Annotated in this window: 55 protein-coding genes, 1 tRNA gene and 2 pseudogenes (1 of these 58 only partly in view); 31 read left to right on the top strand and 27 right to left on the bottom strand. The window is 62.6% G+C overall.

What is annotated here, in order from left to right; all coding sequences use genetic code 11:
- The 4 genes in view from BDK61_RS10520 to BDK61_RS10505 are tightly spaced (at most 60 nt apart) and all read left to right on the top strand, a layout consistent with a single transcriptional unit that may run on beyond the window.
- Nucleotides 1–889: the 3' portion of a serine/threonine protein kinase gene (locus BDK61_RS10520; protein WP_121303206.1), read on the top strand. 350 nt of this gene lie to the left of the window's left edge; only the last 889 of its 1239 coding nucleotides appear in the window; the start codon falls outside the window, past its left edge; its stop codon occupies nt 887–889.
- Entirely contained in the window at nt 886–2094 is a 1209-nt protein-coding gene (locus BDK61_RS10515) for a PP2C family protein-serine/threonine phosphatase (RefSeq protein ID WP_121303205.1), read from the top strand. The genes BDK61_RS10520 and BDK61_RS10515 overlap by 4 nt, the downstream gene beginning before the upstream one ends.
- Before the next feature lie 60 nt (nt 2095–2154).
- Nucleotides 2155–3288, top strand: a complete 1134-nt coding sequence (locus tag BDK61_RS10510) for a double zinc ribbon domain-containing protein (protein ID WP_121303204.1) — start codon at nt 2155–2157, stop codon at nt 3286–3288.
- Between the two features lie 40 nt (nt 3289–3328).
- Nucleotides 3329–4600, top strand: a complete 1272-nt coding sequence (locus BDK61_RS10505; RefSeq protein ID WP_121303203.1) for a zinc-ribbon domain-containing protein — start codon at nt 3329–3331, stop codon at nt 4598–4600.
- A 5-nt stretch (nt 4601–4605) separates the two neighbouring features.
- Here the strand turns inward: BDK61_RS10505 and BDK61_RS10500 are convergent, their stop codons facing one another.
- The 4 genes from BDK61_RS10500 to BDK61_RS10485 are packed head-to-tail and all read right to left on the bottom strand — an operon-like array spanning nt 4606 to nt 8672.
- Complete coding sequence (locus BDK61_RS10500) at nt 4606–5154, bottom strand: hypothetical protein (protein ID WP_121303202.1); 549 nt, start codon at nt 5152–5154, stop codon at nt 4606–4608.
- A gap of 23 nt (nt 5155–5177) precedes the next feature.
- Nucleotides 5178–6866: a b(o/a)3-type cytochrome-c oxidase subunit 1 gene (locus tag BDK61_RS10495; protein ID WP_004960863.1), complete on the bottom strand. Its 1689-nt coding sequence runs from the start codon at nt 6864–6866 to the stop codon at nt 5178–5180.
- Nucleotides 6866–7438 carry a cytochrome c oxidase subunit II gene (locus BDK61_RS10490; protein WP_004960864.1) on the bottom strand — a complete coding sequence of 191 codons (573 nt, stop codon included), beginning with the start codon at nt 7436–7438 and terminating at the stop codon, nt 6866–6868. The genes BDK61_RS10495 and BDK61_RS10490 overlap by 1 nt, the downstream gene beginning before the upstream one ends.
- A gap of 4 nt (nt 7439–7442) precedes the next feature.
- Complete coding sequence (locus BDK61_RS10485) at nt 7443–8672, bottom strand: halocyanin domain-containing protein (RefSeq protein WP_121303201.1); 1230 nt, start codon at nt 8670–8672, stop codon at nt 7443–7445.
- A 167-nt stretch (nt 8673–8839) separates the two neighbouring features.
- Between BDK61_RS10485 and BDK61_RS23405 the strand changes: the two genes are divergently transcribed.
- The 6 genes from BDK61_RS23405 (at nt 8840) to BDK61_RS10465 (ending at nt 13880) form a co-directional block, all read left to right on the top strand.
- Nucleotides 8840–9016, top strand: a complete 177-nt coding sequence (locus tag BDK61_RS23405) for a hypothetical protein (protein ID WP_004960872.1) — start codon at nt 8840–8842, stop codon at nt 9014–9016.
- Between the two features lies 1 nt (nt 9017).
- Nucleotides 9018–9791 (top strand): sulfite exporter TauE/SafE family protein, encoded by a 774-nt coding sequence (locus BDK61_RS10480; RefSeq protein WP_004960875.1) that lies wholly within the window; start codon nt 9018–9020, stop codon nt 9789–9791.
- Nucleotides 9788–12169 (top strand): heavy metal translocating P-type ATPase, encoded by a 2382-nt coding sequence (locus BDK61_RS10475; RefSeq protein WP_121303200.1) that lies wholly within the window; start codon nt 9788–9790, stop codon nt 12167–12169. Before BDK61_RS10480 ends, BDK61_RS10475 begins: the two co-directional genes overlap by 4 nt.
- Before the next feature lie 129 nt (nt 12170–12298).
- Nucleotides 12299–12469 (top strand): hypothetical protein, encoded by a 171-nt coding sequence (locus BDK61_RS23400; protein WP_167467374.1) that lies wholly within the window; start codon nt 12299–12301, stop codon nt 12467–12469.
- 355 nt (nt 12470–12824) lie between these two features.
- Nucleotides 12825–13136: a hypothetical protein gene (locus BDK61_RS10470; protein WP_121303199.1), complete on the top strand. Its 312-nt coding sequence runs from the start codon at nt 12825–12827 to the stop codon at nt 13134–13136.
- 279 nt (nt 13137–13415) lie between these two features.
- On the top strand, nt 13416–13880 hold the full coding sequence (locus tag BDK61_RS10465; RefSeq protein WP_121303198.1) for an SRPBCC family protein: 465 nt from the start codon (nt 13416–13418) through the stop codon (nt 13878–13880).
- A 5-nt stretch (nt 13881–13885) separates the two neighbouring features.
- Here the strand turns inward: BDK61_RS10465 and BDK61_RS10460 are convergent.
- A pseudogene (locus BDK61_RS10460) lies at nt 13886–15439 on the bottom strand (MutS-related protein); the annotation flags it as partial.
- A gap of 117 nt (nt 15440–15556) precedes the next feature.
- Here BDK61_RS10460 and BDK61_RS10455 point away from each other — a divergent pair.
- From BDK61_RS10455 to BDK61_RS10435, 5 genes are all read left to right on the top strand, one after another.
- Complete coding sequence (locus BDK61_RS10455) at nt 15557–16087, top strand: hypothetical protein (protein WP_121303197.1); 531 nt, start codon at nt 15557–15559, stop codon at nt 16085–16087.
- On the top strand, nt 16088–17059 hold the full coding sequence (locus BDK61_RS10450; protein ID WP_121303196.1) for a tyrosine-type recombinase/integrase: 972 nt from the start codon (nt 16088–16090) through the stop codon (nt 17057–17059). It begins immediately after the preceding gene.
- A gap of 515 nt (nt 17060–17574) precedes the next feature.
- Nucleotides 17575–17742: a hypothetical protein gene (locus BDK61_RS23395; protein ID WP_167467373.1), complete on the top strand. Its 168-nt coding sequence runs from the start codon at nt 17575–17577 to the stop codon at nt 17740–17742.
- Between the two features lie 254 nt (nt 17743–17996).
- Nucleotides 17997–18254: a hypothetical protein gene (locus tag BDK61_RS10440; RefSeq protein WP_121303194.1), complete on the top strand. Its 258-nt coding sequence runs from the start codon at nt 17997–17999 to the stop codon at nt 18252–18254.
- Nucleotide 18255: 1 nt separating this feature from the next.
- Nucleotides 18256–18936: a hypothetical protein gene (locus tag BDK61_RS10435; protein ID WP_121303193.1), complete on the top strand. Its 681-nt coding sequence runs from the start codon at nt 18256–18258 to the stop codon at nt 18934–18936.
- A 1230-nt stretch (nt 18937–20166) separates the two neighbouring features.
- Here BDK61_RS10435 and BDK61_RS10430 read toward each other — a convergent pair.
- Both BDK61_RS10430 and BDK61_RS10425 read right to left on the bottom strand, forming a co-directional pair.
- Nucleotides 20167–20382: pseudogene (locus tag BDK61_RS10430) on the bottom strand (DNA mismatch repair protein); the annotation flags it as partial.
- A gap of 35 nt (nt 20383–20417) precedes the next feature.
- On the bottom strand, nt 20418–21026 hold the full coding sequence (locus BDK61_RS10425) for a zinc ribbon domain-containing protein (RefSeq protein ID WP_007190132.1): 609 nt from the start codon (nt 21024–21026) through the stop codon (nt 20418–20420).
- Nucleotides 21027–21226: 200 nt separating this feature from the next.
- On the opposite strand from BDK61_RS10425, the gene BDK61_RS10420 reads away from it, so the two are divergent.
- Together BDK61_RS10420 and BDK61_RS10415 are read left to right on the top strand one after the other, a co-directional pair.
- Complete coding sequence (locus tag BDK61_RS10420) at nt 21227–22363, top strand: PAS domain-containing response regulator (protein ID WP_121303192.1); 1137 nt, start codon at nt 21227–21229, stop codon at nt 22361–22363.
- 145 nt (nt 22364–22508) lie between these two features.
- A complete protein-coding gene (locus tag BDK61_RS10415; RefSeq protein ID WP_121303191.1) occupies nt 22509–23246 on the top strand; it encodes a sporulation protein in 738 nt (245 codons plus the stop codon).
- 23 nt (nt 23247–23269) lie between these two features.
- On the opposite strand, the gene BDK61_RS10410 is transcribed toward BDK61_RS10415, so the two are convergent.
- Nucleotides 23270–26104, bottom strand: a complete 2835-nt coding sequence (locus BDK61_RS10410; RefSeq protein WP_121303190.1) for a DEAD/DEAH box helicase — start codon at nt 26102–26104, stop codon at nt 23270–23272.
- A 176-nt stretch (nt 26105–26280) separates the two neighbouring features.
- On the opposite strand from BDK61_RS10410, the gene BDK61_RS10405 reads away from it, so the two are divergent.
- On the top strand, nt 26281–27129 hold the full coding sequence (locus tag BDK61_RS10405; RefSeq protein WP_004960905.1) for a class 1 fructose-bisphosphatase: 849 nt from the start codon (nt 26281–26283) through the stop codon (nt 27127–27129).
- A gap of 19 nt (nt 27130–27148) precedes the next feature.
- Here BDK61_RS10405 and BDK61_RS10400 read toward each other — a convergent pair whose 3' ends face one another.
- From BDK61_RS10400 to BDK61_RS10390, 3 genes are read right to left on the bottom strand one after another with little or no spacing between them, the layout of a single operon-like run.
- On the bottom strand, nt 27149–27898 hold the full coding sequence (locus BDK61_RS10400; protein WP_121303189.1) for a metallophosphoesterase: 750 nt from the start codon (nt 27896–27898) through the stop codon (nt 27149–27151).
- A gap of 48 nt (nt 27899–27946) precedes the next feature.
- A complete protein-coding gene (locus tag BDK61_RS10395) occupies nt 27947–29668 on the bottom strand; it encodes a hypothetical protein (RefSeq protein WP_121303188.1) in 1722 nt (573 codons plus the stop codon).
- Entirely contained in the window at nt 29665–30945 is a 1281-nt protein-coding gene (locus tag BDK61_RS10390; RefSeq protein ID WP_121303187.1) for a Single-stranded DNA binding protein, read from the bottom strand. Before BDK61_RS10390 ends, BDK61_RS10395 begins: the two co-directional genes overlap by 4 nt.
- Before the next feature lie 243 nt (nt 30946–31188).
- On the opposite strand from BDK61_RS10390, the gene BDK61_RS10385 reads away from it, so the two are divergent.
- Both BDK61_RS10385 and BDK61_RS10380 read left to right on the top strand, forming a co-directional pair.
- Complete coding sequence (locus tag BDK61_RS10385; RefSeq protein ID WP_121303186.1) at nt 31189–31647, top strand: hypothetical protein; 459 nt, start codon at nt 31189–31191, stop codon at nt 31645–31647.
- Nucleotides 31648–31691: 44 nt separating this feature from the next.
- Nucleotides 31692–32351, top strand: a complete 660-nt coding sequence (locus BDK61_RS10380; RefSeq protein ID WP_004960917.1) for a 2,5-diamino-6-(ribosylamino)-4(3H)-pyrimidinone 5'-phosphate reductase — start codon at nt 31692–31694, stop codon at nt 32349–32351.
- A gap of 16 nt (nt 32352–32367) precedes the next feature.
- Here the strand turns inward: BDK61_RS10380 and BDK61_RS10375 are convergent, their stop codons facing one another.
- Nucleotides 32368–32655, bottom strand: a complete 288-nt coding sequence (locus tag BDK61_RS10375; RefSeq protein ID WP_004592488.1) for a DUF7545 family protein — start codon at nt 32653–32655, stop codon at nt 32368–32370.
- A gap of 62 nt (nt 32656–32717) precedes the next feature.
- Nucleotides 32718–33767 carry an NAD(P)/FAD-dependent oxidoreductase gene (locus BDK61_RS10370; RefSeq protein WP_121303185.1) on the bottom strand — a complete coding sequence of 350 codons (1050 nt, stop codon included), beginning with the start codon at nt 33765–33767 and terminating at the stop codon, nt 32718–32720.
- A gap of 101 nt (nt 33768–33868) precedes the next feature.
- On the opposite strand from BDK61_RS10370, the gene BDK61_RS10365 reads away from it, so the two are divergent.
- The 3 genes from BDK61_RS10365 to BDK61_RS10355 all read left to right on the top strand — a co-directional run bounded on the left by BDK61_RS10365 (nt 33869) and on the right by BDK61_RS10355 (nt 36033).
- Entirely contained in the window at nt 33869–34153 is a 285-nt protein-coding gene (locus BDK61_RS10365; protein WP_121303184.1) for a DUF357 domain-containing protein, read from the top strand.
- A gap of 658 nt (nt 34154–34811) precedes the next feature.
- On the top strand, nt 34812–35780 hold the full coding sequence (locus BDK61_RS10360; protein ID WP_007190141.1) for a transcription initiation factor IIB: 969 nt from the start codon (nt 34812–34814) through the stop codon (nt 35778–35780).
- Nucleotides 35781–35853: 73 nt separating this feature from the next.
- On the top strand, nt 35854–36033 hold the full coding sequence (locus BDK61_RS10355; protein ID WP_004515550.1) for a DUF7836 family putative zinc-binding protein: 180 nt from the start codon (nt 35854–35856) through the stop codon (nt 36031–36033).
- Here the strand turns inward: BDK61_RS10355 and BDK61_RS10350 are convergent, their stop codons facing one another.
- The 5 genes from BDK61_RS10350 to BDK61_RS10335 all read right to left on the bottom strand — a co-directional run bounded on the left by BDK61_RS10350 (nt 36034) and on the right by BDK61_RS10335 (nt 38944).
- Complete coding sequence (locus BDK61_RS10350; protein WP_121303183.1) at nt 36034–36438, bottom strand: translation initiation factor IF-2 subunit beta; 405 nt, start codon at nt 36436–36438, stop codon at nt 36034–36036.
- A gap of 52 nt (nt 36439–36490) precedes the next feature.
- Nucleotides 36491–36664 (bottom strand): DUF7556 family protein, encoded by a 174-nt coding sequence (locus BDK61_RS23390; protein ID WP_154021034.1) that lies wholly within the window; start codon nt 36662–36664, stop codon nt 36491–36493.
- Between the two features lie 198 nt (nt 36665–36862).
- Nucleotides 36863–37606, bottom strand: coding sequence for an FAD-dependent thymidylate synthase (gene thyX, locus BDK61_RS10345; RefSeq protein WP_121303182.1), 744 nt, complete (start codon nt 37604–37606; stop codon nt 36863–36865).
- Nucleotides 37607–37689: 83 nt separating this feature from the next.
- Nucleotides 37690–38349: an RAD55 family ATPase gene (locus BDK61_RS10340; RefSeq protein ID WP_007190144.1), complete on the bottom strand. Its 660-nt coding sequence runs from the start codon at nt 38347–38349 to the stop codon at nt 37690–37692.
- A 10-nt stretch (nt 38350–38359) separates the two neighbouring features.
- A complete protein-coding gene (locus BDK61_RS10335; RefSeq protein WP_007190145.1) occupies nt 38360–38944 on the bottom strand; it encodes a response regulator transcription factor in 585 nt (194 codons plus the stop codon).
- A gap of 122 nt (nt 38945–39066) precedes the next feature.
- Between BDK61_RS10335 and BDK61_RS10330 the strand changes: the two genes are divergently transcribed.
- Nucleotides 39067–39642 carry an MBL fold metallo-hydrolase gene (locus BDK61_RS10330; RefSeq protein WP_121303181.1) on the top strand — a complete coding sequence of 192 codons (576 nt, stop codon included), beginning with the start codon at nt 39067–39069 and terminating at the stop codon, nt 39640–39642.
- 23 nt (nt 39643–39665) lie between these two features.
- Here the strand turns inward: BDK61_RS10330 and BDK61_RS10325 are convergent, their stop codons facing one another.
- Both BDK61_RS10325 and BDK61_RS10320 read right to left on the bottom strand, forming a co-directional pair.
- Nucleotides 39666–40490 carry an ATPase gene (locus tag BDK61_RS10325; protein ID WP_121303180.1) on the bottom strand — a complete coding sequence of 275 codons (825 nt, stop codon included), beginning with the start codon at nt 40488–40490 and terminating at the stop codon, nt 39666–39668.
- Nucleotides 40487–40810, bottom strand: coding sequence for a DUF5827 family protein (locus tag BDK61_RS10320; RefSeq protein WP_004960968.1), 324 nt, complete (start codon nt 40808–40810; stop codon nt 40487–40489). The genes BDK61_RS10325 and BDK61_RS10320 overlap by 4 nt, the downstream gene beginning before the upstream one ends.
- Nucleotides 40811–40837: 27 nt before the next feature.
- Here BDK61_RS10320 and BDK61_RS10315 point away from each other — a divergent pair, with 27 nt between their 5' ends.
- From BDK61_RS10315 to BDK61_RS10305, 3 genes are all read left to right on the top strand, one after another.
- Entirely contained in the window at nt 40838–42595 is a 1758-nt protein-coding gene (locus BDK61_RS10315; RefSeq protein ID WP_121303179.1) for a histidine kinase N-terminal 7TM domain-containing protein, read from the top strand.
- A gap of 41 nt (nt 42596–42636) precedes the next feature.
- Entirely contained in the window at nt 42637–44796 is a 2160-nt protein-coding gene (locus BDK61_RS10310; RefSeq protein ID WP_121303178.1) for a beta-glucosidase, read from the top strand.
- A gap of 109 nt (nt 44797–44905) precedes the next feature.
- A complete protein-coding gene (locus tag BDK61_RS10305; RefSeq protein ID WP_007190149.1) occupies nt 44906–45295 on the top strand; it encodes a thioredoxin family protein in 390 nt (129 codons plus the stop codon).
- A 2-nt stretch (nt 45296–45297) separates the two neighbouring features.
- Here BDK61_RS10305 and BDK61_RS10300 read toward each other — a convergent pair whose 3' ends face one another.
- A complete protein-coding gene (locus BDK61_RS10300) occupies nt 45298–47451 on the bottom strand; it encodes a thioredoxin domain-containing protein (RefSeq protein ID WP_121303177.1) in 2154 nt (717 codons plus the stop codon).
- A gap of 54 nt (nt 47452–47505) precedes the next feature.
- Nucleotides 47506–47697, bottom strand: coding sequence for a hypothetical protein (locus BDK61_RS10295; protein WP_244209756.1), 192 nt, complete (start codon nt 47695–47697; stop codon nt 47506–47508).
- A 224-nt stretch (nt 47698–47921) separates the two neighbouring features.
- On the opposite strand from BDK61_RS10295, the gene purD reads away from it, so the two are divergent.
- From purD to BDK61_RS10280, 3 genes are read left to right on the top strand one after another with little or no spacing between them, the layout of a single operon-like run.
- Entirely contained in the window at nt 47922–49274 is a 1353-nt protein-coding gene (gene purD / locus BDK61_RS10290) for a phosphoribosylamine--glycine ligase (protein WP_121303176.1), read from the top strand.
- Nucleotides 49275–49332: 58 nt separating this feature from the next.
- Nucleotides 49333–50829, top strand: a complete 1497-nt coding sequence (locus BDK61_RS10285; protein ID WP_121303175.1) for a TrkH family potassium uptake protein — start codon at nt 49333–49335, stop codon at nt 50827–50829.
- A 20-nt stretch (nt 50830–50849) separates the two neighbouring features.
- Nucleotides 50850–51398, top strand: coding sequence for an acyltransferase (locus tag BDK61_RS10280; protein ID WP_208644683.1), 549 nt, complete (start codon nt 50850–50852; stop codon nt 51396–51398).
- 6 nt (nt 51399–51404) lie between these two features.
- On the opposite strand, the gene BDK61_RS10275 is transcribed toward BDK61_RS10280, so the two are convergent.
- From BDK61_RS10275 to BDK61_RS10260, 4 genes are all read right to left on the bottom strand, one after another.
- Nucleotides 51405–52199: a mechanosensitive ion channel domain-containing protein gene (locus tag BDK61_RS10275; RefSeq protein WP_004960988.1), complete on the bottom strand. Its 795-nt coding sequence runs from the start codon at nt 52197–52199 to the stop codon at nt 51405–51407.
- Between the two features lie 2 nt (nt 52200–52201).
- Nucleotides 52202–53011, bottom strand: a complete 810-nt coding sequence (gene dacZ / locus BDK61_RS10270; protein ID WP_004960990.1) for a diadenylate cyclase DacZ — start codon at nt 53009–53011, stop codon at nt 52202–52204.
- A 72-nt stretch (nt 53012–53083) separates the two neighbouring features.
- Nucleotides 53084–54403, bottom strand: coding sequence for a cobyrinic acid a,c-diamide synthase (locus BDK61_RS10265; protein ID WP_121303928.1), 1320 nt, complete (start codon nt 54401–54403; stop codon nt 53084–53086).
- Nucleotides 54404–54405: 2 nt separating this feature from the next.
- Nucleotides 54406–55446, bottom strand: a complete 1041-nt coding sequence (locus BDK61_RS10260) for a nicotinate-nucleotide--dimethylbenzimidazole phosphoribosyltransferase (RefSeq protein WP_011223445.1) — start codon at nt 55444–55446, stop codon at nt 54406–54408.
- An 86-nt stretch (nt 55447–55532) separates the two neighbouring features.
- On the opposite strand from BDK61_RS10260, the gene BDK61_RS10255 reads away from it, so the two are divergent.
- On the top strand, nt 55533–55757 hold the full coding sequence (locus BDK61_RS10255) for a DUF7385 family protein (protein WP_049919159.1): 225 nt from the start codon (nt 55533–55535) through the stop codon (nt 55755–55757).
- 377 nt (nt 55758–56134) lie between these two features.
- Here BDK61_RS10255 and BDK61_RS10250 read toward each other — a convergent pair.
- Nucleotides 56135–56236: transfer RNA gene (locus BDK61_RS10250), tRNA-OTHER, on the bottom strand.
- Nucleotides 56237–56324 lie beyond the last annotated feature (88 nt).

The raw sequence follows: 56324 nt of genomic DNA, 5'->3' as shown, positions 1-56324 counted from the left end.
CGACGACAGCGAACAGGTCCGACAGATCGGCATCGACCTCTGTGACGCGATGGGCTCTCTTCACGAAAACGAGATCGTCTACCGGGACCTGAAACCCGAGAACGTGATGCTCACGCCCGATATCACGCCCACGCTGATCGACTTCAATACGGCGACGGGGTTCGATGCGACGGAGGACCCGTCCTCCGGGAACACCGGGACAACGATTCTGGGGCCGTTCAAGCCCCGGGAAGTCGCTGAAGCCAGCCGAACCGACGTTCGGCAGGGCCCCTGGTCGGACGTGTACTCGATCGGAAAAATCCTCCTGTTCCTGCTCAAGGGGAGCGTTCCGAAAAAGGACGGCGTGAACCCGCAGGCGTTTGGGGCCAACTGCGACGATTATCTGGCTGAAATTGTCGAGCGGGCCACGCAGTCACACTACCGCGACCGATACCGGAACGCGACCGTCCTCAAAGAGGTCCTCGAACGACGAGATCCAACGCCGCCCGCGACGGCGTCGGTGACGTACATTCAGGCGAACAGGCAGTTCACCGTCGAACCGGGCGACACTATCGGGCGACAGGGCGCAAGCGGCCCCCCGGCATCGATAACAATCGAAGACCCACAGGGAGAGTACATCTCCTCGGTGCAGGTACAGTTCGATATCGAGGACGGCGAGTGGTCTCTCCACGACCGGAGTCTCAACGGGACGTTCGTCCAGAAAGGGGCTGGTTGGCAGCGGGTCCTCTCTGAACCCGGACGTAACCGCCTGCGCTCTGAGGGCGAGGACCCGACCGACAGACACGGTGACGTGCCCCCCGAGTCAGTGACACTGACTGACGGCGATCTGGTGTCGCTGGTTCATCCGACCTACGGGGTCACGTTCGAGTTCCATCCGGAGGAGTCATGAGATACAGCACGAACTACGACATCGGCGACAGGAAGCGAGGACAGGGCATCAACGAGGACAGCGTCTCGCTGACGGTGTTTGAGGAGGGCCATCGGGACGGCTACCGCGGGCAAGACAGACCCCAGTCGCAGGACCCAGCCACAGCAGACGACAGCGAGACGGCGGATGCGACAGACGAGACAAACGGTACTGAGACGGCGGCGTATACGGCTGCCGACACGGACGGTGCTGACATTGACGACGCGGATACGTCCGAAACCGATGGCAGCGGACAACCGATGAACCGCTCGGCCGGCGTGTTCGTGGTCGCTGACGGGGCCGGCGGGCACGACGCCGGCGACATCGCGTCGTACATCACGACGACTATCGTGGCCGAACACCTTGCTCCTGTGGCGATCCGAACGGCCCGGAGCTATCCCGGTGACTTCGATGTCGATGTGGCCCGTGATGTCCTGCCGGACCCGCCCGGTGAACGGGAACTCGAAACTGCCGTGGCGGAGGCGATTACGGCGGCCCATCGCGAGATTATCAGGTACGCAAACGAGACCGGGACACAGTCCTACACGACAGTTGTCGCGGGGATCTACGCCGACGGCAAACTCCATTACGGCTGGGTCGGTGATAGCCGAGCCTACGTCGTCAACAGTGCCCGTGAGACGATTTCGCCGTTGACCAGAGACCACGCCGTTGTTCAGGAGTGGGTTGACAGCGACGAAATCGACCCTGTGGAGGCGCACGTCCACCCCAACGGGAACGAAATCACACGCGCGCTGGGCGGGTCCGGCTACGAGGACCCTGACGAGGCGACTGTCGGGGTGGACACGCGAACGGTCCGGCTGTACGAAGAAGACACGGTGCTGGCGACCAGCGACGGACTCATCGATGCACAGACCGATGCGCCGGAACTGTACGAAGAGTACGTCGATTCGGACCACGCCGAGTCGGTGGCCGAGCGTATCCGCGACGAGGTCGTCACCGACGAGGAAATCCGTGACGTGGTCCTTGGTGCATCGTCCCTCGATGCGGCGAGTCGAGAGTTCGTATCACTGGCAAACGACCGCGGCGGGAAAGACAACATCTCCGTGCTCCTGTTTGCTGACAGTGCGCTCCCGAAAACACCGGAAAGCGGTGGGATGCCAGTTCGAGATATCGATCCGGACCTCGACATTTCCGAACGTGACACAGTGATTATGACAGACGAATAGAGAGAAAGTTTCGTGGGACAAGTATTTTATTTCTCGACTTTGTAGGACCTAACGAAATCCATGCCTGAATCCGACCGCACGGTAAAATGCCCCATATGCGACGAGGACTTTGATCCGACAGTCGCGGGCGGATGGTGCACAAACCCGGACTGTGGTGAGTGGAAACACACCGACGAAAGCGCTGCTGATTTTGAGACTGACGATGGGGTGCCGGACGACGCTGACCTGATACCGGAAGGCACGGACGAGGCGGACCCGATGGATGGCCGGTCGGTGGCGGCTAGCGGCGAAGCCGACACCCCGGGCGGGAACACTGTCGACGATGATAGCGACGACGAAGCATCGGCGGATGCGGCCTCGGACACTGGGGCACCCGAGGCCGAAGACGAGACGGTGGGGACGACGGAGACGCCGACGGAACACGAAATGGAAGCCGACACTGAGGCCGAGCCGAACACCGAGAGAGAACACAACGAGGCCGACGACACGCCGGATCAGCCAAGCAGTGACTCCGATGGGGACGACGAGATATTCGACGAAACTCAGGAGGCAGATGACGATTCGGCAACGATTACCTGTCCGGACTGTGACCGCGAACTCGACGCCGACGCGAATTTCTGTGTCGCTTGCGGTGCCGACGTACAGGACATTACACCGGGGGACGACGGGTCGCTTGACGCGTGCCCGTCCTGTGACACCGCTGTCGACGACGACGCCAGTTTCTGTGTCAACTGTGGAGAGGATTTAGACGCACATCGTGGCGGGCGTGACACGTCGACGGCTGATTCGACAGCAGGGTCGGCAACTGCCGCCGAGACAGAGAGTGAGTCAGCAGCTACGGGTAACGCCGTCGACACACTCGCGTCACAGTCCACCGATGACGCAACCGTACCGGACAAACTCGTCCTCTCGGTCGAGGGTCGAGACATCACTGTTGAGGACGGGGACCGCATCGGCCGGGAGATCCGGGCGGCGCTACTGGACGCCGGGCGACCGGAAGACGAAGCGGTTCGAATCCACCGCGAACACGTCCGGTTCGACCGCCAGTCGGAAGGATACTATCTGGTCGACCTCGGGGACAACCCGACGCGGCTGAACGAGACCCAGTTGCAGAAAGGCGACCGGGAACCGATCCAACCGGGCGATGAACTCGAACTGTCAGGTGTTGTGACGATGACGATTCGGGCGGCGTGACCACCCACAATTAAGCGGTCGGTCGGAAAATATCAGGCTGATGGAGCGTGGTCGACTGGGGTTGGAACTCCGCGAGTCCGCTGCACTACTGCGAACTGAAACCTGGCTGTTTGTGGGTGTCGGTCTGGCATGGCTCGTCTACGGTGGCTGGGTGCTTGCGACGGGGCTGCTGTTGGCGCAGTTCTCGGGACTCGAACAAACTGTTCTTGTGACACTTGCTGGCCGAACTGTTTCGCTACGTACTGTGCTTGCCGGCGGTCTCTGGCTCATCGGTCCGTCACTGGCGACCGTCGTCCTCATTAACCGACGGCTCCGGAACAGGCACGGCAACCTTGCCGACGCGTATCGGCTGGACCACCCGAGTGTGTTGCTCGCTATCCCCGGCAGTGTGCTCCTTAGCTGCCTGCTGGTAAGTCTCATTCTCGGTCAGCGACGCCCGCTCACGGTGATTGCACTGTTCGGAACAGTGCATCTGGTCGTCCGGACCGTCGCGTACGGCCACCGCGTGTACACACTTTCGGTCCCCACATTCCTGTCGCTGCTGGTGTTTGTAAGCGCAGTCTCGCTTAGTACTGGGTGGCTGGTCCAGACGGTCACCGCACCAGGCGTATTGTCGGCGCTGTCCCCGTGGCTGACCCAGACTGGCATCAGTCCCGTGGTTGAAACAGCGCTCCAACTGACGGGTGTCCAGCCAGCACAGGCCACACCCCTGTTAGTTGCCGTCCCGGGTGTGCTGGCGAGTGCGTACCTCTTCTTCCAACTGCTCGCCGGGACCGTCGTCAGAATTCGCGCGCCGCTTTCGAACCCGCAGCGCCGTCCGGACCAGCGATTCCCGATTATGCCACCGGTCAGGACGGCGGAAAGCGGCACCGAGCGTCCAACTGCCGAGCGGGCTGTCAACGCTGAATCAGACTCTCGGGAACAGACTGGGGACAGGGCTGACACCGCAGATACTGGTAGCGACGAAGAGTCATCGGGACACACCGGGACCCGAGTGTTTTCGCCCGACGAGGTCCCGGCGGCGGAACCGCCCGCTCACGAATCGGCACCGGACAACGCGCAATCATCGGATAGCGGGGAAGAACCGGAAACGGCGGGTGACGACAGCGGGACAGACACTGATTCGGAGACAGCGGGGCCCGACGATACGAATAAGGCTGCTTCAGCAACCGACGAAGCGTGGATGGATGATACGTCCGTCTTCACGCCGGGCGGCCGGGACGCCGGGCAGTCGTACTGTAGCGAGTGCGGCGAGTCGCTGCCGCCCGACGCGGACACCTGTCCGTCCTGTGGCGACCCTGTCGACGGGTGAGGTGGTCAGCGGTTCGAAACGGGGATGTCGCCGAGCGCGACGGTGTACTGTGTCGACTGTACTGATTCCCCGTCTGGGTACACGAACACCGTTACAGCGACGGTGCCCGGGCGCTCACCGGGCGGGAGGAGCCACGACTTGGTCACGTCGTCAGTGTCCCCCACTGGTAGCTGTCCAGTGCTCGCGGTGTCCGCAACTGTCTCTCCGCTACGGGTGGTAACGCTGTCGAGACGAACCGCTGTGGGGTCTGACCCGGTGTTTGTCACGTTCACTGTGAGCGTGAACCGCCACCCCTCGTCTGCGGTGACGACAGACGCCGCATCGATGCGGGCTGAGACGTTGGCGGATTCCAGAATCGGGTCACCAATGCTGGCACCGGATTCGGCCGCTGTCGGCGTTTCAGGGACCGCCTCACCCCCAGTGTCTCCCATCAGGTGATGCCCCATCATACTCCCGAAGGTAACGACCTCAATGAGGATCGGCAAGCCGATTCCGACGATGATGAGGAGTCGTAACAGCGTCTTCTGCTCCGGACCGTCGACGTCTTCGAACATGATGAGAGAGTAATGAAGTGGTGTTAGACTGGGATTGGCGGGCTACCGGGCGCGAACAGTCCGTCAGCAACCATGCTGGCGAGTGGCGGCCCGTAGGCAATCACGATGAGCAGCAGGGCAATCGCCGTCCAGAGCTTGTAGTTGTCCAGAATGCGTGGGCTGTGGTTCGCGCCGGACAGCGGTTCTGGAATGTGGCCGTTGACCGATAGCGTCCCGCCACGGCGAGCGAGCAGGGTGTCGGCCATGACGATGAGGAACATCGCTGCGCCGACGAACAGGAGGAAGCCGCCGATGGCGATCTGAAGGCGCATTTCGCCGACCGTTCCGGCGACGCCCTCGAACGCGAACTCGTCGTACGTTGGTTCGGCAGTCCGTCGCGGGATGCCCGCGAGGCCAGCGCGGTGCATCGCGTTCGACATCACTGCCATGCCCACGAACCAGACGTACGGCTGAAGCGAAGCGAGGCCCCGCAGCTGGAGTTTCTTCCCCGTAATCTGTGGGACCAGCCAGTAGCTGATAGCCATCGCCGTCAGCGCGAACGCCGTCCCGACGGTGAGGTGGAAGTGGCCGGGCACCCAGATGGTGTTGTGGATGAGGTAGTTGATGTTCATCCCGGCGTTTATCATACCGGAGAAGCCGCCTGCTGCGAACATCAGGCCGGCGAGCATACAGCCGGCAAAGGCAGGCTTGCCCCACGGCAGATTCCGAAGCCAGGAGAGGTAGCCCTTTGCACCCCGCTGGCGAGCCCCGTGTTCAACAGAGGCGACCACGGTAAACGCGGTCAACAGCGAGGGCAACAGCAGGAACATCGTATTTGTCATCGCGATGAACTTGTACCCCGATGGAATCCCGGGGTCGGTGTACTGGTGGTGGAAGCCGACCGGGGTCGAGAGCAGCAGGAAGGCGACGAAGACCACACGGGCCAGCGGGTCACTGAACAGTCGCCCGCCAGCCAGCTTCGGCAGAATCGTGTACCAGACGAGGTACGCCGGCATGAGCCAGAAGTACACGACCGGGTGGCCGAAGTACCAGAACAGCGTCCGCGTCAGCAGTGGGTCGATGTTCTGGATCAGTCCGAGCGACCACGGAATGAGGAAAGCAACGACCTCGACGGCGACGCCGATGGTGGAGACGTACCACATCAGCATCGTCGTTACGACCATGAACGTCTGCAGCGGAATTCGCTCACCCGGGTTCTCAGACCGCCACTCCCACAGCGCCTTGAAGTACGCGAGGCCGGCGACCCACGAGCCGACGATAATGAGCGCGGCACCGATGTAGAACGCCGGGTGCGCCTTCATCGGGGCGTAGAAGGTAAACAGCACATCCGCTTTGAGGTCGTGACCCAGAATCGACGGCGCACCGACGAGACCGCCGATGATGGACACGGCCGCAAGCACTGTTCCCGTGAGCATTATCCAGAAGGCTGACCAGGCGATGCGGTGTGGCAACTCGCGTTCGAGGCTGTTAGCGACAGCCCACGTGAACAGCCCCGCGATGAAGAACGTGGTGAACACGAGCGCCAGCAAGACGCCGTGGCCCGTCAGGATCGTGTAGTAGTCCGCCGAACTGATGAACCCGCGGAACACGCCAGTGCGGTGAAGCGACTGGATGATGCCAAACAGCGCACCGATTCCAAGGGCGGCGAATGCCACAATGAACTCGCTACGGACGAGCTTCGACGTTTTCGGATAGGAGTCGACGAACACCATTACTGATCCGCCTCCTCCTGAGCCTGTGCATCATCCGCAGACTGGTCAATGTTCTCTTGTTGCATATCGTATTCCTCTGGCGGGACCACTTCGACGGAGCCACCCATCGTGTGATGGGCCGCCCCGCAGTATTCGTGGCAGATAAGCCCGTAGGTACCGGGTTCGTTGAACCGGGCCGAGACCTCAGAGACCTGTCCCGGGATGACCATCGTGTTGATGTTGGTTTCGACCACGGAGAAGCCGTGCACCACGTCTGCACTGGTCACCCTGAACGTTACGTTGGCACCTGCTGGCACCTGAACCGGATTGTCACCGCTTCCTGGAACGAACTGGAACTGCCGGGCGACGACGTACACGGTGTACTTATCTTCGCCCGTCTGAACGACACCGGGGTCGTCGAACTGAGTCCCAGTGTTACCGTTCTGTACCGCTTCCGCACTTATTTGTCCGCCCGAATCGTCGACCATTCCGACACCAACGCCGACCGAGCCGTACGCGATGGTCGCAATGAAACCGACGATGAGCAGTAGCGCTGCACCGAGCCAGACTTTTTCGAATCTATGGACCTGCATGCTATCACCCGATTATTGAGACACGGCCAAGGAACTCGACAAAGTACATGAACACCCACAGCAGGCCGATCAACACGAAGTAGAAGGCGACCAGCGCCGCTGTTCCCTTCGGGTCGTACTCGTCGTGGCCCAGCTCAACGGCCGGTTCAGTCTCTGCAGCCTCTTCAACCGGCTCCGGGCCGGTCGCCCGACGCAGTTCGCCACCTTCACCCATCTGTGGCGGCCGCCCGTTCTGGCGGCGTCGCATCGCAACGGCAAACAGCAGCGGCGAGAAGAACGCCAGCAGGACCGAGCCTGAGAGAAGCCACTGCGGGCCGGAGAGTTCGATACCGCTCCCCTCCTGTCCGCTTTCGCCCCCACTGCCGCCACCGCTACCATCGAGCGGGCCACCGACAACGACAGCGCCCTTCATCCCGAGCGATTCGTGGGGTGTACAGACGTATTTGTACACGCCCATTTCCTCGAAGGTATGGCTGTAGGTCGTGCCGGCTTCGCTGACCGCGCCCCCGGAGTCAAGCGGCCCGTCGCCGTCAGAAACGACGTTGTGGCCGCCGCCTTCACCGGTCCAGGACCACGTCACTTCGGTTCCGGGTGTGACCCGAACCGCTGGCGGGTCGAAGGCGAACGCGCCGTTGTTGCCCTGTGCGCCGACCGATATCTCGACGCTGTCAGCGTCGGTCCTGTCGACGGTCGTTCCGTCGTAGTTCGAGACGTTGTCGAACCAGCCGCCGTAATCCGGGTTCTCGGGTGGGCCTTGCTGCTGTTGCCCGCCGGAGCTGCCGTCACCGGAGCCACCGGACCGGACGACGACAGCGCCCTTCATTCCAAGTGTTTCGTGGGGGACACAGACGTACTTGAACATCCCCTCCGACTCGAAGGTGTGGCTGTAGGTCGTTCCGGCCTCGCTGACCGGGCTTCCGGAATTGAGCGGCCCGTCGCCGTCAGAGACGACGTTGTGACCGCCGCCTTCACCGTTCCATTCCCAGACAACCTCTGTGCCTGGGCTGACCATCACGGCGGGCGGGTCGAAGGCGAACGCGCCGTTGTTACCCTGCGCGCCGACGGTGATTGTCACGGTGTCCTGGCCTCGCTTGTCGACGGTCCCGTCGTAGTTCGAAACGTCGTCGAACCAGCCGCCGTAGTCCGGTTCCTCCTGTGCTGTCGCCGTGCCGGTCGCGGCTAGCGCCGCTGTCCCGGCTGCGGCACCGACGAACTGTCGCCGACTCAGCGCCATTGTCGCACCCCCACCGCGTCGTGCGAATCTGGCAGCTGGCTGCTTCTAGCTTCGTGCCGTACCATATCTGGGAGAATAGCAGATTACCTAAAAAAACCCCAGATGGTGTTTTCAGTCGTCAGGAACGACCCATTTCTTTTTATATCCCCTCTAACGTACGGCCAGATATGTCTGCGTCAAGCCCTCGGCTCGTAACGTTGCTGGCGCTGCTCGGACTCGCGCCGGTCGCGTACTATATGCAGGGAACCGGCCGCACCATCGTCGCGCTTTCGCTGATCAGCGTCGTCATCATTGCCGGTAGTCTGTTCCTGATGACAAAACCGACAGAGTCGAGTCCCGCCTGATATGCAGTTCGGGACGGCGGGGCTGAGTTCCGGTGAGACAGCCGGCCTCGCGGCGTTCGTCGGGCTTGGGCTCGTCGGGAGCGTCCATTGTCTCGGGATGTGCGGACCGTTAGTCACCACCTACGCCGATAGACTTGACGACGGCGGGCCAGTATCAAGCCACGAAATACGCCAGCATGCGCTGTTCAACGCCGGACGGACGCTGAGCTACGCGCTCGTCGGGACAGTGCTTGGCGCTGCCGGAAGTGTGCTGTACGACGTCGCCGGCCTTGCGCGCCTCGGGACCGCTGTCCGGGGGGCCGTCGGGGTGTTCGTCGGCCTCGCTATCATCACCGTGGGGCTGGGGTATCTCTCCCGTGGCCGCGCCGTCGATGTGGCCCGGTCGCTACCGCTGGTCGGGGACCTGTTCCAGCGACTCTCCGCGTCGCTCGTCGCCAGAGTCGACCGGTGGGTCGACGGCCCGGGGATGGTCGCACTGGGCGCGATGCACGGCTTGCTCCCCTGTCCGCTGCTCTACCCGGCGTTCCTCTACGCGTTTGCGACCGGCTCTGCGTTCACCGGCGGGCTCTCGCTGGCCGCGCTTGGCCTCGGGACGTTTCCGCTGGTGTTCGCCTACGGGACCGCCTTTGGCACGCTGTCGCCGGGCCACCGCGCGACGTTGCACCGGGCACTTGGTATCGTCTTCATCGCGCTCGCGCTCGTCCCGCTGTCGAACGGACTGGCGGCGTTTGGTATTGCTATCCCGAAACCACCCCTGCCGATGCCCTGGACATGACTCACTGCACGCTCTGTGACCTGCCGGTCGATGCGCCAGTCACCGACGACGCGGTCGAGGGGACGTTCTGCTGTCGCGGCTGTCTGGAAGTCGCACGGACGCTCGACGACCCGGCGAGGGAGACCCGCGACGCCGCCGACACTGGCCCCGATCCGGACGACGCCGACGGCGAGACGGCTTTCGTTTCTGTCGACGGGATGCACTGTGCGACCTGCGAGACGTTCCTCGAAGCGCGGGCCACAGACCACGACGGGGTTGCTGCCGCGGCCGCCAGCTACCCGACGGGGACGATGAAACTCACCTACGACGCTGATGCGCTCTCGGAGTCGGACCTCACCGAGGTAGTGGCCGGCACCGGCTACGACGCCAGCCTGCAGGCCACGGAAACCGACGACGAGTACGAACTGGAGGGGCGTCTCATCGTCGGCGGCTTCTTCGGGATGATGACGATGCTGTGGTACATCCTCTTTCTCTACCCGGCCTATCTCGGCGTCGATTCGTCCCTGTTGCTGTTCGACCCCTCAGGGCAGGCGGGGGACTACCTGCTGTGGAACATGGCCGTGATGACCGGTGTTGTGGTCGGGTACACCGGGTGGCCGTTGCTTCGCGGGGCCTACGTCAGCCTCCGGGCCGGCCGGCCGAACATGGACCTGCTGGTGGCGATGGCTGCCGTGACCGCTTTCCTGTACAGCGTCGTCGCCGTCATTTTGGGACATACAGAGGTGTACTTCGACGTGGCGACGGTCATCGTGATGGCCGTCTCGGTCGGCGACTACTATCAGGACCGGGTCCGGCGACGCGCGCTGGACCGGCTCACGGAGTTCACCACACAGCGGGCCGATAGCGCTCGACGGCGCACCGATGGGGGCCACGAGGAGGTCGACGTGGGGTCGCTGTCGGCCGGTGACGAAGTCGTCGTCCGCTCCGGCGAGCGAATTCCCGTTGACGGGTCTGTACTTGAGGGGACTGCTGCTGTCGACGAGTCACTCGTCACCGGCGAGTCGCTGGCTGTCCGGAAGACGGACGGCGACGAGGTCATCGGGGGGTCGCTGGTCACGCAGGGCGGCGTCGTCGTGCGGGTCGGGCCAGACGCCGAGAGCACCGTCGACCGGCTGACGAACCTCCTGTGGGAAGTCCAGAGCACGCGCGGCGGCGTTCAGCGGCTGGTCGACCGCATCGCCGCCGTCTTCGTCCCGCTGGTGGTCGTTCTCGCTGTGCTCGCCACCGGTGGGCATCTCGTCACTGGCGCAACGCTGACCGACGCGATGCTGACCGGGCTGGCGGTGCTCGTGGTCTCCTGTCCCTGTGCGCTGGGGCTGGCGACGCCGCTTGCGACCGCGGCCGGCATCCGCCGGGCGCTGGACGGCGGCACCGTCGTCACCGGCGACGCAGTGTTCGAGACGGCGACCGACGCGGACGTGGTCGCCTTCGACAAGACGGGCACACTGACGACCGGCGAGATGGAACTGCTGGAGCGGGCCGACGAGGGGGCGATGGCTCGGGCGGCTGCAGTCGAGCAGTTCGCGGAGCATCCCGTCGCCAAGGCTGTGACGGACGCCGTGCCGGTCCCGGACGCGGATGTCTCCGGGTTCGAGCAACATCCGGGGCAGGGCGTCAGTGCGACGGTTGAGGGGGACCACGTCGTCGTTGGGACGCAAGCACTGTTCGACGACCTCGGGTTCGACGTGCCCGCCAACCTCCGGAGCCGGTGTGAACGCGCGACCGAGAACGGGCGTGTCCCGGCGCTCGTCGGCTGGGACGGCGAAGCGCGAGACGTACTTGTTGCAGGCGACAGGCTCCGCTCGCACTGGGAGTCAGTTGTCTCGGCGCTTGCTCGCGACCGCGACGTGGTTGTCATTACTGGCGACCGGCCCGAAGCCGCCACTCCGTTCGAGCGCCACGACGGCGTCGACGAGGTGTTCGCTGGGGTGCCGCCCGAGGCGAAAGCCGAAGTCGTCGAGCGACTACAGTCCCGCGGAACCGTCGCGATGGTCGGCGACGGGAGCAACGACGCCCCGGCGCTGGCTGCCGCCGACGTTGGTATCGCTATGGCGTCGGGCACGTCACTGGCCGCTGATGCGGCTGATGCGGTCGTAACGACGGACGACCTGCGAGCCGTCCCTGACGTGTTCTCGGTGACAGCCGCAACCCGGACGCGGGTCCGCCAGAACCTCGCGTGGGCGTTCTGTTACAACGCCGTGGCGCTCCCGCTCGCGCTGCTTGGCGTCCTGAACCCGCTGTTTGCGGCCCTGGCGATGACGGCCAGCAGTCTGCTCGTCGTGGGGAACTCCACGCGGACGCTGGCAGGCACGGCCTCACACGGCGATACGAGTGCCGATGGACCGACTCCGCCACAGCAACCAGCAGCGGCCGACTGACACCGTGCCGTCGGTTGCTGTCTTGCCAGCGACCGCCGAATGGTTGTTATTTGGTATCATGTCTGAAACAGATTTAATATATCACCGATTCTGGTCGTATATACGTCGCTTTCACCGACGTGGTGACCCATGACCTACGCAATTCCCGTTCCCGCGCCAACGTCGTTCGCTCGCTGGCTGTACAGCGGGCGGTCGGCCATCGAACGTAGCCTCGACGCTACGGTCGAGTATGCATCCCTTATCAGGGAACGGGTCGCCGCGGACACCCGCTCGGTGAAGATTCCGCCCGTGGCACCATAGACTGGTTCGCCGCCGTGGGACCGGCGTCCCACTCACGGACGCCGCACTGCGGTGGGGATTCGATTTGGCTCACTGTCGAGCGGCGGGGCTCTACTCCCCGCGCGGCTGCTCCGTCTGAGAGGCCTGCACCGCCCAGTGTGGTCTGTCGGCGTGTCGCCACTCGGCCCTGAGCCTGCACTGTATCGTGTCGCTCTCTCGCTGTCCAGCCCTCGGGTTCCCCATCGTCCTGGTGTGGGAATCCCCTACCGGCCGCTCCGCGCCGGACGTACGCGCCCGCCACCCGCGCAGTCCCCGACCGACGCGACTCGACTGGTGAGTGCCCTTTCGGCCCGGTTCGACTCCGGCCGTCGGCGTTATGTCGCTGCAGGCGACTCCCCCGACCGAGGTATCGGCCGACGTATCACTGCGCGTTCCGCGTGGCGGGTCCGAGACCCTCGAAGCCGGTGTCGCCGGCGTCCTTGCGGCCGTCGACGGCGTCGAAGACGTGGCCGTTGACCGTGTGACAAGCGTGCGTCCCACTTGGACCGACATCCGGGTCGACGCCGATGTGTCGCTGACACTGCGGGTCGACGCCGACCGGAACACCGCGGACGGTCGCACCGAACTCCTCCAAGAAGGGTTCGGCGTGATGGCAGTCAACTGCGTCGACGTGACCGGTGACGCGTAAGCGCAGCCCTCCACTCTCTCCCGTCTTCCCGAATATCCCAACCGGACCCGGGCTCTCGCCCGGCGCAGGTTCGAGTCCTGCCGGGAAGTCCACACCCATGCATCGAATATATCTCGCCACTGTCATCGACAGGCGGCGACGCGACTCGAAGAGCAGAGCACAGTCACGCCGCACCCGGCGGCTGTAGCCGCCGGGACCGGTCGCAGTCGTCCGTATCCGGACTAGTCTGCTGGCCTGTGTGGCCGAGCCTGTAAGATACTGGAGCGCGAACTGCCACATATGACGGTCCACACCACCGACGACCGCTGGCTCGATGCGCCAGTCGAGACGGTCTTTACGTTCATGGACGAACCGTCGAATCAGGCGGCCGTCACGCCAAGTTTGTCCCGCGCCGAGCGCATCGAGCGGCTGCCGAACAGTGGGAATCGCGCCGCCTACGAGTACAGGATGTTCGGACTCACTTTTAATGGCGAGGTCCGAGCATCGACGTACGAGCCGCCCGAACGAATCGTCTACGACATGGACGGCGACCTGACGGGGCGGATCGACTGGCGGTTCGAACCGGAACGCGGGGGCACGCGACTCACGTATACGGCCGACTACGATGTTCCGGGGCCGCTCCCGGAGTTCCTCCTCGCGCCGCTCATCCGCTGGTACAACCGTCGAGAAGTTCGGCAGTTGCTTGACAACGTCGCCGAGGCAGTCGAAGGGGAGGAGCGGGCTGTCGCCAGTTCGCTGTCGTAACCGCGCTACTCGTCGGTCCAGAGCGCGTCCGAAAGCGTCCGCTGGACCGCTTCCTCACCGACGGCTGTGGCAAGCGTCTCGAACCCGCTGCGCTCGACCGGGTCGCTCGCGTTCGCGACCAGTCGGGAGACGATGAACTCCGGCGTGGATTTCCCGACGGTCCCAAAGCGAGGTTGATAATCGACCTGCAGGTCGAGGTCCTGATTCAGCCCTTCGGCGAAGATGCCGTCGACACGGGCCTCGATGGGCAGCGGTTCGAGATCGTCCGCGAGGTGGGTGACGAACACGCCCAAGGCGTCGCGGTCGACAGTCAGCGTCACGAGTCCGTGGAGGAGGTCGGCGGCGGAGCCGGGTTCGGTGATGGCCTCGAACTCGTCGACGAGCATCAGTGTCCGGTCGCTCTCGGTCAGCGGCGGCACAACCGAGCGCAGCGTCGATTCGAGAACGCCGGCGTTGAACGACGCGTGCCGACGGTGGAACACGACCGTGCCGACGATGCCGACCTCGGCGGCCTCAGCGGGAACCGGAAGCCCCATCTGGGCCAGCAGTTGCACTTGACACAGCGTCTCCAGCAGGGTCGTCTTCCCGCCGGAGTTCGCGCCGGTCAGGACGGCCACCCGGTCGCCGCTGGGCGGCTGGTTCGCCCGGTCCAACTCTAGCGTGTGGTCGCCGATAGCGTAGGTGACCGGCTGGACACTCTCTACGTCCGCGATGGTGAGGTTCCGTGCTCGCTTCACCGCGATAGTTTTGCGGTCCTCGACAAAGCTGGGCCTTGTCAGGTCGAACGCGATGGCAAAGCGGGCGAGCGAGACAGAAAAGGCGATGTCGTCCACCGCCTTGACTGCGGCGTCGATGTCTTCACGGGCGTCCGCGAGGTCGTCTTCCAGCCGGTCGGCAACGGCTTCCTCTCGCTTCTGTACGTCGCTTCGTAGCGTGTTCCGGAGGTCTCGGAGAGCCACGTCGACGAAGTCCCGCGCGTCGGTCGCCTCACGGGGCATCGCATCCCGGACGCGGGCGGCGTCGATGCCCGTCTCGCTCGTGACATGACGGACGAGCGCGTCTTGGAACTCGTCGGGTCGCCGTGCGCCTTCTTGCACGGCTTCGACGACTTCCATCGATGCCGCTGCAAGGTCCTCTATCTGTCCGAGCTGGTCGCGCAGGCGGTCGAGTTCTTTATCGGCCCCTTCGCCGACGGACTCGCCGTCGCCCGCGAGCCCGGCGAGCGCCGCCCGTCCGGCCGTCAGCGACTCGCCGTCGAGGGCCGCTAGCGGTTCGAACACGCCGCTTTCAATGCCGGTGTCCCGGAGGGCGAGCGCCACGTCGACCGCGGCCAGTTCACCCCCGCCGGCGTCGTACTCCTCGAACGCGTCGAGAACGGCCCGCTGGTCCGACTCGGAGAGGTCAGCCCAGGTGTCCCGCGCTTCGAGCACGTCGTCCAGCCGCTCGGCCATCGCCTCGCGGGTCGGCAGCGGCGTCAGCACCCGGATGCTGTCCGCCGCATCCGCCGTGACCGCGTACTCCTCGGCGAGGTCGAGCAGTTCCTTGTACACGTCGCGGGTGTAGCTTAGCACCCGAAATAGAATGAAACAGTACTACCGATGATAGCCACGTATGAGGTCGTCAGTGGCTGTTAACAATGCATACAATTTATGGGGAAGTAACCACTGTTTTGCAATATGGCGACTGAAACCATTGCGTTTCGAGTAGAGGAAGAGCGAAAGAAAGAGTGGCGAAATGCGGTCGAAGGAACTGATGAGTATGATAGTGTGACACACCTTATCAAGAAGGCAGTCAGTCGTGAGCTATCAGATTCGTACGTGGGTGGCAGTGGCGGTGACGGTGGGTCGAACGTTGATGCAGAGGCCCTAACCGAGATAGTGGACCGTCTCGACTCAGTGGAATCGGAAATCAGCAACATGGACGAAACCGTCTCAAAGGCGACTGACGCCATGCTATCGGCAGAGTCAGCTATCAGTGAGGAAATTACCAGCGGTGTCTTTGAAGCCTTGCCACGCGGTCGAGATAACGCAGTGACGGCCAACGAGATAGCCAACAGAACAGGAATACCACCCGTGAAGGTCCGAACTGCCTTGCCACAGTTGGCAGAATCCAGTGGGGCGGTGAAACGTGTCGATATCGAAATGGTAGACGGTTGGGGTGAAGATAGGCGGGCAGAGGAAGATATTCTCTGGTATCGGGAGGCATAGATGTCTGAAACAAACCTCTGTGACGACTGCGTAGCGGTGATGGAACGTATCGAACAAACCAGTGGTTCGGCGCGGCAATACAACTCAGCCATACGGGTATTTAGTCGGTGGTTTGATGACTGCCCACTGACTGCGGATAACGTCGATATAGACGCTTATCTGCGACACCTAACCGATGATAGGGGCTATGCGTACGATACTGTTACAACCCATCGCAGTGGGCTTGTGCGGCTATTCAAGGCGGGACAGTTCCTTGCTGACGCTGACCGCCTTGCCGTCGACCTACCCGCTGAGAATCCAGCACAAAAGGTCGACACGAAGGCAGTGACGGACGGCAGTGGGACGAAAAAAGAAAGAGAACTGGATAGGCGGAAAGACCGTCACGCCTTGCCAAAGGCTGACGTAGAGGCCCTAATCGAAAATGTGCCGACACCGACCGTTCGTAACGAATTACTCTGCCGTCTCAGCTACCAGTGTATGCTGCGGCGTGGTGAGGTAGTGTCTCTGAAACAGTCTGATATCGACGGAAACGACCTAACCGTCCGTGCTGAGGTATCAAAAACTGGTGAGAGTCGGACAGTTCGGTTCAATGGCAAGGTCAAACGGCTTTTCGATATGTGGGCCGTCGATAGAGAGGCCAAATTCGGGGAAACTGAGTACCTATTCCCGTCCGACCATAGAGACGGTCATATCACCCCAGAGCGGCTTAATACCGTCGTGAAAATGGCGGCAAAAGACGCTGAGATACAGGATACTCTCTATACTACGGCTCACGGCCACGAACGGCAGAAAATCACTGCTCACACCCTACGCCATAGTGGGGCAGTCAGAAGGTGGGAAAATGATGTCGACCTACGGACACTACAGAAGGCGTTAGGACACAGCAAGGTGACGACCACTGAGCGCTATCTCGACGTATCGGACGACTCTGTGGGCGAGAAAATGCTATCGGGGTGGACGGACGACGACTAACCGAATTGGTCACAGCTTGGTAATCAATCACACCCACCTACATCTAACCGTGGGTGACCCTCACACAGCAAGGTTTCGTGCTATCGCACTCAGCGATAGACCGAACCCCGAATAGGGCTTCGCTCTAAAGGTGTAGAATCATTACATAGGGTGTGTAGAACCATTACATAGTGTTTCGAATGTATAGCTACAAATCGCCCTAACATAGATATATATTCACCCTTCCTAATCGCAATTCTGGCCTATATTCACACCATTTAGAGATAAAATATACCTTTCAGTTATGTTTTTACTAACGCGCATACGTGTAAGACATGGCGGTCCCAGAATATTAGTTAGTAACTTGCGGGAGAACATTCCGTTTCAACAACATAGCACACCATTGTACATATCTGTACATTGAATGGTGGTGAGTAGAGAACTGCCGTGTTAGGTGCTAAGCTGCTATCAAAAGCTCGTCAGTACGATTGAAGTGGGGATGTCTGGACGCTTGTCTGGACGGGAGAATATCAATCATGACTGAACACGAACCGCGTACGGCAGAAATGCGTATAAATGAGGCAGATAGGGATAAAATTCAGAGGGTTAGGGATGAAATATTCGACCCAGCTATGCCTATGGGTTTGGTTTGTCGACTTGCTTGCGAGGAAATGCTGTCTGACGAAAACGAGGTGCATTTCTAATGCAGTTTTGTACGGCCCACTTCCCGAAGGATACGAAACTTAAGCTACAGTCTGACCTGAAGGAATCTGAAATCGACCTTGTGAACGGGAATACAGTGTCTTTCAAACATCGGACAAGTGTCGAACAGTCTGAATGGGAGCATCGCACTAAGATGGATACACACGGTGGCCATGTCGCGGTCGACCTTCCACCCAACGCAGTTGTAATCGGTTTCGACGGTTCTGCCGTTCATTACTGCGTGGAGGTATAAACCATGCCACAGATTGCCACTCTGGATATCGAACTGGGACCGTTCGACGTGGTAGAAATTCCTGCTGATTCTCGCCGTGAATTTGATGTCGAAAACAAACGACTGCGGGCTTATTTCCGTGCCAACGATGAGACGAAAGAATACGTCTATGGCGAACAGACTGCCGATGAAAGCGGAGTTGTGGATGTAGCTGATGGCAGTATTGTTCTGGGAATCGACGGTAAGACGGTGTTCGTTCTAACGCCGAAGGAGGCCTACTAACATGGATTTCAACAGTGACACTATCGAAAATTGTAGAGAAAGAGACGGACGGGCAGATACAGAGCGGGAGGCAGAGATTGACGAGATTATTCAGACTGCCGAACTGGGACGGGGTGAGGGAGAACCACTGGCTGCCGATACGTACGCCGACTATCCACAGCGGGAAGAGCTAACCGACCCACAGCAGAAGGATTTCCTTGAATCGCTACTATCGCATGAACTGATTAATTCCATTGGAGACGCAGCGGAAGAATGTGCTGAGAACCCCACGGTCAAACAGCGGTGGAATCTCACACTGCGTAAGGCGATTGAGACATATGAACTGAATTTAGATAATTATTTTGGTGACTATCCAGAGAAAGTAAATCGCCTTGAATCTCTGCTGGGATTCATGCCAAGTGATGACATGATAGCACCGTCGAACGCACTGGTGGTATCTGAGCTATACGTGGCTGGCCTCAGCGTGGCAGAAATTACGGACGTTTTGTCGGACCACACCGTCGCAGATACACAGACGGTCGAAGACACTCTTAAGCGGTGTGGACTTATCAGCGGGGCAACTGCTGAGGAACAAATGTCAGCTTTTGAGGAACAGGACGGCAAGCTGGGCGGTACGTCGGTGGAAACTGAGACGGGCGAATCGGAAACCAGAGGCCTGACTGTCTCCACCAACGACTTTTAGACGTATCTCGACGTTTTAGTTTGCACTACACCGAATAGTGTCAACAAAAGAGTAATAGTGGCGAGCGGATATGGTGTAGCACCCCACGCCACTGGATGAACCGAACTGCAATGGAAGACCGAATGACAATGAACGACTGCCCACTTCGGATGAGTCCGACCACATGGACGGTGGAAACGATAAAGTCGCACAGCGCAGAGAGAGGAGCTTTCCTTCTCCTTTCTCCGCAGTAGACCGTACTGACAGGTTATGGGACGCTTGTCGGGACGGCAGAATGTTGGTCTATATTTTCTCACATAAAAAATTGAGTACTCAAAACGTGTCGGTGGGTCGCTATATATGGGATATCAAACTGATACGTTTTCCATTCAAATGCACCCCGCACCCCGATTTCCGTAGGGACCCATCCCGAACCTAATCTTGGTGTGCGGGGTTCGATTACTACTGAGCATATCGACTCTCCAAAGAAGTGCAACCCCATCTAATTCGCTCACATTCGGCGCACAGTAGATTCTTTGAAATTGTAAGTGGTTTTGGTCATACGGACCTTCAAATCGATTCAGCGCCGTCTCAGAGGCTGTGAGAAATAGGCGCGTTTACTTTGCGCAAAGGCTGGGTTGTCCTTTGGCCTCCCGAGCGGTGGCTGTGTTGATAACTACTAAGCATATCGACTCTCCAAAGAAGTGCAACCCCCTCTAATTCGCTCATATTTGGCGCACAGTAGATTCTTTGAGAATGCAAGGGGTTTCCATCGTCTTAGTTTGCCCCCCACCTTCAGCGTCCACTCAGCGGCCTTAGAATTGATAGCCACTTGTTCAGACCTGTCATGTTGGTATGTTGAAAGCTATATCCCCGTCGCTCTGCTGTCACTGCTGGCGAGAAATACGGGGGGAGCGCTCCGGTATTACCAACGTATAGTAGATACGTGGCTATGTATTATTTACACTGTAGTAGAACAGCAGTACTCACCCACCTATAATATATACATGTTGTTAATAATAACCGCCCAATGATATGCGCACACGTAATGCCCGCAAGGAAATCCGACTCCCGTCTTGCGATTAGCAATACCGTCGAACTGTGGCCCGCGTCGTGCCACACTGCATGGGTAGATTTCCGTGCCTATTGCTGTGGAATAATGCCCAATGTTTGCAGAGTTAACAGCCACATACTACCGATAGCACCGACGTACTGCCCGAAACGTCGATACAAAATACAGAATGTGGCCTACACGTCGCGGGTGTCTCTGGTGGCGAGCAGGTCTATCGACTCGGCCCCGGTCGCCCGCCGGAGGATGCGCGTCGCTCGCCCCCGAGAGAGGCCAGCCGTAGTTAGCGCTCGTGTATCCGCCGACTCGATGGCCTCGATGGCCCGCTCGACGCCTAGCTCCTCGGTGAGCAGTTCGGACGTCTTCGGGCCGATGCCCCAGTACTCCTCCAGTCGCATGCACGGGTGGAGAACGGCGGCCCGCTTAGGCGTTTTCAGTTGTCGGGCTCGTCGTCGTCGATACCGAAGCGCTCGTGCAGTGGCCCCGGTTCCCCGCGGGCCTGCCGGTCAGCCCGCCGAGCGGCACGGCGTGCGATGAGCGCCCCCAGTGCTGCCGGAATCGCCAGACCGAGCGATACAAGCGCGGTCTGTTCCGAAACCACCGACGGCCCATCTGACAGGAGGACTTCGTAGCCGACCACAAGCACAACCACGGCCACGCCGGCGACGACGAGGTATAGCCCGCGGGCAAGCACCTCACTGGGATTGCGAAGCCGCGAGAGATACGCCGCCGGGCCGAGCCAGCCCGCTAACAGGACGCCGACGGCCACGGGAAGCGAGAGGTCGCCGACGAGGATGACGACGGCGTACAGCACGAGCGGCGCAATGGCGATACCGAGGGAGAGGCCAGTGAGCGCGACCGCCCACGTTGGCGTCCCGGAATCCATCGACTCCAGCGTCTCGGTCAGGCGCTCGTCAAGCATTTCGGCCTGTTCGTCAGTGAGTAGCGACGCGTTACAGTGTGGACAGGCCATTGCCGTGGGCTCCAGCGGCTCGCCACATTCCGGGCAGGCGGGGTCCGACGCGTCACGCCACTCGGTCATATTCTCCTTTACACATCGAGCGGTTTGAGTGACCCGGATAGTGTCATATTAGCAGAATACAGATGTGGGGAGCGCTAATACTCCATCACAGTGTAGCACGACCCATGCAGTCAGATCGCTGTCTCCGCCGTGGGTTTCCGGCTGAAGATTGTATTCTAAATGATAGAAAGACATAATCCAGTACAAGCCCACCGTGACATATGGGGGGCGTTGACATTCTACACGTTGACGACGACAAGGGGCTTGCTAGCCTGACTGCCGACCTACTTGAACGCAAGGACAGTCGGTTCAACGTGGTGACTGCCGCAAGCGCGACAGAAGGGCTACAGCTGCTCAGCGACCTCTCCCCTGACTGCATTGTCTCTGACTTTGAGATGCCCGGAATAGACGGACTTGAGTTTTTACAGGCCGTCCGGGAGAAACACTCCAAACTCCCATTCATCCTGTTTACTGGCCGGGGAAGCGAAGAAATCGCAAGCGATGCGATCTCTGCCGGCGCAACTGACTACTTACAGAAACAATCCGGGACTGAGCAGTACGAGCTACTGGCCAACCGCATTAACAACGCTGTCACCCGCAATCGCTCAGAACAAAAGCTACGCGAGACCAAAGAGGAGTATGCTGCCGTTTTCGAGAACGCGCGGAACGGGCTCTTGCTTGTTGATGTCGAACAAGACGGGTTTCGCTTCCGGCGGTGTAATTCACGGGTGCTTGAGTTTACCGGACTTGCAGAGTCAGAACTTATCGGTAAGACCCCACAGGAGGCACTCGGCTACGAGAATTCCAGAGCGGTCGCCGGCGCGTATCGGAAATGTGTCGCCATGCGTGAGACAATTACATATACGGTGACACTTACTCATCCAGTCGGCGACGTTGTTCATGAAGTCAATACCACGCCGATCATCAGAGACGGCGAGGTTGAGCAGCTTGTCGTCGCGTTTACCGATATCACCGAACGACACGCCCGTGAGCAGAAGTTACGCGAAGAACGGGCCGTCATTCAACAGGCGCTTGATGCGCTCGATGAGCCGCTGTTCGTCACCGATATAGATGGCCGCCTCAAGCACTGTAACCATCGTGCACTCGAGCTTACCGGGAACACCGAAGAGACAGCCGTCGGAACGCCGATAACTGCCCTGTTTCCCGACGAAGAGCGGGAGACGATTGCTGACGCGGTTGACGATGCGCTCCGCACTGGCCGAACGACTATCACGGCCAGCCTGTGCCTCGACAGCGGTCAGCAACAGCGGTATGAGTTCCGCGCTCACTCCTTGACTGATCTGGACAACAACACTGCAGGGCTTGTCATACTTGGTCAGGATGTTTCTGATACCTGATCGAGTGTCTCTCTGTTGCAGATGCCGGCCCTGTGTGCTGACCGGCCGCCATACGCAGACGTGTCTGTATCCGCCGACAGACTATTTATTCGCCCTGCAACTCCCTGAGCCTTATACCATATGACGGCTGAATTGAACAATGCCAATGAAAGACGTGCTCTCCAGAATCGGCATCGGGTCTGCTACGGTAGACACGGTTTTGCCCACAGATTCCGTCAGAGCCGGTGAATCCGTCCGGGCCGAAGTCCATGTTGAGGGCGGATCGACAGACCAGAACATCGATGCGGTCTACTTCGCGCTGGAAACTGAATACAAGTCCGACGAGGGGTACAAGGACGCCATCATCGACCAGTGGCAACTCACGGAGCCGTTCACTATCGAAGCGGGCGAGACACGACGTTTCGAGACTACTATCGATATTCCCCGGGAGACGCCGGTGACCACACGCTCGACGGCCGTCGAAATCGAAACCGGCCTCGACATCTCGATGGCGGTCGACCCCGGCGATGAGGATTACATCGAAGTCGAACCGACACACCGCACGCAGGCGGTGTTCGACGCGCTCGATTCGCTCGGTTTCTCGCTCCATGCCTCGGCCTGTGAGGCGACAGCCGGAAGCCTGTTCACTACTTCGGCGAACTTCCCGCAGGAGTTCGAGTTCCGGCCCCAGCGCGGCGAGTTCGCCGGCGCGGTCGACGAGGTCGAGATCGTCCCGGTGTTCGACGACGACCGGCTCACGGTGTACCTAGAAGTCGACCGCAATGCCGGGCTGCTCTCGGAGATGACCGATGCCGACGAGCGACACACGAAACTCACCGTCGACGCGCCCGACGCTGACGCTATCGAGCCGCGACTCGTGGACGCGATTCGGGAACTGAGTTAGTCCGCTGGCGTACTGTACCGCCCTCAACCCCAGAACGACTGCGTCCGTGCGTACTCCCGCTCTTGTCGGAGGATGTCCCGGTAGAATTCGTCTTCGTCCTCCCGCAAGCGGTTGATGATTCGGGCGGCGTTGTGGGGCCCGACCCCGCGGGCGGCCAGCGCGACCACGGCTTGTTTCCCGTGGCTCTGGACCAGCGAGGCCGAGCGGTAGGCTCGTTCGGTCATCTTCTCCTGCTCGTCGTCCTTGTCGTCGGTCCGGACGGCCGAGACGACTTCCTCGGCCCACGGATTCAGCGCGGCGATGCGGGTCGAGCCACACTGCGGACACGACGGCTGCTCCCGCACGCGCTTGACCTGCTGTTTGCGGTCCCACTTCTTGCAGTGAAGACAGGTGAGGATGACGCGGTCGCTCTGGATGCGTTCCCTGACGGTCTTGATGACGCTCGCGTCGGCGTTCTCCGGCGAGAGCAGCTCCCGGCCGGAAGAGCTTCCGCCAGTCCCGATTGGCGTGTGTTCGCCCACCGTTTCCAGCGCCACGTCGCCGCGCTGGATATCCCGGAGGAGGTCGGCAGTCGCCTCGATAGCCAGGTCCTCGTGGCGCACCTCGCGCAGGGCTTCGTCGTACATCGGCGTGTCCTCAAGCGCTGCCAGCAGGCGGTCGCGGCCGAAGTCAGTCGACCCGCGGCCCCGCCAGCGCTTGAGCGAGCCGAACTTCGTCGCCACCTGCGCGAGCTTGAACTTCAGCGCGTCGGCGTTTTTCAGGCTGAGTTCGATGAGCGCCGGCAGGTGGTCGGGGTCGGTGTCCTCGATGACCTCGATGACATCGCCGGCGGTGATCCGCCGCGGGACTTCCAGCGTAATCCGGTAGGGGTCGACCTCCATCGCGACTGATTCGCCCGCTCGCTGACCGAGCAGCGCCGAGAGGATTCGCCCCAGCGTCTCGTTGATCTTGTGCCCGTAACAGGCGTTGACGATGACCTCCCGGCCGTGGAATTCCACCACGATGGTCGTGTCGTCGGGAATCGGTCCCTCGTGCTTTTCGACCTGTGAGAGGCCGTCGGCGACGGTTTCCGGGCCGGCAGCGTAGCGAGTCGCCACGTCTCTGGCGACGGCGTCGGTGTCCGCGCCGTCCTGCAGTTGCCGGCCCGCTACGCGGCGCAGTTCGCCGACCTCCGCGGCGACGGCCCTCGGAACGGGAATCTCCTGACCGACCCATGACGGGACCTCCCCGGCGGGGTCTTCGATGGGTGAGACGGTCACGACCTCTTCTTCCTCGTCGATGTTCGTGATGCGCCACATCTCCCCGCGCTGGACGAACACCTCGCCGGGCGTGGCGAAGTTGACGACGAACTTCTCATCGAGGGTTCCCACTTGCTGGCCCGAGGCCACGTCCTCCACGTCGTATGTGGCCTCGTCGGGAATCATCGAGAGGTTCTGGTAGAAGTACTGCCAGGTCCCGCGGCGTTTCTCCAGAGTGTCCCGGTCCTCGTCGAGCCAGATGACGTTGTTCGCCGCGAGTTCCTCGACGACCTGCTTGAACTGGGCCTCGTCGAGGTCCCGGAACGGGTACGCGCGGGTCAGTATCTCAAAGGCCCGCATCGCCCGAATTTCGCCGGTATCCATCACCAGTCCGGCGATCTGGTTGGCAACTGTGTCGAGGCTCCCGTCGTGGATTTCGGCGGGCTCGACATCGCCGGCTTCGGCCTGTCTCGCAATCGCCAGCGCCTCCAGCGTGTCGTCGGTGTCAGTCGTAACGACCGTGCCCGAGGAGACGAGGTCGCGACGGTGGCCGGCACGGCCGACTCGCTGGACCAGCCGGGACACCTGCCGGGGGCTGCCGTACTGGACGACGTGGTCGACGTGGCCCACGTCGATACCCAGCTCCATCGAGGAGGTACACAGCAGGGCGTCGAGGTCGCCGGCCTTGAACCGGTCCTCCACGTCGATCCGGGCCTCTTTCGACAGCGAGCCGTGGTGAACGCCGAGGTCAGTTCCGAGCTCTTTGAACCGTGAACCAAGCGCCTCCGCTGTTTGTCGGGTGTTTACGAACAGCAAGACCGATTCGTTTTCGTCGATGAGGTCTGCGATGAACCGGACGTGGCTGGCCGTTCCCGCGTCGGTGACGAGGGAACTCGACAGTTCCTCGTCCCGGTCGGTAATCTGGGGCCGGACCACCTCGATGTCCAGCCGGCTGCCGATGTCAACTTCCACGATGGCACATGTGCGGCCGCCGGTGAGAAACCGGCCGACCTCGTGTGGGTCGCCGACGGTCGCCGAGAGGCCGATCCGCTGGAACCGCCCGGACAGTTCCCGGAGCCGTTCGAGTCCGACCGTCAACTGCGCGCCTCGCTTGGCCGCAGCGAGCTCGTGGACCTCGTCGATGACGATATGTTCGACATCCTCCAGCGCAGTTCGGAGCTTCGACCCGGTGAGCATTGCTTGGAGCGTTTCGGGTGTGGTCACGAGCACGTCCGGCGGGTCGTTGGCCTGTTTCTGGCGCTGGTAGTCAGTCGTGTCGCCGTGGCGAACGTCCACTTCGAGGCCGAGCGTTTCGCCCCACCAGTCGAGGCGCTGGCGCATGTCGCGGTTCAGCGCCCGGAGCGGCGTGATGTACAGCGCGCCGATGCCAAAGCGGTCCTCGGATTCGGCCAGCGCGTCGAAGACCGGCAACATCGCCGTTTCAGTTTTTCCGGTTCCGGTCGGGGCGACGACTAGCGCGTCTCGCCCGTCAGCCAGAGTTGGAATCGCCTTTCGCTGTGGGTCGGTCGGCGTCGTGAAGCCGCGCTCGGAGAGCGCACTGCGGACGGCCGGCCCGAGCGCAGTGAAGGCGTCATCGCCGCGAGCGACCCCGTCAGTCATCGCCCCTCTCTAGCGACTACACCGGGTTAAACACGTTGTGTCATATTCTCTCGTCCCCCATCGGTAACCAGAGCACTGCGGGCGTTGCGGGGGAGAACGGGTACAGCCTTATGTCGTTGCCCTGGGATATGTGGAATCATGACTGGCGTCTGTGCAACTGCGGTCGGTGATGGCCTGTGAACACGCTCGACGAAATCGAACGCGCGGTGAAGGATACGGCGCATTACGTCAGCGGGAACCTGGCGAACTACGCCAACAGAGCCGCCGGCGAGAACCCGAGCGGGGAACAACAGGTCGGTGGCGACGTGTGGGCCGACGACCTGTTTTTCGACGCACTCGCGTACATCGACGGCATCGGCGCGTACGCGAGCGAGGAACGTAGCGACGTGGTCGACTGTGGCGAGGGCTACAGCATCGCCATCGACCCGCTCGATGGCTCCTCGAACCTCGCCTCGAACAACTCCGTGGGGACGATAATCGGGGTCTACGACGCTGAACTGCCTGCGGCGGGCCGGGAAATGGTCGCATCGCTGATGGTGCTGTACGGCCCATACACGACACTGACAATCGCCCGGTCCGACCGCGATGTCGTTCAGGAGCACCTCCTCCGGGACGGGCACAGCGAGCGCTGGGGCCAGTTCGAACTGCCAGCAGAGGCGACGGTAGTCGGGTTAGCGGGCAAGACTGGCGAGCGAAGCGACGCGTTCAACGACATCGCCCAGTCCTTCGAGCGGGACCTGAAGCTCCGCTACGGCGGCGCGACCGTCGCCGACCTGGCACAGGTGCTCGAATACGGCGGGCTGTTCGGGTATCCGGTGACGTCGGGGTACCCAAACGGTAAGCTTCGGGTCCACTTCGAATCAGCGCCGCTCGCGTACCTCGTCGAGGCTGCCGGTGGGGCCTCTAGCGACGGCTCGCAGTCGTTGCTCGACGTTGAACCGGACGGTATCCACGACCGGACGCCGACGTTCCTCGGGAACACAGAACTGGTCGACGAACTCGAAGCGGCGCTCTCGGAAACATAGGCGGGTACAGAACGCTGGCTCAGACCTGTCGGTAGGCCCCTAACCGCGTGCCATCAAGCAGGAACGCCTCGGTATCCGCCATGCCCTCGGGCAGGAACGGGGCGAGGAACTCCTGGCCGTCGACGTTGACCCACGTCCCGCCGGAGCGGTCGTTAAACGCCGGAAAGACGACGATGTCCGGCGCGTTCTCGACTGGTTGGTCGAACTGTTCGGCAAAGGGCTCAGTCACCAGCGAGCCGCGGAGCCAGGCCCGCTCCTTCTGGGCCCCACCGACGCTGTCTTCGAGTCGGACGACGGGATGTTCGTGGCCGACACAGACGACATCCGCTTCGAGTACGTCCGGCGCAGGCCAGGTGTGGCCATGGGCGAACCCGACCGAACCGAGACGGGTTCCGTGTCCCGGTGTTACCTCAACATCGGCGTCGAGGTCAGACAAGACTGGCTCCAGACCGCCGTCGTGATTCCCTTTCACCAGTGTCACGGGCACGTCAAGGGCGTCGAACAGCGTTTCGAGCTCCGCTCGCTCGTCTGCGAACGGGTCGCCGATGGCGTGGCCTAGGTCGCCGATGACGACCAGCCGGTCGGCCCGGGCGCGTCTCAGGCATGTCAACAACCGCTCCCGGCGGGCCTCGGCGGCCGACTGGAGTTCGACCCCCTCGTACCTCAGTCCTGCTTCGATGCCGGCGTGATAATCGGCCACCGCCAGCAGCCGCTCCCCGTCAGTATCGACGGTGGCCGCCGGGACGTCGGGAAGCGGTTCGACACGCATCTGCGCTCGGTTGGGTCGCAGGGGAGAAAAGGACCGCGGCTCGCCCCGTCAGATGGGTGTGAGCTTGCCGTCCTCGGGCTCGTAGCAGCGTCCGCCCATCAACGCGTCTTGGATGGCGTCCTCGACGGCATCGGCGTCCGCGCCATGGCGGCTCACGACCGTCGAGCGGAGTTCCTCGCGGTCGGCCCCACTGCCGTCGTCGAGGTCGTCCATGACCGCCATGACGGCGTCTTCGAGGTCCACGTCCTCGGTAGGCGCGTCCTCGCTCGCCGACTCGTCTGGTGTGGTTTCGTCGGCTGCGGCGTCGGTCGCTGTTTCGGGCGTCTCGGCGGGTGCGTCGCTTGTGGCCGCGTCAGCGGTCGGCTCGGGGGACTCATCGCCGGCTAGTGCACCGGGCGAACCGGGTGCGGGCTCGGCGTCGTCGGCGTCTGCGGGCGCGCCCTCCTGGGCCGCGTCGGCCAGTTCTTCGTGGTCCGGCGTCTCGATGTCGGCCTCGCCGGGCTCATCCACTTCCGTCCCGCTCTGGAAGTCAGTGCCGTACTCCTGTTCGATTTCCTCGCGTTCGCCCTCGTCCAGTTCGAACTCGGTGTCGAAGTCGCCGAGGTCACCGCCGTCGTCGGGTTCGGACGACGACTCCGGTTCGTCCTGTCCCATCGCGTCGGCGTCGGTCACCGGCTCACTCGACACCGGTGGTTCGTCCACGGGCTCGCTCTGTTCAGGCGTCGAGGACACGTCTTCACCCACGGACTCACCCGGCGTGGTTTCGTCGGCTGCGGCGTCGGTCGCTGTCTCGGGCGTCTCGACGGGTGCGTCACTCGTGGCCGCGCCGGCGTCTGGCTCTGTCGACTCGTCGCCGGCCGGTGCGCCGGGCGAACCGGGCGCGGGCTCGGCGTCGGCGGCGTCTGCGGGCGCACCTTTCTCGGCCGCGTCGGCCACCTCCTCGTCTGTCGTCGGCTCAGTAGCGCCGGAGTCGGTTGCCGTCGCGTCTCCCTCTGCGTCCTCAGTCGCCGTCTCCGGGGTGGAAACGTCAGTATCGAGGTCGAGAGAGGCAAGGAGCGGAATCGGGTCGTCGGTCCCGTCGTCTGGTGACAACGACAGCCCTTGCGCCTCGTCCGTGTCGCCGGCGACGACGCGAGCAGCGTCGAGCGCCGTCGTCCGGAGCGCGTCGAGGTAGTCGCCGGTCGTGCCGTAGTGGTCCAGCGCGAGCGTGATGCCGGCCGCGGCGCTCTCGTCGATGCCCCGGTCGAGTAACGCAAGGCGGAGTTCGTCGCCGGCTAAACCGGCCTGTTTCGCGCTGGCCATCTGTCCGATGCGCGAGACGGTTTGCTCGGCAGCCTGAACGACCCAGCGGTCCCGCGTATCCGCGTCAACCTCGCTGATGCTCTCGGGTCGCACCGAAGTGAACACCCGGTCGCTGTCGTCGGGCTGGAAGGTGCGAGCCTTGCCCGTGACGGCGACGAACATCGGCGGGTCAGCGGCTTCGAGGAAGGCCAGTTCGTCGGGCTGATACTGACCAGCGTAGATGACGAACGGGCCGGTCGGGTCCACGACGCGAGCGCGCAACACGTCGTCGTTGACCTGTTCGAGTTCGGTGAGAACGCCAACGAGGAACAGCCGGTTGACCCGCGCGCCGGTCGGCGTGACGACGTAGTTCGGGGCCCGTTCCTCGTCGGATTCGGAGTACGAGAAGTCGGCGTCATCGAACTCCGCGGCGAACAGTCGATGGGCGACCTCCCGGCGGCCGGGGCCGCTGTCTCCGGATTCGCTCATGTGTCTGCCTCCTGTAGCAGGGCCTGCGCACGCGTCGCCGGGTCGTCGTCGGCCTCGGCGAAGGTCGAGGCAGTGAGGTTCGCGCCGTACTCGTCGACCGACAGCGACCCGCGGACGACGTACTCGCGGCCGACGATGCGGTCGCTGATGCGCTCGGCGACGACCTCTTTATCCATCGCATCGCGGGCGTGCTCGCGGGCGTCGTCGAGGTCGCCACCGTACACGCGGGCGGTGAGTTCGTCATCGAGCACCGCGGTGACGGTGTCGGTTCCGTCGTCGAGGATGGCCTTCGTCCGCAGGTCGTCCTCGCCTTCGACCGCACCGTGGGAGCGACACTGGCCGTTCTGGATGACGCGGCCACACTCCGGACAGCGCTCGATGAGGCCGGAGCCGTCCCGCACCTCGATGACATTGCCGGCCAGTTCCACGTCGAACAGGCCGCCGCTCTCGACGGCCTCACGGACTGACAACCGCGGTGCGTCTTCAGTGACGCCGACCGTGCGGTCCAGCGCGGTCACCGCGGAGAACTCCGAGACGTTCACCGATGGCGCACCACGGAACTCACGGACGAACGTCTCGTCGAGGCGCACGGACGCCCCTTCCTCGATTTCGTCGTGGGGCTCCCAGTCGGTGAACGGGAGCCGGCCGCTCTCGTCGCCGAGGACGCCGCTGAGAATCGTCGTCTCGCCGTCGCGGCCGTCGATGACCTTCTGTTCGCATTCCAGCACCTGCACCTCGACAGTGATGCCGCGGTCACCCGGTGCGAGGTCCTGTAGCGCGGCGCGGCCGCCGACTTCGTAGTCGATGTCGAGCGTCTCGTCGACGACTTCCGGGTCGGTGCTGTCGCCCAGATTAAGCTCCGGCTGGCCGTCCCATTCGCGGACGCCGGCGTTGCCGAGCTGGACGGTCTGGCCGGGCTGGAGGTCGCCCGAGAAGCCGTCCCACGCCGTGTAGGATATCTTTCCCGTTTCGTCGGCGAGTTCGCCCTCGCGGATGACGTGCTGTTCCCCGTTGTACTGGATGGACCGGCGACCCGACGTGAGCACCACGGCGGTGACTGTCACGTTCGAGTCGTCGGTCGAAACCTCGTTGATGGCCTTGCTCGACGGCGTGCTATCGCCGCCCGAGCTGCCATCGCCGTACTTCCGTCTGAGGCTTTGCTTGGCCTCGTCCATCGGGACGGAGTAGTTCACGAGGTTTTCCAGGTCGCGTGTGACCTCCTCTTTGTCAACACCGAGGTCGGAGGCGAGCTCCTCGGCATGGTCTTCGAGAGACATCGACTGACGGTTCGACGGGAGCACTCAAAAGCGTTTTCGGCCAGCCGTGCAGGGTACAGCCGTCGATACCTGTTTGAAATCGCCCAAAATTCTTATTTATGATACTGTAATCTCTCAGCATATGCTCTCTGACCGAGTTAGTGCATTTCAAACGGCCGAAAATTCCGCTACTGGCCACGTCAAGCTAACCGGACAGGAAGTTATCGTCACTGATAGCGAGTGTGGGCGTAGGGAAGCCTGACTATGGGGAGCGTGTTCGGGTCGAAGCCGTCAGAGGCCCACGTCATCTGGCGGAGTGGCCGGAACAACGACGGCAAAAAGAAGTTCGATTTCGAGTATCTGGAACTGTGGGCCGCCCATTTCGGCGTCGACTTCGAGCAGTGGACCCGCGTTGACCACGACCGTGCGGATGAACCCCGCGAGCAGTTTGCCTGCGTGTTCCGCTGGTCGGAAAGCGGGGGACAAGAACTCTCCGTCGGCGACGAGGAGTGGACGATGGGCTCACAGCGCAAGCCCCGTACGTTCGTTGAAATCGACGAGGAAGGGATGGTCAGGCTCCGTGGCTGGAACAGTGAGACGACGCTTGACGTCGATGAACTGGTGCTGAAAAAGACGGTGCTAAAGCTGAAAACCGCCGATGGTACGGTAAAGAAACTCGACGTCCGGAAGCTCTCGAAGCGTCCCGAGACAACATCTTCCTGACTGTAACCCAAAAGCCGTTTGACGTGTCGCCGGCACGAACGAGTATGCACGTCGTCGTCAACGCCGCCATGAGTGTGGACGGGAAACTCTCTTCTCGCCGCCGCGAACAGATAGCTATCTCCGGCCCGGACGACTTCGACCGCGTCGACCAGCTCAGAGCCGACAGCGACGCGGTGATGGTCGGCGTCGGCACAATTCTCGCCGATGACCCTTCGCTGACCGTCGACGACGCCGACCGCCGCGCCGCTCGGGCCGAGCGTGGCGACCCCGAAAACCCCGCGCGCGTCATCGCTGACTCCCGTATCCGCACGCCGCCGGACGCCACAGTGCTTGACGGCCGCGCACAGACCTACCTCCTCGTTAGCGAAGCCGCGCCACCGGACTTCATCGAGGAGATGGAAGACGCCGGCGCGTACGTCATCGCTGCCGGTCAGGACCGGGTCGACCTCACGACGACGCTTGCAAAGCTGGAAGGCGATGGCATCGACCAGCTCATGGTCGAAGGTGGCGGCGAACTCATCTTCGGCCTGTTGGAGGAGGCGCTGGTCGACGAACTGTTCGTCTACGTTGGTCCGAAGGTTATCGGCGGCCGGGACGCGCCGACGCTGGCCGACGGCGACGGCTTCATCGAGGACTTCCCGGAGCCGGAGCTAGCCGACGTCGAACGGGTCGACGACGGCGTGGTGCTACACTGGCAGTTCTAAGAACTGGCCGACAGAATTAGTGGTCGTGGCCGGTCAGCTCGGCGAAGGACTGGCCGAAGCGCTCTTCGAACAGTTCGCTGGTTTCCTCTTCGAGCGCGACGATCTGCTCGTCCGGCTCGCCCTGCGCGTGGTGGACAGCGCTGTGAATCCGCTGGGTCATGCCGAACATCGCGATGTCGCCGACGACCTGCGGGTCCGTCTCGTCCGGTGACTCGCGGAGGATGTCCACGAGTTCGCTCGGAACTGTGAGTTCGTCGGTCTCTTCGCCGTCGTCAATAGTCAGCGTGACAGTGTCTGTTGCCATGCGGTTTACTCCGGGGGCTATCCTAAAGGGTCTGTGGATGTGAGAACGGAGAAACAGGCGCGCTAGTCGTCGGCTTCTGCGGCGGCTTCGGACTCTGCCTCTGCGGTAGCTTCGGCCTGTGCTTCGAGGTACTCGTCAGCGTCGATGGCGGCTTTACAGCCCATCCCGGCAGCGGTGACGGCCTGCTGGTAGTGGTAGTCGACCACGTCGCCGGCACCGAAGATACCGTCCACGTCGGTGGCGGTCTGGTCGCCGCCGGTGCCGCCGTGGGTCTGGATGTACCCGGTATCGTCCAGCTCGACGCCGGTGTCTCCGAGGTAGTCGGTGTTAGGCGTGTGACCGATGGCAATAAAGACGGCACCAACGTCGAAGTCGAAGGTTTCGGTCCCGTCGGCGTCGAGCTTCTCGCTAGGATGGCCCTCGTCGTTCTGTGCGAGGGTGATGTGGTCGACGCCGTCCTCGGGGGAGCCGTGCATTTCCAGCAGCTCGGTGTTGCGCATGATCTCGATTTCGCCCTCGTCGACCTTCTGCTGGACGCGGTCGATCCAGTAGTCCTCGGCGCGGAACTCTTCGCGGCGGTGCGCGATGTAGACGGTGTCAGCGAACTTCGTGAGGAAGTGGGCCTCCTCCATGGCTGCGTCGCCGCCGCCGACGACGAGCATGTCTTCGCCACGGAAAAACGCGCCGTCGCAGGTCGCACACGTCGAGACGCCGTAGCCCATGAGTTCGTCCTCGCCGGGGACGCCCAGCGTGCGGGCGCTGGCTCCGGAGGCGGCGATGAAGGCGTCGCAGGTGTACACGTCGCCGTTTGACAGCTCTACGCGGAACGGCCGCTCGCTGTCGTCGATGTCGGCGACGATACCGTGTTCCAGCTCAGCGCCGAAGCGCTCAGCCTGCTCTTTCATATTGTTGATGAGGTCCGGCCCGGAGAGGCCCTCCGGGAAGCCGGGGAAGTTCTCGACTTCACTAGTCAGCGTGAGCTGCCCACCGGGTTCGTCGCCTTCGAGAACGAGTGGGTCGTTGTTGCTCCTGGCGGCGTAGATGGCCGCTGTCAGTCCCGCTGCGCCCGTACCAGCGACGATGAGTCGTCGGTGTTCGACCGATTCTGTCATTAGCCAAGTTAGACTACCGGGCCGTATTTAGCTTGTGTTGTCGTGCGCCGAACGCGGGCTGGGACGACACGCTTAGGCCGCTGCCACCGTTCGCTGAGGGTATGGCTGCCGATATCGGAGAGAAGACTGACCGCTACGAAGGACTACTCGCGGAGGCACTTGATGCGGCATCAGTCGCACCCCCTGAAGGGACACCGATGCACAATGCCGCCTTGGAGTGCGAGGAGATGGCGTCAGCGTATCTTGAAGATGGGCGTCACTTCAGGGACGACGACGACCTCGTGAACGCCTTAGCGTCGTTCTCGTACGGGCACGCGTGGCTGGACGCAGGCGCACGTATCGGGCTCTTTGACGTGCCAACTGAGGGGCATCTGTTCACTGTCTGAAACCGCGGCCAGATGGATCTGTGGTTGGCGCTCACAGAGAGCTGTCTGTCCGTCTACTACTATCTGTTCGAACCGCAGGTCGCTGCCCTACTGCGAAACGGCCCCTCGCTCCAGTCGCACGATGACGTTCGTTGCGGCACTTGAGTTCGGTGGCCTTGTGGTCTGGGTCGCCCCCGATTAATCGGTCGCGGGCCGCTCCAGTGACAGGGCGTCATCATCACCGTATGTACCTATCTGGTATACAACCGTAACTAAGCTGTGTTACTCGGTAACATCGCTTTTTACATCATATCACTCCCTCACGATGTGCGGAACCACACTGTGACTCCCGCTGACCCGGTAACTTCGGGATCCACTCGCCGTTCTCGACTGAACTGGAATGACTGGAGCAAGGTGTGGGCTGGTCGTTCAGCGCTGCACCGACGGAGTCACACGGCGTTGCAGTCCCCCGATTATGCGTTATGTCCGGGCGTTGGCGACCACCGTCAACTTTATATATCCCTATATCGGGACATGCTATACCCTACCACGCCGCTGTACTGCGGTTTATGCCAGAAGCCGGCGAAAGATTTATATACTTTACGGACTAACTATAGGGTAAGACAAATCCCCAATCAGTCTTAAAATTTCTGCACCCGGCAGAACAGGACTTCCAATCATGAGTGAATCAACAACGCGGACAAGCACACGAGAACGAGACGAGAAAATCACCGAATCGACGGAACAGGAGGCTGTAGAGACCTGTCCCGAATGTAGTGGCAACGTCGTTACGGATACCGAGCACGGCGAAACAGTCTGTGAAGACTGTGGACTGGTCGTTGAGGAAGACGAGATCGACCGAGGGCCGGAATGGCGTGCGTTCAATTCCGCCGAGAAGGACCGCAAGTCCCGCGTCGGCGCGCCGACGACGAACATGATGCACGACAAGGGTCTCTCGACGAACATCGGCTGGCAGAACAAGGACGCCTACGGGCGCTCCCTCTCCAGCGAACAGCGCCAGAAGATGCAGCGGCTCCGGACCTGGAACGAACGGTTCCGGACCCGTGACTCCAAGGAGCGCAATCTCAAGCAGGCACTGGGCGAAATCGACCGTATGGCCTCTGCGCTGGGGCTCCCCCAGAACGTCCGTGAGACATCCAGCGTCATCTACCGCCGCGCACTCGGTGACGACCTCCTTCCGGGTCGCTCTATCGAGGGCGTTGCGACCGCTGCGCTGTACGCGGCCGCTCGCATGGCCGGGAACCCCCGGTCGCTGGACGAGATGGCCCGTGTCTCCCGCGTCGAAAAGATGGAGCTCACACGGACCTACCGCTACATTGTCCGGGAACTCAGTCTCGAAGTTCAGCCGGCGGACCCGGAACACTACCTCCCACGGTTCATCTCCGACCTGGACCTCAGTGAGGAGACCCAGCGACAGGCACGGGACCTCGTCGAAGGTGCTCGTCAGTCGGGGATGCTCTCCGGCAAATCGCCGGTCGGCATCGCCGCTGCGGCCGTCTACGCCGCCGCGTTGCTGACCAACGAGAAGGTCACACAGAGCCAAGTCAGCGACGTCGCTGACATCTCTGAAGTGACCATCCGAAACCGATACAAGGAACTCCTCGAAGCCGAGGACCTTCCGGCCTGACGCTCGGATGAAGGCAGACTAATGGGGAGACGACAAGGCTTTTTATCATTGGGTATGTGTGTGAGTAACATACATGGAGGAAGCGTACGTGCGATTGCTCTGCCCTGAGTGTAAGAAAGACTGGGAGTCGACGCCGACAGACTTGCCGCGACACGACACGACGTTCCACTGCCCGAACTGTCACGCGAGCCATCGGCTCGCTGTTTTCACCCGTACAGAAAACGACTTGCAGACGCTGAAAGGACTGCAGTAACTACTCGCTCGTCGCCGAGCGTGCGCCACACGCCTCACAGCGGAGCAACAGCGCACCCTGTTCCCGCCCCAGTTGCGTGTCCGGCAGTCCACACTCCGAGCAGAGCACGAACTCGTCGACGTACTCGTCGATGGACGCCTCGATACGGGTGGCATCGAATTCACCGGTCAGGCGCGCTCGACCGCTCTCGTCGATGTGGCCGCTCGTTCCGAGGTCGTTCTGGAGGAACTTCATCACGTGGTCGTCCTCGCGTCCAAGCCGGGAACACGTCGACTGGAAATTCTCGTAGACGGTGACGTTCCCCTCCTGCCGGATATCCGGGTCCGGGACCTCGAACCGCTCGCTTGTGCCATCAATCTCGGGCGTCTCTTCCATCGCCCGGTCAAGCATGTCGTCGTATTCCATACTCCTACGTCACAGAGCAGCCAACAAAAACTTTTCAGCCGGTGGTCGTCCGTTATCGCCAGGCTGTAAGTGTACAGGTCTCGTCCGCTACCATCGAAATCCAGGTGTCATCGTGGGCAATATCGGCGATGACGAACCGCTGCTGGCCGTCGACATCGTCGACAGCACACATCACATCAGACGCAGTTCCCGACCGACGGGTGGGACGTTCAACCTCGTAAGACACAATTGTTCATCTAGGATGTGCGGTAATGAATGTGTCGTACTCGTTTCGTCTTTTGATACTCTGAAACCCGGCCGTTTATGCAACAAAACGACTTGTGTCTTGCCATTGCCGTTGTGAGTATCAAGGTCGATTCAACAATTGTCGATGGTCGTAGCCGGAGACAGTCGCTCTGAACCGCCGAGAGAAGTGCCGGACCTGTCAGGGGGCGAGCCGGTTCTTGCGCCCCTTCATCTCCTGTTCGTAGTACTCGAAGGTCTTGGGACACCAGTCGGCCGCCAACTCGAGCATCTCCTCGGTCATCTCTCGGATCTCCCACTGTGCGTCCGCCGCGGCTCGCATATCCGCGACGTGCATCAGCATCCGGGCGTTCATCGACATCACGATGTTCACCTTGGTGCCGATTGGCAGTACGAACCGGGCGTCTTCCGGCGGCATTCCCAGTTCAAGCAGCTCCTGATACGATTCGACCGCCTGCTCGATGGTGTCTTTGAATATCTCCGCGCGTTCTTCGAACTCTTCGTCGGAGACGCTTGCCTTCTGCTGGTTCCGGCCGATCCAGTCCGGATCCGTCGCAGATGGCGGCGTCACGACCAGTTCCCCCTCGCGGACGGCTTCGGGGTCCACGTCGTCGAAGGAGACGTACCGCATCGACTGCACATCGAATGAGACGTGTCGGTGACGGGTGATCTGGGCCATACAGGAGCGGGAAACGCCTTCGACGGCGAAAGTCGCCTGCGCGTGTTCGAAGGGGCCGAAGTGGCCGTGGTCGAGGAGATGCCCGATGAGCGTCTCCTTTTTTTCCTCAAGGGAGTCTCCATCGACCTCAGCCATCGTCGCTTCGAACGACTGGCTGCCGACGGAGGTGTCGCTGTAGTCGTTGCGTGCTGCCTTGCAGATAAGATTCTCGGGGTCGTCTGTCGCTTCGAGCAGCTTGACGTCCATATCGGGTGGGTGTCCCGGAGCGGCAAAATACTTCCTTCCCGGACCGACACGGCGTTTCGGACTGCCCGTGGATGGCTCCGTACTCAGATGTCCTGCCAGTCGGTCGGCTCGCCGGACAGCCCGAGTACGCGGGCCTCGCGGCCGCCGCCCTCTGCGTCGCGCACGTCGATCATCCCGTCGAACGCCTGCTTGATGACCTGCAGGGTCTGGTCGTCGTGGGCTCCCGAGTCGATGGTAAACACGCCGATGTAGCCAGCAGAGTCCAGCCGTGAGGACAGCACGTGACAGAACTTGAACACGGTCTTCTTGTCCGTGTAGGTCAGCATTGTCGACAGCGAGACGAGGGCGAGACGGCCCTGTTCGTTGCCAGCGTTGTGCAGCCCCTCAAGCGCCTTTGTGATGCCGATACCGATGCCGGTGAGATCACCGGGCGAAGAGACGTGATGCGCGTGAGCGTTACCGATTACCTCCTCGTCCGTGCCACTCTCCCCCCGGCAGTCGATGACACCGAGCTGGGAGTCGTCGAGGTCGGGCACGAGCGACCGGAACTCCTCGACGACGCTGCCTGCGCCGTCACCGGTCGTCACGACCACCGCGCCGTCACCTCTGTCCAGCCCGTCGGCGAGAATATCGTATGCGAGTCGTTCCTTCCCGCTCATTGCTGGGCCGGATATCAGGATGCTTGACCCTGGCCGGACCTCACTGAGCGCATCGAACTCTAGTACTGAGGTGAGATCATACATTGTTTGTCGCTCAGTTGTCTTCATCGTCGCTCAGTCCGCGAAGCGTTGCGATGAAATCGGAGTCGTCTTCGATGCCACCGAGTGTATCTGAGAGGTCATCTCGCATCTCCGCGATTCGCTGGCTCAGCTCGTCGTACTGACTGCTTTCTGCCAGTTCCGCGCTCGATTTTGTCGCTTCGAGCGTCGCCTGCTTCTCGACGAGTGCGTAATACTCCTGCAGCAGCGAGTCGTATTCGGAGCGGTCGAGCAGATTGTCGACCGTCTCATGTAGCTGTTCGCTCCGGATCGGCTTCGAGAGGTATGCGTCAAAACCCATCTCAAGAATATCGAAGTCCGGTTCGACAGCGGTGACCATTGCCACCCGACAGCCAAGATCACGCTCGCGAATGCGCTCAAGCACTTCGTCTCCAGAAAGTCCGGGCATCATCCGGTCGAGCAGCACCACATCGACATCCGCGTCCAGTTGCTCCAGGCCCTCGTCGCCGTTCTGTGCCATGCGGACCTCGTACTCCTGTTGCAGCCACAGTTTGTACGTCTCGGCAACATCTGGTTCATCTTCGACGATAAGCACCACAGGTAGGTCCGAATCTGACATAATGTTCTACTATCCCTCGTTTGCATATCCACGTACATAGCCCTGTGGGTGCGGGCGTGCAGCGCGTCTCGACCGGTAACAGAACGATACCCACATCCGGGACGACGGCAAATAGGCGGGTAATGATTCGAAATCTCGCCCGTGGGCAACAGGCCTTCACGAGCAACGTGTTCCTCGTCACTGGGGACCGAACTGTGCTGGTGGATGTCGGCAACGAATTCGACGTGGTGTCGACTGTCGAAGAGCACGTCGACGATATCGACGCTGTCGCCGTCACCCACACCCACTATGACCACGTCGAGAACCTCGACAGCGTCGTCGACGCCTTCGACGTACCGGTGTACGGCTACGATACGGAGCAGGATGGCGTCGAGTACGCTATCGCCGACGATGAGACGATACAGCTAGGTGACCACGACTACCAGGCGCTGCACACGCCCGGCCACAAGAACGACCATCTCTGCTTCTACTCGGACGAAGCCGGCGTCCTGTTCGCCGGCGACCTCGTGTTCGCTAACGGGAGCTTCGGCCGGACCGACCTCGACGAAGGCAACCGGGACCTGCTCGTCGACAGCATCGAGCGGGTGCTGTCGGTCACCGACGAGGACTTACAGGAGATGCACACCGGTCACGGACCCAGCATCACCGACGCGCCGTACCAGGACATCGAACTGGCGCTGCAGGCCGCGAAGTTCTGAGATCGCGGGACAGCGCACAGCTTTTAGTCGAACGCACAGGCCAGCAGCGCGTCGTAGGCGTGGTCGTACGCATTGGCGACAGCTGCCGGGTCACTGCGCTGCTCGCTGTCGAGCGCGGGGAGCCGTACTGCCGCGACCTGTTCGATGAGGTCGACGACGTTCGGCACTCGTTCCTCCAGTTGCCCGTCGCCGGGACCACCGGTGGCGATCTGACAGGCCTTGCTGTATCGGTCGCCGTCGTAGATGCGGGCTCGGCCGGGTTCGACGACGGCCACGGCATCTGGTTCGATACCTGACAGCGGCCGAGCCACATCGCCGTAGGATTCGATGACTGCCCGGTCCGTCGCTTCGATATCCGCGGCGACCGACTCCAGCGCCTCGACGTGCATCACCCGCATCAGGTCGTTGAAATCGGCGATCGAGGTTACTCGTGGCGCATCGGCAAGCGGGAGTCGCTCGGCAACGGACTCCGGAATGTCGACAGTCCCGTTGACGACATATTCGACGCCCGTTTCCGTACTCGGGCGGCCGACCCGGTCCACGACGAACTGCTGGTTTTCTTTCCCGAGCAGGCCCGTCTCGGCTCCCGGTGAGGGGTGCCAGAGGCGGTGAATCGGATTGATCTCTTCCGGTGCGACATCGCTCGGTGACGCGGCCGCGAGGCGCTTGGCGTCCTTGCCGTACAGCCGCCCCTCGTTTGTCGCTCGCTGATAGTCGTCGTGGTCGAACCAGTAGTTGTTGCCCGCTCTGGGCTTGAACCCCTGAGCGCTGGTCCGTTCGAGCAGGCCGACGCTGAACGTGGTCTTGCCCGCGTCGACCCGGTCACTGCCGGCAACGAGGAGCTTCATGACTCAGCGAGGCCGTACAGCCCGACAACATCATCGTCCTGCGGGTCGGCGATCACGAGGTCGTCCTGATTGAAGATCATCCACGGGATCGCCCAGTCGATGAACACAGACTCGTTGGCTTCATTAAGTTGGGCATCTGCCGGGAGGCCCTGCAGCAGGCGGGCGATTTCCGGGATGGTGTACAGTTTGTCGGGGTCGAGAATGTCCGCGGGCTCGTGGAGCTCGAACGACAGTATCTCGTCGAACTCCTGCTTGTCGACAGGCATACCCGCCGGTATGCCGAGCGAGTGTGTAAACCCCTCGAACTGGGCGGAACCCATTTACTTGCTGGGCCGGATTATACGGTAATGGCCACGCTGCTCGTTGCGTACGCCTTTCTCCTGCTGGCTGTGGCCGTTGTCCTCGGGACGCTGTCGGTGTACGCGTGGGGGCGGCGCGACTACAGCGGCGGGACCGCACTCGCGGTTCTGCTCGCCGGCCTCTCGATATGGGACCTCTGTGTTGCGGCCGGTGTCCTGACGCGCGGGACTGAGTTGGCGCTGCTTTTCGCGTACGGCGTGTTCGTCGGTGTGATGCCCGCGATGGCCGGCCTGTTCGCATTCGCGCTGGCCTACACCGACCGCGACCGCTATCTCAGCCGGCGGACCGTCGCGCTACTGACTGTCGAACCCATCGTGTTCTTTGCTGCACTGTTTGTCGGCCCCGACGGCGCGATATACAGTATCTCTGGCCCGACAGACGCTGCTATGTACGGCTGGGAAATCACCGGCGGGCCTGTTTTCTGGGGCCATCTGGTGTACTCCTACGCACTTATCGCCGTATCAAGTGCGCTCATCATCCACTACGCACTCGTTTCCGGCGGTCTGTACCGGAAGCAAGTGTACGCCGTCCTGCTGGCCATCGGCCTCCCGTGGTTCGGGAGCGTCCTCAGCATCTTCGGCGACACCAGCATCGAACTCACACCGCTGTTGCTGGCGGGCACTGGGCTCACCCTCTCGTGGGCGTTCTTCAGGGGGCGATTGCTGGACATCTCACCGGTCGCCTATCGAGAGGTCGTCGAGTCGCTCAACAGCGCCGTGTTCGTCGTCGACACGAACAGCAAGATAATCGAGGCCAATGACGCCGGCCGCCAGCTACTTCGAGAGGAGACTATCGTCGGCCAATCCGTCGAGGACGCGCTCGAAACGTCGCCCGAGCTACTGGAAAAGTACCGCGGTCTGAACGACGACGCCAAGGAAACACAGGCCGTTATCGAGCAGCGCGACCGGTTTTTCGATGTCCAACTCACCCCGCTGTATGACTCCCGCGACACACTGGTCGGGCGCGTGTTTCTCGTCCACGAAATCACCGAACAAAAGCAGCGGGAGCGAGAACTCGAACGCCGGAACCAGCAGCTCGACCAGTTCGCCGCCGTCCTCTCACACGACCTTCGGAACCCACTGAGCGTGGCCTCGGGGCGACTGGCACTGGCCCGAGAACGCAATGACCCCGAGGAGTTCGACCGCGTCGAGGAAGCCCACGAACGGATGAGCAGCCTCATCGACGAGGTGCTCGCCTTCGCTCGCGACGAGAAGACGACCGACCGAGTCGAGCTACGGCTCTCGGCGCTGGCAAAGGCGGCCTGGGCCCACGTCGACACCGGCGAGGCAACGCTACAAATCGACGGCGACAGAGAAATTACCGGCGACCGTGACCAGCTCCTGCAACTGTTCGAAAACGTGGTTCGGAACGCCGTGGAGCATGGCTCCACAGGCGGTCGACCAGGGGGCGACGACAGTACCGAGCACGGGCACAGTCGGCCGGAATCCGACAACAGCGTAGAACCGGCGGGCACAGGAGTAACGATACGTGTTGACGCCACCTCGGACGGGTTCACAATCGGCGACGACGGCCCCGGTGTCCCACCCGAGGAACGGGAGGAGATATTCACACACGGCGTTACCAGCTCCGAGTCGGGAACCGGCCTCGGACTGGCAATCGTCCAGCACGTCGTCAAATCTCACGGGTGGGCCGTCGAGATGACCGAAAGCCGGTCCGGTGGCGCGAAACTCGTTGTTTCGGGGCTCGAAACGCAGTCGGTCCAATCGCCCGAGACGCCGTCCTGACCAGTCGACACTCTAAGGCCCGCCCGGCCGTGAACTCCGGTATGGCCGATGACGACCACATTGAAGCGGTACTTGCCCGGCTGTCCCGTCCACAGAAACTCGCTCTCGTTCGCGGTGCAACCGACCCGGAGGGCACAGCGACGGGGTACCTTTCGGGTGTCGAGGAAGCCGGGATTCCGCCGTTTCGCCTCGTCGACGGGCCGCTGGGAATCCGCGCCGAGGGACAGCGTGCGACTGCCTTTCCGGCGTCAATTGCGACAGCAGCAACGTTTGACCCCGATCTGGCCCGACAACAGGGGGCGGCGATGGGCCGCGAAGCAGCGGCGCTCGGACAGGACGCGCTGCTCGCGCCCGGCGTGAACATCATCCGGGTCCCGCACTGCGGCCGCAACTTCGAGTATCTCTCCGAGGACCCAGTCCACGCCGGCGCTGTCGGGGCCGGCCTTATCGACGGCATCCAGTCCGCTGATGTCGTCGCCACAGTGAAACACTTCGTCGCCAACAACCAGGAGACACATCGCACGACCGTCAGCACCGAAGTGGATGAACGGACGCTCCGAGAGCTGTATCTTCCACCGTTCCGTTCGGCTGTTGACGCTGGCGTCGGGTCGGTGATGACGGCGTACAACCGAGTGAACGGCACACACATGAGTGACCACGGGCGCCTCGTCGGCGACGTACTCAAAGGCGAGTGGGGGTTCGACGGTTACGTCGTCTCGGACTGGTACGGGCTGGAGAGCACTGTCGGCGCGGCGAACGCAGGCATGGACGTAGAGATGCCCGGGGTGGCGGCCCCCGGGGCAGCGGAAGCCGCCAACAGCGACACTGCGGATGATGCCGAGGAGTTCGAGTGGCCCGACGGCATCCCGGACGCGACCCGCGCAGGCCTGTTCGGCGACCCGCTCGTCGAAGCCATCGACAGCGGCGAGGTTCCGGCCGAACGCCTTGATGACATGGTCCGGCGGGTTCTCGGTCAGATGGACCGATTCGGGCGACTGGACGGCAGCCGTGCCGCCGCCGAAGACGGTGCAAGCGACGACCAAGCGGGCGAACTCGACAGCCAGCGACACAGAGATATCGCTGCGGACGTGGCGGCCCGCGGAACGGTGTTGCTCGATAACGACGGGGTCCTGCCGCTGGCTGACGGAGCGGACGTGGCTGTCATCGGACCAAACATCGACGAGCCGAAACTGGGCGGGGGCGGCTCTTCCGAAACGACGCCGGTCCACTCGGCTACACCAGTCGCGGGAATCGAATCCCGCGCAGAAGGCGCAGTCACGACAGCGTTCGGCGTCCCGCAGATAGAGTCCGTTTCGCTGTTCGACCTCCTGCCGTTTGTCGGTGAGGACGACGATACCGACGGTACGGCAGCGGACATCACCCAACAGGACCCGTCGCTCGACGACGCCGTCGACGCGGCCGCGGCAGCCGATGTCGCCGTGGTGTTTGTCCGCGATGCGACGACGGAGGCGCGGGACCGCGATTCACTGGCGCTCCCGGGCCAGCAAGACGACCTCGTCTCGGCCGTCGCGGCCGCCAACGAGAACACTGTGGTCGTCGTCAGGTCCGGCGGCCCCGTGGAACTCCCGTGGCGCGAGGACGTGGCCGCGGTCCTCGAACAGTGGTACCCCGGGCAGGCGGACGGGGACGCAGCGGCCGCCGTCCTCTATGGTGACCGTGACCCGAGCGGCCGGCTCCCGGTCACGTTCGCCCCAGAAGGCGAGTTTCCGACCGCTGGGGCCGAACGCCGCTACCCCGGTGTCGACGACGAAGTCCACTACGATGAGGGCGTCTTTATCGGCTACCGACACTTCGACGACGAAGACGCCGACCCGACCTATCCGTTCGGTCACGGCCACTCGTATGCGACGTTCGAATACGGCGATGCCGAAACCACAGGCGAGCGGACGGTCGCAGTTCCAGTCGAGAACGCCGCCGACCGGCCGGGCCGAGAAGTAATTCAGGCTTACGTCCGACCGCCGTCCGTGGACGGCGTCGACCGCCCACGGCGCGAACTCGCCGGGTTCGAGGCTGTACAGTTAGATGCTGATGAACAGAAGACGGTAGCACTGACGCTGGACGACCTGGCGTTCTCCCGGTACGACCCGAATTCCGGCTGGACGGTCGACACCGGAACGTACACCGTCGAAATCGGCCGCTCGTCGCGAGACATTCGGACGACTGTTCCAGTCGACCGCTAGCGCGTCCAGCCCTATCCCAACTGAAATCCCGATGTATTAGCTGAAGCTCGTCTGACTCGCGGAATTCGTGGCCGGGGATTTCAAGCCCCCTGACTACATACAGCCGGTTATGAGTCAGACGCTCGAAACCATGGAGCCGAATCCGGTGTGGGTCGAAGACGCCTACGCTGACACCGTCGACGTTCTCACACGCTACGCTGACGAGTTCGAGTACAAGATCTGGGGCGGCGACTGGTGTAAGGACTGCCGGGCGCAGCTTCCCGACTTCGGGGCGGCGCTGAAAGCCGCGGGTGTCCCAGAGGGGCAGGTCCACCACTACCCCGTCGAGAAGGAAGACGACGGCTCGAAGACCGGCCCGGAGGTCGAGGCGTACGACATCGAACTCATTCCGACGGTCGTCGTCGAACACGACGGCGAGGAGATCGCCCGATTCGTCGAGGAAGAGCCGGTCCCTATTGCGGTGTATCTCGCTGACAAAATCGAAAACGCGATGGCGTAACTTTACTCCGAATCGTCGGCCGTTTCGCCCCAGTCTAACGCTGTCCCGAGGTCGTGTTTCGGCGGTGAACAGGCGAAGTTCCGGCAGGCGTACACCGTCGGTCGGTCGTCGACCTGCGTGCGGCCGGCCCAGATCGGCGGCGACTCGTCCACCTCCAGTGTGTCGAGCCACTGCTCGAAACGACTTTTCTCGGCTGGCCGGTGGGCCAGCAAGCGCCGCGGGATGTACTGCTCGGCGAGGGTCTCCGTCCACTCAGTCGGGTAGTCTGACTGGTCGCCGACCAGCGTGACCTCCAGCGCGCCCTGCTCGTAGGTGTCCGTCGCCAGCGTGAGCGAGGCGTGCTGGAGCGGGTTCGAGGAGACGCGGTCGGCGTGGGTTCGGATGACCCGCTCGGCCACGCTTTCGAAGCGGTCGTCCTCGCTGAAATGGGACAGCGACAGCAGGAGGTCGACGGCGACGCCCGTGCTCGACGGCGTCGACTGGTCGGTCAGTTCCTGGGGCCGTGCGACCAGCGATTCGCCGCCGGTCGGGGTAAAGAAGAGCGTGCCCTGCTCGTCGTCCCAGAACGCCTCCGTGATTGCCTGGCCGAGGTCCATCGCAAAGGCGAGGTGCTCGACGTCGCCGGTCGCCTCGAACAGCGTCAGCGCGCCGCGGCCGAGGAACGCGTAGTCCTCCAGATAGCCGTCAATAGCCACGTCGTCGTCCTTGTACCGGCGATTGAGTCGTCCCGCGTCGGCGTCCCACAGGTGCTTCCGAACGAACGAGAGGGCGTCGGCGGCCACGTCTGCATACTGGTCGTCGAGGACAATCGCGCCCTCAGCGAGCGCCCGAATCATCAGGCCGTTCCAGCCGGCCAGCACCTTCTCGTCGCGGGCCGGTCGCGGTCGGCTCTTTCTGGCCTCGAACGTCTCGTTTAGCGCGCGCTGGAGACTCGCCGTGATGTCATCCTCGCTCCGGTCGTACTCCTCGGCCAGCACAGCTACCGGTTTTCGGACAGCCAGCACCGTCGCGCCCTCGAAGTTGCCCCGCTCCGTGACGCCGAAGTAGTCACAGAAAACCTCGGCGTCCGTCTCGTCGTCGACAGCCTCGTGGACTTCCTCGGGCGTCCAGACGTAGAACAGCCCTTCTTCGCTGTCACCATCCGGGTCATCAGGAGGTGCGCTCTCAGCGTCTAGCGTGCTGAAAAAGCCCCCGTCGGGGTGTTGCAGCTCGCGCTGGACGAACTCGAATGTCTCCCGGACGACCGACGCGTAGCGCTCCGAGCCGATGGCCTGATAGCCGGCGAGAAAGGCCCGCGGAATCTCGGCGTTGTCGTACAGCATCTTCTCGAAGTGCGGCACGGCCCACTGCTGGTCTGTCGCGTAGCGGTGGAAGCCCCCACCAACGTGGTCGTACAGCCCCCGGTCGGCCATCACGTCCAGCGTCTCCTCGACGACGTTCAGGTAGTCTTCTTGCCCACCGTCAGCATATGCCCGCAGCAATGCGTGTAGTCGCCCGTTCTGGGGGAACTTTGGGCCGCCGGAGCCCCAGCCGCCGTCCTGCCGGTCGGCCCCGCGATGGGCGATGGTGCCGGCGGTCTGAATGATGTCCTCTGCGGGGTCCTCAGGGTCAGCCGGCGTCGCTTCGAGGTCACTCTCGATTGCCTCGGTCCACTGCTGGGCGCGGTTCTCCATCTCCGCGCGCTGCTCGGGGTCCGACCACGAGCCTGAAAGGCGCTGGAGCAGGTCGCCAAAGCCTGGCTGCCCGCGCTTCTCCTCCGGCGGGAAGTATGTCCCGACGTAGAACGGCTCCCCCTCCGGCGTGAGCCAGGCCGATAGCGGCCAGCCACCGCCACCGGTCACCTGCTGACAGATACTCATGTACACCGAATCGAGGTCCGGCCGCTCCTCGCGGTCGACCTTTATCGGGACGAAGTTCTCGTTGAGTTGTTCGGCAATGGCCTCGTCCTCGAAGCTCTCCTCCTCCATGACGTGACACCAGTGACACGCTGCGTAACCAATCGAGAGGAAAATGGGAACGTCCCGCTCTCTGGCGGCTTCCAGGGCTGTCTCGTCCCAGGGCTGCCAGTTGACCGGATTGTCAGCGTGCTGGCGGAGATACGGGCTCTCCGCCTCGTCGAGTCGGTTTCGGGCCGTCGGGTCCGTGGCGTCGCTCATACCCGTGGCTGGGAGCGCCGCGGTGAAAAGGAACGCGACGCCGGCAGCGACGCCTCAATCGCCAGCCAGCCGGATTCCACGGGCAAGGACGTACATCAGGACGACACCGGCTCCGATGGCGAGGATGAAATTACCGAGCAGGGCCAGTACTACACCCAGTACGGAGTTCTCCGCACCGAAGAACGCGATTGCATAGAGAGGGAGGCTCCCGGCAACGAACACGCCGATGAGCTTCGCGAGTGGCATGGCCTCTGAGAGTATCTGGGCCCTGTCTATCTCTCCTGTCGCGGGGTCGATGAAGGGGCGGGGAGGGGACGTATCTCTGTGTGTCAGACAGTCGGGCAAAGTAGCTCCCGGTCTCCGTCCGGTGGACCTGCACACGAGCGCGCTCGACACAGAAACGACTGCCACAGTCAGCGCAAACCGGCGAAAAGACAATACTTACGTGAGAGCCCATCCGGCCTTCGGGTATGTCAGAGACAGTGCTGCTCGTGGGTGGCGGCGGCCGGGAACACGCGATTGCGCGCTCGCTCGGGAACTCGCCGGGAGAGCTGTACGCCTGTGCCGGCAACCGGAATCCGGGCATCGTCGCCCTCGCCGACGGCTTCGAGGCACTCGATACGACCAACCCGACAGCCGTGACGACCTACGCTCGAGAGGTCGACGCCACGCTGGCGGTCATCGGACCCGAGGCGGCCCTCGCCGCAGGTGTCGCCGACGCGCTGGACGACGCCGGTATCTACACATTCGGGCCACAGGAGCAGGAGGCCCGCATCGAGACGGACAAGGCGTTCCAGCGGCGGTTCATGCGGGAACACGATATCCCCGGCTGTCCGGATTTCGAGACGTTCGGGGACATGGACGCCGCCTGCGAGTACATCGACGAGTACGACGGCGACCTCGCGGTCAAGCCCGCCGGGCTGACCGGCGGTAAGGGCGTCCGCGTCATCGGCGACCAGTGCACTGCCGAGGAGGCCAAGGAGTACCTCCGGAGTTCCGACTACGACCGCGTCGTCCTCGAAGAGCGCCTCGTCGGCGAGGAGTTCACCGTGCAGGCGTTTGTCGCAAACGGGCAACTGCGCGTCACGCCAGCAGTGCAGGACCACAAGCGTGCCTACGAGGGCGACGAGGGACCAAACACCGGCGGGATGGGGAGCTACTCCGACGCCAGCCTCCACCTGCCGTTCATGGACGAGGACGACTACATGGACGCCGTCGACGTGCTCCGGGCCACCGTTGAGGCCCTTGACGGGTACAAGGGCGTCCTCTACGGGCAGTTCATGCTCACCGAGACTGGGCCACGCGTCGTGGAGTTCAACGCTCGCTTTGGCGACCCCGAGGCGATGAACACGCTGCCGGTGCTCAACACGGACTTCCTCGACGTACTGACCGCCGCACGCGACGACGACCCCCTGCCACAGCTCTCCTTCCGCCCGCTGGCGACCGTCTGCAAGTACGCCGTCCCGGACGGCTACCCGACCGACCCCGACGCCGGGGCGAAGGTACCAATCGACGACGACGTCATCGCGGAGGTCGTCAACGACCACCGCAAGCAGTCCGGTGACGACCCGGAGACGGCCCCGGAGGCGCTGCTGTGCTACGCCAGCGTCGACGACCGTGAGGACGGTATCTACACGACTACCTCTCGCTCCTACGCCGTTGTCGGCCTCGCAGAAACGATTGGCGACGCGGAGGCCATCGCCGAAGAAGCGCTTCAGCGGGCCGGGACGGAGGGGCTTCGGGTCCGCCACGACATCGGTACGGCCGACCTCGTCCAGCAGCGTATCGACCATATGGACGACATCCGCGGCGGCGCGGACTGAGCGCGTGGTGGCAGCGTCAGCGGTCACGCGCCGGAAAATCGCCGGGCGGTGAACGCCCTTGGCACTGACCACTGTCGACGTGCGGTCGTCGCTGAACGTTCTTGGTGCGATTTTGCAGTGGTTGGCCGTTCCGCTGGTGATTCCCGCACTGGTGGCTGTATTGTACGGTGAGTCGCCGCTACCGTATCTCGTCACGATAGCGATTACGCTGGGCGTCGGCACAGCGCTCGCTCGCCTCCAGCGCGAGCGCATCGACGACCGCGAGGCGTTCCTGACGGTGTCGTTGGCCTGGCTGTCCATCGCCGTGGTCGGCGCGATACCGCTGTTCCTTGAGGGGACCGGCGTCTTCGCCACCCCCGTCAACGCGCTGTTCGAGGGAATGAGCGGCATCACCACCACGGGCGCGACCGTTATCCGGGACTTCGACGCCCACTCGCAGGCACTGCTGATGTGGCGGCAGGTCCTCCAGTGGCTCGGCGGCCTCGGCGTCCTGTTGCTCGCGACGGCCGTGCTCTCGCGGCTCTCGGTCGCCGGCGCACAGCTCATGGAGACGGAGACGCGGACCGAGAATGTGACAAAGCTTACGCCCGGCATCGAGGATACGGCGCGCATCCTGGGGTTGCTGTATCTCGGTCTGACAGCTGCTGCGGCGGCTATTCTGTTCGCGCTGGGAGTGAGCGGCCTCGCCCCGAAGATGACCCTCTTCGACGCGATTGCTCATGCGTTCACCGCCATCGCGACGGCTGGCTTCTCCCCACGGGCCGAGAGCATCGGCGCGTTCTCCCCGCCCGTCCAGTGGGCGGTGACGCTGTTCATGATCGTCGGCGCAACGAACTTCGTCCTGCTGTACGCGCTCGTCCGGGGCGACACTGACCGACTCCGGCAGAGCGAGGAGTTCCACTTCTACGTGGGGATTCTCGGGGTCGGCACCCTGCTCATCGGCGGCCTACTCGTGCTCGATCAGGGATTCACCGGTGGCGTCGGGGCGACGGTTCGCCACGCCGTCTTCCAGACCGCCGCCATCGTCACGACGACGGGCTACGCCTCAACGGACTTCAATACCTGGTCGGCCGGTGCGAAGAACATCCTCTTTGTCATGATGTTCATCGGTGGGATGGCCGGAAGCACGACCTGCTCTATCAAAACCCTGCGCTGGCTCGTCGTTACCAAGTCTTTCTGGCGTGACCTCAACGTCTCGGCCTACCCGCGGAGCGTCCGCCCGGTCCGGCTCAGCAACGAGGCTATCGGCGAGGATACCGTCCGGGATGTGTACGCCTACACGCTGGTCGCGCTGGTATTCTTTATAATCGGGACGGTCCTGCTCGTCGCCGACGGTGAGCGAGCGAGCGCGCCGATAACCGAGTTCGAGGGACTCAGTGCTGCGGCGTCGATGTTCTTCAACATCGGCCCGGCGTTCGGGCAGGCCGGCCCCTACGGGACCTACGAGGGATTCGCCCGGTCGAGCAAGGTGCTGATGATACTGCTGATGTGGGTCGGCCGAATCGAAATCGTCCCCGTGCTGGTGATGCTGACGCCGACGTTCTGGACGCGGTGACCGCCTGCGAGCCGACGGGTTTGATTATCGCGGCCCCGTATACGACGGACGTGAGTGGTCCACGACACGACCGGCTGCGCCAGCACCCGACGCCCGGCCCGCACAATTCCCTGTTCCCGTGGCCGGACGCCAAACACCCGCTCCGGGTGATGGTCAACTACGTCGTCATCCTCGTCTGTCGCATCTCGCCGAGCCTCCGGCTGAAGAACTGGCTGCTCTCGCGACTCGGTGTCACTGTCGGCGACGGCGTCGCGTGGGGCTTGGAGTCAACGCCGGACGTGTTCTGGCCGGAACTCATCACCGTCGAGGACCACGCTATCATCGGCTACGACGCGACGCTGCTGTGTCATGAGTTCCTACAGGATGAGTACCGCACTGGCGAAGTCGTTGTCGGCGAACGGGCCATGATTGGTGCGGGCGCGATTGTGCTTCCCGGCGTCGAAATCGGCCCAAGCGCACAGGTCGCCGCGAACTCGCTCGTGACTGCCGACGTGCCGCCAGAGACGACCGTTGCTGGCGTCCCGGCCGAACCGCTGGGCGCGGACGACGAGACAACCGAAGAAGCGTAACCTCACTTAGCCGCGAATACGGACGATACCCGTGTTGAACACGCGCTTGTTCGGGATGATGTACTCCTCGCCGTCGCTCTCGATACGCGTGACGAGGATGTCGACTTCTTGCACGATGCCGCTCTGGTCACCGATGACAATTTCGTCCCCGATGCTGTATGGCTCTGTCAACAGGAGGTAAAGACCGGCTGCACCGGCCTGCAGGATGTCCTTCAGTGCCAGTCCACAGACGAACACCAGCCCGAACGCGTACGCCCCGAGGAGAATGAGCAGCGCAAGGGTTTCGACGCCCAGTTGCCCGAGTGCGATGAGTACTGCCAGATAGAAGATACTGTACTTGACGAGTTCGGGCAGGACCGTCGCCTCGGGCATCTTGACGCTGCGCAGTCGCTCGGAGACGATGAGCTTGGCCTTGTCGCCCGCGATGAGGCCGATGATGACGGCGAACAGGGCGATAAACAGGTCAGGTAGGAACGACGTGAAGCGGGCCCAGTACAGTTCCGGGTCTGTCAGTTGCGCGATGTTGAGGACGGCGGTGACCGTCGTAATGTAGATAAACAGCGCCGCCAGGTTCGAGACGATGCCGACAGTTGATGTGCCGAGTCCCCGCGCCGTCCGCTCGAACGGTGTCCCCTCAACTGCCTCTGGCACACCGAGTTCGCGCATGAACCGCCGGGACGAGCGCCAGACGAGATAGCCGAGCACGATGCCAAACGCCAGTACCACGAGCGAAAAGACGAACGTTCCCTGTGGCGAGAACACCTGCCGGATGATGGTTGCCCAGTCGAAACCAAACTGCATCCTCAGTACTCCTCGGGATCGATCTCGAGGACTAACTCCCCGCCTTTGAACGCCCGTACGAGCCCGTCACTCTCGGAGAGAACGATAGCCGTCGCCATGGTGTCACGGGTGACCGCGCCGGCCGCCATGTGCCGGGCCCCGAGGCCCTTGGGGATGTCGACCCCCTCCGCGGAGGGTTCGAGATACCGGTATGCGGAGACAATCTTGCCGGCGTCGGAGATGACGAACGCGCCGTCGAGCCGCGAGAACTCCTTGAGCATCACGTTGACAATGGGGTCGCCGACGTGGACGTGGGACTTCTCGAAAGGGTTGTACGACAGCGGCCGGGACTTGTTCATCACCTTGCCGGCGTCGCCGACGACGAACAGAGCGCCGACAGGCTTGCCCTTCTGGCCTTTCTTCCCCAGTTCGATGGCGACCTCGAAGACATCACGGACGACACTTGCGTCCGCCCGCGAGTTGACGAACATGTCGTACACGCCGGAGGGTGAGAAATCGTTGGTCTGGACCCGCACGAGCGTGTTCTCGGCCCCGTCCAGCACCTCGGTCACACAGAGCACTTCGTCGCCCTCGTCGACGATGCCCTGCTCCAGTGCGCCCTCGATACCGAAGCGGAGGCGGCCTTCAAGGTCGGTGAAATCGATCGGTAGCTCGACAAACGGTTCCGCATCGAGAGTGTTCTCCGGGCCGACAACGACGATTTCTTCATCGACGTCGTCGAACTCCTCGAAAAACGACGCGTTCGGGGAAAACAGGAACACGGCGTCGACGTCTGCGACCAGGTCTCCGAGTAGGTCGCGCAACTCGTTCATTATCAGAACGACGCTGTCTGTCGAAAAAAAGGTTGCGGGCAGTCAGCCACGCGTCCGACGGCTGGCCGTACGTCAGATATCCTTCGAGGGCACTGCAAGCAGACGGTCGAACGCGCCACTTTCGCCGTGGCAATGACAGTACGTCCCGATGGTGCTGTATTCTGTGAGGCCGTCGTGTTCGCCGTCGATACCATCGCCCCGAACCATGTCGAAAGCGAACGACGCATCGCTGCCGAGGGCCGCAGCGGAGTAGTGGAACTCGTGTCCGCGGCGGTGCGCTCCGGACGCGGCCACGGCGGTGTCTGTCCGTGCTTCTAACTCAACGTGGTCAAGCGCCTGATACCGGTCCTGCATCTCGATGTCCGCGGGGAGGACCCCGGCCATCTCGTAGGTGTCGCCGTCGGTCGTCGTCAGCGACTCCGACAGCGCCATCAGACCGCCACACTCGCCGTAGACGGGGACGCCATCAGCGGCACGGACGGCTATTTCATCGAGTGTGTCGCCGGTTTCGAGCGACTCGCCGTGGAGTTCTGGATAGCCGCCGGGCAGATATATCGCATCGGCATCAGGCACTGAGTCACCGGCGACCGGCGAGAACGGCTCGACGGACGCCTCAGACCGGAGTCGTTCGAGTACTGAGGGGTAGATGAAACAGAACGCGCTGTCCTGTGCAACGGCGACCCGGCGGTCAGCCGGCGAGTCGCCAGTATTTCGCTCCGTAGTCGCCACTTCCGGTGGTGCCCGTGCCGTTTCGACCAGCCGCTCGACATCGATGGTCTCTGCCGCTGTCGAGAGTGCGTCACGGTCGAGCCCGGCCTCTGAGCCCATGTGTAGCCCCAGATGGCGGTCGGGAATCTCAAGGTCTGACATCGGCGGAATTCGACCGAAGTACGTAAGATCCTCGGGAAGCGCGTCCCTGATACCGTCGGCGTGCCGGCCGCCGTGGGCGCGCTGTGCGAGGATGCCGGCCACCTCGATGTCGACACCGATGCGGTCGGCGTACTGCGCGAACCCGAGCGCCGTCGCGGCGACGCTCTCCATGCCAGCCTTCGCGTCTACGACCAGAATGACCGGGAGGTCCAGCCCCTCGGCGACCGCTGCCGTCGATGTCTTCGTCCCGTCGTAGAGGCCCATCACACCCTCCACGACGCAGATATCGCCCGTGCCGCGCCAGTAGGTCCGGCGCATGCCGTCCTCGCCTGCGAGCCAGGGGTCGAGCGTCCGCGAGGGCTCGTCAACCAGCGCCTCGTGGTGGCTCGGGTCGATGAAGTCCGGGCCAGCCTTGGCCGGCTGGGGCTGATACCCGGCGTCTTCGAGCGCTGTCAAGGTCGCCAGCGTGGCAACGGTCTTGCCGACGCCGGAGCTTGTGCCGGCGAGAACGAACCCCTCCATCTTCATGTCCTCTCCTCGGCCGTTGCTGTGGGTGCGTCGCCGATCAGGTCATCGTAGATGGCCGCAAAGCGGTCCCGAACCTCTGCCATCGGAATGCCGGCGCGGTCGGCCAGCGCCAGCGCGCCGCCCATCCCGACCCCCTCCTTGGCCTCGCCGGCGACGAACCGTTCCATCGCGACGTGGTCGCTCCGGTCGAAGCCGGGGTCCGTTACCGTCAGGTCGAGGTCGAGTCTGTCAACCGACGCCCGCACGTCGGCGCTCTCGTCGTCAGCCACGTAGCTTGTTGTCGCCAGTCCGAGCGGTCCCTCGTAGCCGCCGTGGCGGACCAGCGCAGCGACGGCGACGCACTGGCTGCCGCCGGCCAGCGTCACTGCGGTATCGCTCTCGACGGCCCCTGCGGTCAGCCCGGCGAGCGTTGCCAGAACGGGGTCACCCATCCGGCGAACCGCCCGTTTCGGTTCGTTTGCGGCGTCGCCCGGCTCCAGCGAACTGGCTTGCAGTCCCTCGGCGACCACCTCCGATTTCTGCGCTGTGGGGTTTTCGGGGAGCGACGAGGAGACCATCCCGTCCTCGCCCAGCGCACGGAGGACGCCGAGTGCCGTCGTCGTCCCGCCGGGAATGGTTTCGCCCAGATACAGCTCGTCGGCCGGGAGCGACTGGCCGAACTGTCTGGCGGCCGCGAACGCCCCGTGGGCCGTCGACACCGGGTCCTGCTCTGCGATGTCTTTTCCCGGGCGTGCGCCGACTGAGACTGTTGGCGCCCCCGTTTTCTCGGCCAGTCCGCCATCGACAACTGTGACATCAAATCCAAGGACTTCTCGGGCGGCCCGTGTCACAAGTGCCGGCGTCGGACAGCCGCTCGGACTGACTGGTGTCACGTCCGTCCGAACTGGTGTGCCGTATGTCACTAATTCAGCGTCTGCGGCGGGCGTTACCGACATTAGTTCGGGATCGGCTCCGGCGGCGCTGATCCCCGCCCGACCTGCGGTTTCCGTGGTTCCTGCGACGAGTGCAAAGCGCGTGCCGCCACCGGGTGAACTCATTGTGGTTGTATTACCACAAGTCAACTTTAATACCTTGGTGCTGGGGCGGCGTATGATTTATGCCGTACGCCCGCGGTAGCCCGAACATGGACGATTTTGACGAACTCCGCTCGTCGCTAACGCCGCGCGAGGATAACGAGGCGATCGCTTCCTACCAGAACACGACGGCCGTGGCCTGTCCGTCCTGTGAAGAACCGTTCGACGATATGGTCGTCTGCAAGCAGGAGTTCACGTCCCTCAATCTCGATTTCGAGATGGATCTCTGTACAACGATCAACGACGGGAGCGTTGTATTGTTCACGCATAAGTAGCTGACTGAAACCGGGATACGGCGCCGCTATTTCTCCGAATATTCTCTGCACCAATGGCGTGGAATCCGGTACTGGCGACCTATCGAATAATCAGATATGATAACCACAGCGGTGACTTTTTATACAGCTCCCCGCATTGTTTCTAACAGGCACCATACTGGTGCCGCACCACCCCCACCCCCCACCCCCACATTCCTTACCTTTCCACTTCCTGTGAGGCGTCGGCTCCCACATCGACGCCTTGCACTACCTCACCGCCGACAGTCAATTCCAACTTTCAGCGGTACCGTAGTTCTTGATTAGCGACCCATCAGATACGGCCGACTGAGGTGCTGCTGAGAAAACAGACTGGAGTCGCTATCAGCGAGACACAAAAATGGAAGGGGCGGGAGTCGAACCACGCGGAGCCCTTTGCGGGGTAACCACCAACCGATTCTGGCATGTTGGCTGGTAGCGCTCTACCACTGAGCCACCCTTCCAAGCTACCCGTAATACGTTCCTGACAACCAAGTAAGTGATGATTCCGGGTGTTTCCGCACCCAAAACTCCTGATACTCTGCTGCGATT

The organism is Haloarcula quadrata (assembly GCF_003634715.1).
GTDB lineage: Archaea > Halobacteriota > Halobacteria > Halobacteriales > Haloarculaceae > Haloarcula > Haloarcula marismortui.
Note: the sequence above shows the minus strand (reverse complement) of the source record. Positions and strands in the feature narration are given on the sequence as shown.

Bases quoted from the DNA above. Each gene is read 5' to 3' on its own strand.
- BDK61_RS10475 (WP_121303200.1), top strand. From the start codon at position 9,788: ATGACTCACTGCACGCTCTGTGACCTGCCGGTCGATGCGCCAGTCACC.
- BDK61_RS10400 (WP_121303189.1), bottom strand. From the start codon at position 27,898: ATGCGTGTCGAACCGCTTCCCGACGTCCCGGCGGCCACCGTCGATACT.
- BDK61_RS10260 (WP_011223445.1), bottom strand. From the start codon at position 55,446: ATGAGTTCACCCGGTGGCGGCACGCGCTTTGCACTCGTCGCAGGAACC.
- BDK61_RS10495 (WP_004960863.1), bottom strand. From the start codon at position 6,866: ATGGTGTTCGTCGACTCCTATCCGAAAACGTCGAAGCTCGTCCGTAGC.
- BDK61_RS10470 (WP_121303199.1), top strand. From the start codon at position 12,825: ATGTCGCTGCAGGCGACTCCCCCGACCGAGGTATCGGCCGACGTATCA.
- BDK61_RS10390 (WP_121303187.1), bottom strand. From the start codon at position 30,945: ATGTCTCTCGAAGACCATGCCGAGGAGCTCGCCTCCGACCTCGGTGTT.
- BDK61_RS10325 (WP_121303180.1), bottom strand. From the start codon at position 40,490: ATGAAGCTCCTCGTTGCCGGCAGTGACCGGGTCGACGCGGGCAAGACC.
- BDK61_RS10355 (WP_004515550.1), top strand. From the start codon at position 35,854: ATGGAGGAAGCGTACGTGCGATTGCTCTGCCCTGAGTGTAAGAAAGAC.
- BDK61_RS10305 (WP_007190149.1), top strand. From the start codon at position 44,906: ATGAGTCAGACGCTCGAAACCATGGAGCCGAATCCGGTGTGGGTCGAA.
- BDK61_RS10255 (WP_049919159.1), top strand. From the start codon at position 55,533: ATGGACGATTTTGACGAACTCCGCTCGTCGCTAACGCCGCGCGAGGAT.
- BDK61_RS10415 (WP_121303191.1), top strand. From the start codon at position 22,509: ATGAAAGACGTGCTCTCCAGAATCGGCATCGGGTCTGCTACGGTAGAC.
- BDK61_RS10335 (WP_007190145.1), bottom strand. From the start codon at position 38,944: ATGTCAGATTCGGACCTACCTGTGGTGCTTATCGTCGAAGATGAACCA.
- BDK61_RS10265 (WP_121303928.1), bottom strand. From the start codon at position 54,403: ATGGAGGGGTTCGTTCTCGCCGGCACAAGCTCCGGCGTCGGCAAGACC.
- BDK61_RS10375 (WP_004592488.1), bottom strand. From the start codon at position 32,655: ATGGCAACAGACACTGTCACGCTGACTATTGACGACGGCGAAGAGACC.
- BDK61_RS10435 (WP_121303193.1), top strand. From the start codon at position 18,256: ATGGATTTCAACAGTGACACTATCGAAAATTGTAGAGAAAGAGACGGA.
- BDK61_RS10465 (WP_121303198.1), top strand. From the start codon at position 13,416: ATGACGGTCCACACCACCGACGACCGCTGGCTCGATGCGCCAGTCGAG.
- BDK61_RS10360 (WP_007190141.1), top strand. From the start codon at position 34,812: ATGAGTGAATCAACAACGCGGACAAGCACACGAGAACGAGACGAGAAA.
- BDK61_RS23405 (WP_004960872.1), top strand. From the start codon at position 8,840: ATGTCTGCGTCAAGCCCTCGGCTCGTAACGTTGCTGGCGCTGCTCGGA.
- BDK61_RS10300 (WP_121303177.1), bottom strand. From the start codon at position 47,451: ATGAGCGACGCCACGGACCCGACGGCCCGAAACCGACTCGACGAGGCG.
- BDK61_RS10510 (WP_121303204.1), top strand. From the start codon at position 2,155: ATGCCTGAATCCGACCGCACGGTAAAATGCCCCATATGCGACGAGGAC.
- BDK61_RS10330 (WP_121303181.1), top strand. From the start codon at position 39,067: ATGATTCGAAATCTCGCCCGTGGGCAACAGGCCTTCACGAGCAACGTG.
- BDK61_RS10310 (WP_121303178.1), top strand. From the start codon at position 42,637: ATGGCCGATGACGACCACATTGAAGCGGTACTTGCCCGGCTGTCCCGT.
- BDK61_RS10410 (WP_121303190.1), bottom strand. From the start codon at position 26,104: ATGACTGACGGGGTCGCTCGCGGCGATGACGCCTTCACTGCGCTCGGG.
- BDK61_RS10515 (WP_121303205.1), top strand. From the start codon at position 886: ATGAGATACAGCACGAACTACGACATCGGCGACAGGAAGCGAGGACAG.
- BDK61_RS10380 (WP_004960917.1), top strand. From the start codon at position 31,692: ATGCACGTCGTCGTCAACGCCGCCATGAGTGTGGACGGGAAACTCTCT.
- BDK61_RS10315 (WP_121303179.1), top strand. From the start codon at position 40,838: ATGGCCACGCTGCTCGTTGCGTACGCCTTTCTCCTGCTGGCTGTGGCC.
- BDK61_RS10440 (WP_121303194.1), top strand. From the start codon at position 17,997: ATGCCACAGATTGCCACTCTGGATATCGAACTGGGACCGTTCGACGTG.
- BDK61_RS10490 (WP_004960864.1), bottom strand. From the start codon at position 7,438: ATGCAGGTCCATAGATTCGAAAAAGTCTGGCTCGGTGCAGCGCTACTG.
- BDK61_RS10350 (WP_121303183.1), bottom strand. From the start codon at position 36,438: ATGGAATACGACGACATGCTTGACCGGGCGATGGAAGAGACGCCCGAG.
- BDK61_RS10365 (WP_121303184.1), top strand. From the start codon at position 33,869: ATGGCTGCCGATATCGGAGAGAAGACTGACCGCTACGAAGGACTACTC.
- BDK61_RS10275 (WP_004960988.1), bottom strand. From the start codon at position 52,199: ATGCAGTTTGGTTTCGACTGGGCAACCATCATCCGGCAGGTGTTCTCG.
- BDK61_RS10425 (WP_007190132.1), bottom strand. From the start codon at position 21,026: ATGACCGAGTGGCGTGACGCGTCGGACCCCGCCTGCCCGGAATGTGGC.
- BDK61_RS10320 (WP_004960968.1), bottom strand. From the start codon at position 40,810: ATGGGTTCCGCCCAGTTCGAGGGGTTTACACACTCGCTCGGCATACCG.
- BDK61_RS10295 (WP_244209756.1), bottom strand. From the start codon at position 47,697: ATGCCACTCGCGAAGCTCATCGGCGTGTTCGTTGCCGGGAGCCTCCCT.
- BDK61_RS23400 (WP_167467374.1), top strand. From the start codon at position 12,299: ATGACCTACGCAATTCCCGTTCCCGCGCCAACGTCGTTCGCTCGCTGG.
- BDK61_RS10485 (WP_121303201.1), bottom strand. From the start codon at position 8,672: ATGGCGCTGAGTCGGCGACAGTTCGTCGGTGCCGCAGCCGGGACAGCG.
- BDK61_RS10420 (WP_121303192.1), top strand. From the start codon at position 21,227: ATGGGGGGCGTTGACATTCTACACGTTGACGACGACAAGGGGCTTGCT.
- BDK61_RS10500 (WP_121303202.1), bottom strand. From the start codon at position 5,154: ATGTTCGAAGACGTCGACGGTCCGGAGCAGAAGACGCTGTTACGACTC.
- BDK61_RS10395 (WP_121303188.1), bottom strand. From the start codon at position 29,668: ATGAGCGAATCCGGAGACAGCGGCCCCGGCCGCCGGGAGGTCGCCCAT.
- BDK61_RS10450 (WP_121303196.1), top strand. From the start codon at position 16,088: ATGTCTGAAACAAACCTCTGTGACGACTGCGTAGCGGTGATGGAACGT.
- purD (WP_121303176.1), top strand. From the start codon at position 47,922: ATGTCAGAGACAGTGCTGCTCGTGGGTGGCGGCGGCCGGGAACACGCG.
- BDK61_RS10505 (WP_121303203.1), top strand. From the start codon at position 3,329: ATGGAGCGTGGTCGACTGGGGTTGGAACTCCGCGAGTCCGCTGCACTA.
- BDK61_RS10480 (WP_004960875.1), top strand. From the start codon at position 9,018: ATGCAGTTCGGGACGGCGGGGCTGAGTTCCGGTGAGACAGCCGGCCTC.
- dacZ (WP_004960990.1), bottom strand. From the start codon at position 53,011: ATGAACGAGTTGCGCGACCTACTCGGAGACCTGGTCGCAGACGTCGAC.
- BDK61_RS23395 (WP_167467373.1), top strand. From the start codon at position 17,575: ATGACTGAACACGAACCGCGTACGGCAGAAATGCGTATAAATGAGGCA.
- BDK61_RS10455 (WP_121303197.1), top strand. From the start codon at position 15,557: ATGGCGACTGAAACCATTGCGTTTCGAGTAGAGGAAGAGCGAAAGAAA.
- thyX (WP_121303182.1), bottom strand. From the start codon at position 37,606: ATGGACGTCAAGCTGCTCGAAGCGACAGACGACCCCGAGAATCTTATC.
- BDK61_RS10370 (WP_121303185.1), bottom strand. From the start codon at position 33,767: ATGACAGAATCGGTCGAACACCGACGACTCATCGTCGCTGGTACGGGC.
- BDK61_RS10340 (WP_007190144.1), bottom strand. From the start codon at position 38,349: ATGTATGATCTCACCTCAGTACTAGAGTTCGATGCGCTCAGTGAGGTC.
- BDK61_RS10385 (WP_121303186.1), top strand. From the start codon at position 31,189: ATGGGGAGCGTGTTCGGGTCGAAGCCGTCAGAGGCCCACGTCATCTGG.